Origin of the sequence: Alloalcanivorax mobilis (assembly GCF_002864685.1) — a bacterium.
GTDB classification, from domain to species: Bacteria; Pseudomonadota; Gammaproteobacteria; order Pseudomonadales; family Alcanivoracaceae; genus Alloalcanivorax; species Alloalcanivorax mobilis.
Genome location: NZ_NMQZ01000019.1, coordinates 57,042 through 108,592, shown reverse-complemented (window position 1 = coordinate 108,592; position 51,551 = coordinate 57,042). Strand labels below are relative to the sequence as shown.

General features: G+C 63.2%; 47 protein-coding genes (1 of these 47 only partly in view). 25 read left to right on the top strand and 22 right to left on the bottom strand.

Annotated elements, in window-relative coordinates:
- Positions 1–194: 194 nt before the first annotated feature.
- Positions 195–1,394 carry a tyrosine--tRNA ligase gene (gene tyrS, locus CGS25_RS11420; protein ID WP_089033230.1) on the bottom strand — a complete coding sequence of 400 codons (1,200 nt, stop codon included), beginning with the start codon at positions 1,392–1,394 and terminating at the stop codon, positions 195–197.
- Positions 1,395–1,588: 194 nt separating this feature from the next.
- On the opposite strand from tyrS, the gene CGS25_RS11415 reads away from it, so the two are divergent.
- Both CGS25_RS11415 and CGS25_RS11410 read left to right on the top strand, forming a co-directional pair.
- Complete coding sequence (locus tag CGS25_RS11415; protein WP_101675518.1) at positions 1,589–2,965, top strand: OapA family protein; 1,377 nt, start codon at positions 1,589–1,591, stop codon at positions 2,963–2,965.
- Positions 2,955–4,055, top strand: coding sequence for an anhydro-N-acetylmuramic acid kinase (locus tag CGS25_RS11410; RefSeq protein WP_101675517.1), 1,101 nt, complete (start codon positions 2,955–2,957; stop codon positions 4,053–4,055). Before CGS25_RS11415 ends, CGS25_RS11410 begins: the two co-directional genes overlap by 11 nt.
- A gap of 28 nt (positions 4,056–4,083) precedes the next feature.
- On the opposite strand, the gene CGS25_RS11405 is transcribed toward CGS25_RS11410, so the two are convergent.
- The 5 genes from CGS25_RS11405 to CGS25_RS11385 all read right to left on the bottom strand — a co-directional run bounded on the left by CGS25_RS11405 (position 4,084) and on the right by CGS25_RS11385 (position 7,799).
- Positions 4,084–4,617, bottom strand: coding sequence for a phosphatase PAP2 family protein (locus CGS25_RS11405; protein ID WP_232802369.1), 534 nt, complete (start codon positions 4,615–4,617; stop codon positions 4,084–4,086).
- A gap of 81 nt (positions 4,618–4,698) precedes the next feature.
- Positions 4,699–5,037, bottom strand: a complete 339-nt coding sequence (gene erpA / locus CGS25_RS11400) for an iron-sulfur cluster insertion protein ErpA (RefSeq protein ID WP_089033234.1) — start codon at positions 5,035–5,037, stop codon at positions 4,699–4,701.
- 52 nt (positions 5,038–5,089) lie between these two features.
- On the bottom strand, positions 5,090–5,533 hold the full coding sequence (locus tag CGS25_RS11395) for a bactofilin family protein (protein ID WP_089033235.1): 444 nt from the start codon (positions 5,531–5,533) through the stop codon (positions 5,090–5,092).
- Positions 5,534–5,558: 25 nt separating this feature from the next.
- The gene (locus tag CGS25_RS11390; protein WP_089033236.1) at positions 5,559–6,284 is read right to left on the bottom strand and encodes a DUF6776 family protein; all 726 of its coding nucleotides are present in this window, start codon (positions 6,282–6,284) and stop codon (positions 5,559–5,561) included.
- A 129-nt stretch (positions 6,285–6,413) separates the two neighbouring features.
- Positions 6,414–7,799 carry a chloride channel protein gene (locus tag CGS25_RS11385; protein WP_232802368.1) on the bottom strand — a complete coding sequence of 462 codons (1,386 nt, stop codon included), beginning with the start codon at positions 7,797–7,799 and terminating at the stop codon, positions 6,414–6,416.
- A 234-nt stretch (positions 7,800–8,033) separates the two neighbouring features.
- Between CGS25_RS11385 and hemJ the strand changes: the two genes are divergently transcribed.
- From hemJ to hemL, 4 genes are all read left to right on the top strand, one after another.
- Entirely contained in the window at positions 8,034–8,456 is a 423-nt protein-coding gene (gene hemJ / locus CGS25_RS11380; protein ID WP_089033238.1) for a protoporphyrinogen oxidase HemJ, read from the top strand.
- Positions 8,457–8,564: 108 nt separating this feature from the next.
- Positions 8,565–9,332, top strand: a complete 768-nt coding sequence (gene thiD, locus CGS25_RS11375) for a bifunctional hydroxymethylpyrimidine kinase/phosphomethylpyrimidine kinase (protein ID WP_089033239.1) — start codon at positions 8,565–8,567, stop codon at positions 9,330–9,332.
- Positions 9,329–9,982 (top strand): thiamine phosphate synthase, encoded by a 654-nt coding sequence (gene thiE, locus CGS25_RS11370; protein ID WP_089033240.1) that lies wholly within the window; start codon positions 9,329–9,331, stop codon positions 9,980–9,982. Before thiD ends, thiE begins: the two co-directional genes overlap by 4 nt.
- 52 nt (positions 9,983–10,034) lie before the next feature.
- Positions 10,035–11,321 (top strand): glutamate-1-semialdehyde 2,1-aminomutase, encoded by a 1,287-nt coding sequence (hemL, locus tag CGS25_RS11365; RefSeq protein ID WP_089033241.1) that lies wholly within the window; start codon positions 10,035–10,037, stop codon positions 11,319–11,321.
- Positions 11,322–11,381: 60 nt separating this feature from the next.
- Here hemL and ybaK read toward each other — a convergent pair whose 3' ends face one another.
- Genes ybaK through mrcB form a run of 3 tightly spaced genes read right to left on the bottom strand, consistent with a single transcriptional unit; the run spans position 11,382 to position 14,613 of the window.
- Entirely contained in the window at positions 11,382–11,846 is a 465-nt protein-coding gene (ybaK, locus tag CGS25_RS11360; RefSeq protein WP_101675516.1) for a Cys-tRNA(Pro) deacylase, read from the bottom strand.
- The gene (locus CGS25_RS11355; RefSeq protein WP_101675515.1) at positions 11,843–12,295 is read right to left on the bottom strand and encodes a tetratricopeptide repeat protein; all 453 of its coding nucleotides are present in this window, start codon (positions 12,293–12,295) and stop codon (positions 11,843–11,845) included. Before CGS25_RS11355 ends, ybaK begins: the two co-directional genes overlap by 4 nt.
- Positions 12,271–14,613 (bottom strand): penicillin-binding protein 1B, encoded by a 2,343-nt coding sequence (gene mrcB / locus CGS25_RS11350; RefSeq protein ID WP_089033244.1) that lies wholly within the window; start codon positions 14,611–14,613, stop codon positions 12,271–12,273. Before mrcB ends, CGS25_RS11355 begins: the two co-directional genes overlap by 25 nt.
- Positions 14,614–14,825: 212 nt before the next feature.
- On the opposite strand from mrcB, the gene CGS25_RS11345 reads away from it, so the two are divergent.
- Genes CGS25_RS11345 through CGS25_RS11335 form a run of 3 tightly spaced genes read left to right on the top strand, consistent with a single transcriptional unit; the run spans position 14,826 to position 17,175 of the window.
- Entirely contained in the window at positions 14,826–15,830 is a 1,005-nt protein-coding gene (locus CGS25_RS11345; protein ID WP_101675514.1) for an adenosine kinase, read from the top strand.
- A gap of 5 nt (positions 15,831–15,835) precedes the next feature.
- Positions 15,836–16,168, top strand: coding sequence for a Rieske (2Fe-2S) protein (locus tag CGS25_RS11340; protein WP_089033246.1), 333 nt, complete (start codon positions 15,836–15,838; stop codon positions 16,166–16,168).
- A complete protein-coding gene (locus tag CGS25_RS11335) occupies positions 16,165–17,175 on the top strand; it encodes a serine/threonine protein kinase (protein ID WP_089033247.1) in 1,011 nt (336 codons plus the stop codon). Before CGS25_RS11340 ends, CGS25_RS11335 begins: the two co-directional genes overlap by 4 nt.
- On the opposite strand, the gene sfsA is transcribed toward CGS25_RS11335, so the two are convergent.
- Together sfsA and CGS25_RS11325 are read right to left on the bottom strand one after the other, a co-directional pair.
- Positions 17,168–17,893 carry a DNA/RNA nuclease SfsA gene (gene sfsA, locus CGS25_RS11330; protein ID WP_089033248.1) on the bottom strand — a complete coding sequence of 242 codons (726 nt, stop codon included), beginning with the start codon at positions 17,891–17,893 and terminating at the stop codon, positions 17,168–17,170. The two genes, CGS25_RS11335 and sfsA, sit on opposite strands and share 8 nt — an antisense overlap.
- The gene (locus CGS25_RS11325) at positions 17,890–19,005 is read right to left on the bottom strand and encodes an aminotransferase class I/II-fold pyridoxal phosphate-dependent enzyme (protein ID WP_089033249.1); all 1,116 of its coding nucleotides are present in this window, start codon (positions 19,003–19,005) and stop codon (positions 17,890–17,892) included. The genes sfsA and CGS25_RS11325 overlap by 4 nt, the downstream gene beginning before the upstream one ends.
- 1,324 nt (positions 19,006–20,329) lie before the next feature.
- On the opposite strand from CGS25_RS11325, the gene dksA reads away from it, so the two are divergent.
- The 11 genes from dksA to panD all read left to right on the top strand — a co-directional run bounded on the left by dksA (position 20,330) and on the right by panD (position 31,850).
- Positions 20,330–20,692, top strand: a complete 363-nt coding sequence (gene dksA / locus CGS25_RS11315) for an RNA polymerase-binding protein DksA (protein WP_198588767.1) — start codon at positions 20,330–20,332, stop codon at positions 20,690–20,692.
- Between the two features lie 124 nt (positions 20,693–20,816).
- The gene (gluQRS, locus tag CGS25_RS11310; protein WP_101675512.1) at positions 20,817–21,707 is read left to right on the top strand and encodes a tRNA glutamyl-Q(34) synthetase GluQRS; all 891 of its coding nucleotides are present in this window, start codon (positions 20,817–20,819) and stop codon (positions 21,705–21,707) included.
- Positions 21,708–21,850: 143 nt separating this feature from the next.
- Positions 21,851–22,033, top strand: coding sequence for a hypothetical protein (locus CGS25_RS11305; protein WP_089033252.1), 183 nt, complete (start codon positions 21,851–21,853; stop codon positions 22,031–22,033).
- Positions 22,023–24,971 (top strand): sensor histidine kinase, encoded by a 2,949-nt coding sequence (locus CGS25_RS11300; RefSeq protein ID WP_089033253.1) that lies wholly within the window; start codon positions 22,023–22,025, stop codon positions 24,969–24,971. Before CGS25_RS11305 ends, CGS25_RS11300 begins: the two co-directional genes overlap by 11 nt.
- 15 nt (positions 24,972–24,986) lie before the next feature.
- Complete coding sequence (locus tag CGS25_RS11295; RefSeq protein WP_089033254.1) at positions 24,987–26,312, top strand: sigma-54-dependent transcriptional regulator; 1,326 nt, start codon at positions 24,987–24,989, stop codon at positions 26,310–26,312.
- A gap of 732 nt (positions 26,313–27,044) precedes the next feature.
- Positions 27,045–28,325 (top strand): polynucleotide adenylyltransferase PcnB, encoded by a 1,281-nt coding sequence (gene pcnB, locus CGS25_RS11290; RefSeq protein ID WP_232802366.1) that lies wholly within the window; start codon positions 27,045–27,047, stop codon positions 28,323–28,325.
- A 1-nt stretch (position 28,326) separates the two neighbouring features.
- Entirely contained in the window at positions 28,327–28,839 is a 513-nt protein-coding gene (gene folK, locus CGS25_RS11285) for a 2-amino-4-hydroxy-6-hydroxymethyldihydropteridine diphosphokinase (protein WP_101675519.1), read from the top strand.
- Positions 28,820–29,500, top strand: a complete 681-nt coding sequence (locus tag CGS25_RS11280; protein ID WP_089033256.1) for a deoxynucleoside kinase — start codon at positions 28,820–28,822, stop codon at positions 29,498–29,500. The genes folK and CGS25_RS11280 overlap by 20 nt, the downstream gene beginning before the upstream one ends.
- A gap of 90 nt (positions 29,501–29,590) precedes the next feature.
- Positions 29,591–30,376 carry a 3-methyl-2-oxobutanoate hydroxymethyltransferase gene (panB, locus tag CGS25_RS11275; protein WP_089033257.1) on the top strand — a complete coding sequence of 262 codons (786 nt, stop codon included), beginning with the start codon at positions 29,591–29,593 and terminating at the stop codon, positions 30,374–30,376.
- Between the two features lie 36 nt (positions 30,377–30,412).
- Positions 30,413–31,273, top strand: a complete 861-nt coding sequence (gene panC, locus CGS25_RS11270; protein ID WP_101675511.1) for a pantoate--beta-alanine ligase — start codon at positions 30,413–30,415, stop codon at positions 31,271–31,273.
- A gap of 196 nt (positions 31,274–31,469) precedes the next feature.
- Positions 31,470–31,850: an aspartate 1-decarboxylase gene (gene panD / locus CGS25_RS11265; RefSeq protein ID WP_089033259.1), complete on the top strand. Its 381-nt coding sequence runs from the start codon at positions 31,470–31,472 to the stop codon at positions 31,848–31,850.
- 95 nt (positions 31,851–31,945) lie between these two features.
- Here the strand turns inward: panD and CGS25_RS11260 are convergent, their stop codons facing one another.
- Positions 31,946–32,734 (bottom strand): IclR family transcriptional regulator, encoded by a 789-nt coding sequence (locus CGS25_RS11260; protein ID WP_089033260.1) that lies wholly within the window; start codon positions 32,732–32,734, stop codon positions 31,946–31,948.
- 179 nt (positions 32,735–32,913) lie between these two features.
- On the opposite strand from CGS25_RS11260, the gene CGS25_RS11255 reads away from it, so the two are divergent.
- From CGS25_RS11255 to acs, 5 genes are all read left to right on the top strand, one after another.
- Positions 32,914–34,527 (top strand): GMC family oxidoreductase, encoded by a 1,614-nt coding sequence (locus tag CGS25_RS11255; RefSeq protein ID WP_101675510.1) that lies wholly within the window; start codon positions 32,914–32,916, stop codon positions 34,525–34,527.
- A gap of 49 nt (positions 34,528–34,576) precedes the next feature.
- Positions 34,577–35,938: an MFS transporter gene (locus CGS25_RS11250; RefSeq protein WP_089033262.1), complete on the top strand. Its 1,362-nt coding sequence runs from the start codon at positions 34,577–34,579 to the stop codon at positions 35,936–35,938.
- Between the two features lie 20 nt (positions 35,939–35,958).
- Positions 35,959–36,507 (top strand): thiamine pyrophosphate-binding protein, encoded by a 549-nt coding sequence (locus CGS25_RS11245; RefSeq protein WP_089033263.1) that lies wholly within the window; start codon positions 35,959–35,961, stop codon positions 36,505–36,507.
- Positions 36,504–37,109 (top strand): thiamine pyrophosphate-dependent enzyme, encoded by a 606-nt coding sequence (locus tag CGS25_RS11240; protein ID WP_101675509.1) that lies wholly within the window; start codon positions 36,504–36,506, stop codon positions 37,107–37,109. Before CGS25_RS11245 ends, CGS25_RS11240 begins: the two co-directional genes overlap by 4 nt.
- Positions 37,110–37,339: 230 nt before the next feature.
- Complete coding sequence (gene acs, locus CGS25_RS11235) at positions 37,340–39,283, top strand: acetate--CoA ligase (protein WP_101675508.1); 1,944 nt, start codon at positions 37,340–37,342, stop codon at positions 39,281–39,283.
- A gap of 60 nt (positions 39,284–39,343) precedes the next feature.
- Here acs and CGS25_RS11230 read toward each other — a convergent pair whose 3' ends face one another.
- From CGS25_RS11230 to nusA, 10 genes are all read right to left on the bottom strand, one after another.
- Positions 39,344–40,867, bottom strand: coding sequence for a DHA2 family efflux MFS transporter permease subunit (locus tag CGS25_RS11230; RefSeq protein WP_089033266.1), 1,524 nt, complete (start codon positions 40,865–40,867; stop codon positions 39,344–39,346).
- Positions 40,854–41,906: an HlyD family secretion protein gene (locus CGS25_RS11225; protein ID WP_232802365.1), complete on the bottom strand. Its 1,053-nt coding sequence runs from the start codon at positions 41,904–41,906 to the stop codon at positions 40,854–40,856. The genes CGS25_RS11230 and CGS25_RS11225 overlap by 14 nt, the downstream gene beginning before the upstream one ends.
- 97 nt (positions 41,907–42,003) lie before the next feature.
- Positions 42,004–42,435: a MarR family winged helix-turn-helix transcriptional regulator gene (locus CGS25_RS11220; protein ID WP_089033268.1), complete on the bottom strand. Its 432-nt coding sequence runs from the start codon at positions 42,433–42,435 to the stop codon at positions 42,004–42,006.
- 240 nt (positions 42,436–42,675) lie between these two features.
- Positions 42,676–43,212 carry a hypothetical protein gene (locus CGS25_RS11215; protein ID WP_198588764.1) on the bottom strand — a complete coding sequence of 179 codons (537 nt, stop codon included), beginning with the start codon at positions 43,210–43,212 and terminating at the stop codon, positions 42,676–42,678.
- A 79-nt stretch (positions 43,213–43,291) separates the two neighbouring features.
- A complete protein-coding gene (gene pnp / locus CGS25_RS11210) occupies positions 43,292–45,385 on the bottom strand; it encodes a polyribonucleotide nucleotidyltransferase (protein WP_101675507.1) in 2,094 nt (697 codons plus the stop codon).
- A 240-nt stretch (positions 45,386–45,625) separates the two neighbouring features.
- Positions 45,626–45,895, bottom strand: coding sequence for a 30S ribosomal protein S15 (rpsO, locus tag CGS25_RS11205; RefSeq protein WP_089033270.1), 270 nt, complete (start codon positions 45,893–45,895; stop codon positions 45,626–45,628).
- Positions 45,896–45,986: 91 nt separating this feature from the next.
- A complete protein-coding gene (truB, locus tag CGS25_RS11200) occupies positions 45,987–46,907 on the bottom strand; it encodes a tRNA pseudouridine(55) synthase TruB (protein ID WP_101675506.1) in 921 nt (306 codons plus the stop codon).
- Between the two features lie 17 nt (positions 46,908–46,924).
- Positions 46,925–47,335 (bottom strand): 30S ribosome-binding factor RbfA, encoded by a 411-nt coding sequence (gene rbfA / locus CGS25_RS11195; RefSeq protein ID WP_089033272.1) that lies wholly within the window; start codon positions 47,333–47,335, stop codon positions 46,925–46,927.
- A 12-nt stretch (positions 47,336–47,347) separates the two neighbouring features.
- Positions 47,348–50,041: a translation initiation factor IF-2 gene (infB, locus tag CGS25_RS11190; protein WP_101675505.1), complete on the bottom strand. Its 2,694-nt coding sequence runs from the start codon at positions 50,039–50,041 to the stop codon at positions 47,348–47,350.
- Between the two features lie 65 nt (positions 50,042–50,106).
- Positions 50,107–51,551: the 3' portion of a transcription termination factor NusA gene (gene nusA, locus CGS25_RS11185; protein WP_101675504.1), read on the bottom strand. Its footprint extends 61 nt past the window's final position; 1,445 of the gene's 1,506 nt are visible here — the last part of the coding sequence; its start codon lies off the right edge, out of view; it ends in the stop codon at positions 50,107–50,109.

Here is a 51,551-nt window from a genome sequence, read left to right as displayed (position 1 = left end):
TCTACTCCAAACAGGTCCCACACGTTTGCTTGCCTGATTGTTAAAGAGCTGCGGGGCCGTCTGCGTTGTTGCCCCGTCGAGGAGTGCGCATTCTACGGATCGGGCACTTCCTGTCAAACCTTTTTTCGACGATTCCCTGAAATTCTTTCCGGGCGCTGGGAATTCAGCCATCCCAACGCCTCCAGCGCGATCCGCTAGCGGATCGTCACCCGCGCGATCTTCTTCTTACCGGCCTGAATCACCACGGTTTCGCCGCGGGTGAAGGAGCGCTCCTCCTCAAGCTGACGGCCATCCACATAGACCGCGCCCCGGGCGAAGACATCCTTGGCCGCCTTACCGTTCTGAGCCAGGCCGGCCAGCCGCAACAACGGCACCACGTGGACCTCGTCGCCATCGTCCAGCACTACCTCGACCTCCGGCACATTATCCGGAATCTCGCCCAAGGCGGTCAGGTTGCCCGCCGACGAGGGCGCCGCCAGGGCCGCGTCTTCCCCGTGGAAGCGGGTCACCATCTCCAGCGCGAAGGCCTTTTTTGCCTCCTGGGGGCTGCCCAGCCGCTGCGCCTGCGCTTTGCGTTCAGCCAGGTCCTGATTGGATAAGCCGCTAAGCAGTTCGTAGTAGCGCCAGGTCATATCATCCGGGATCGACAACAGTTTGCGGTACATCTCCCCCGGGGCGTCGCTGACACCGACGTAGTTCTTCAGTGACTTGGACATTTTCTGCACCCCGTCCAGCCCTTCGAGAATCGGCATGGTCAGGCAGATTTGAGCCGGCTGGCCGTAGGCCTTCTGCAGGGTACGGCCCATCAGCAGGTTGAATTTCTGATCGGTGCCACCCAGCTCCACATCGGCCTTCATGGCCACCGAGTCGTACCCCTGCACCAGCGGATAGAGGAACTCGTGAACGGCAATCGGCTGGTTGGCGCGGTAGCGCTTGTCGAAATCGTCGCGCTCGAGCATTCGCGCCACGGTGTACTGGCTGGCCAGCTTGATCATGCCGGCGGCGCCCAGCTCATTCATCCAGGTCGAGTTGAACATCACCTCGGTCTTTTCCGGATCAAGAATCTTGAACACCTGCTCTTTGTAGGTTTCCGCGTTGCGCTTGATGTCCTCCGGGCTGAGCGGCGGCCGCGTGGCACTCTTGCCGGTGGGATCACCGATCAGCCCGGTAAAGTCGCCAATCAGGAACATCACGTGGTGGCCCAGCTCCTGAAACTGGCGCAGCTTGTTGATCAACACCGTGTGACCCAGATGAAGGTCCGGGGCGGTGGGGTCGAACCCCGCCTTGATCCGCAACGGACGGCCGCTGGCCAGGCGCTCGCGCAGGTCCTGCTCCTGAATAATTTCGTCCGCCCCCCGGCGCAGCAGCGCCAGTTGTTCATCCACGTCGATCATTGTTACCTCTGAATCAGCGAAAATCCGCCTGCTTTTTCGGAACCCCACCACCGGTTCGCCGGTCGCAAAGGCTGGCTCGTTGCCATAAAGCGCGACATTGTAGCACTTGAAGGCAGTTGTAAAAGGCAGGTATCTTTGCAAGCAATTAATTACACTAACGCCCTGGCGGCCCATCCTCAGAGCACTGTTTAAGCATGAGACATCGTTTTTCCGCCCTTGGCCGAGTGGCGCGCCGTTTTCCCCGCGCCCACCTGATTCTCTCCGGCGCGCTGATTGCCACCGTCTCTCTGGTGGCGATGGTGCCGGAGTCTGGTGAAAGCCGCTCCGAGCGCGTACAGACCCTGACCCTGCCCAAACACGACGCCGGCGATCAGCTTGCCGGTCTGGAATCCTCCCGGCACCAGCAGGCCCAGCCGGCGGCTCCGACGGCCAGCGTCCCCACCCTGGCCAGCCAGCCCCAGGAACGGTGGCAACGCCTGACGGTGAAACCCGGTGACACGCTTTCCGGGCTGCTGCAGGAACACGGCGTCACCGCCACCCAGGTCTACCGGCTGATCAACGGCCACCCGCGCCTGAAAGAGCTGACCAACATCCGGCCCGGCGAAAGCTTTCAGATCTCCCTGGACAGCGGCGGCGAGCTGAACGCCCTGCGCTATCATCCGAGCCGTATCGAAACCGTGGAAGCCGAACTCGACGGTGAGCGCTGGCAGGTTGCCGCCCATACCCGGGAATACCTTCGTCGCACACGCTTCGCCGATGGCACCATCGACAACTCCCTGTTCCTGGCCGGCCACGCCGCGGGCATGAGCGATAACCTGACCATGCAACTGGCCAACATTTTTGGCTGGGATGTGGATTTCGTGCAGGACATCCGCCAGGGCGACCGCTTCCGCGTGCTCTACGAAGAGCTGTACCTGGACGGCGAAAAGGTGGGCGAAGGCAATATCCTGGCCGCCGAGTTCTGGAACCGTGGCCGCCACCTGACCGCCTATCGATTCCAGACCCGCTCCGGCGACACCGAATATCTGGATGCGGATGGCAACTCCATGCGCAAGGCGTTCATCCGCACGCCGGTGTCCTTCACCCGCATCAGCTCCCGCTTCAACCTGGGCCGCAAGCATCCGATTCTGAATCGGGTGCGCGCCCACCGGGGCATTGATTACGCGGCCCGCAGTGGCACGCCGATCAAGGCGGCCGGTAACGGCAAGGTGATTTTCGCCGGGGTGAAAGGCGGCTACGGCAACGTCGTTATCATTCAACACGGCCAGCAATACACCACCCTTTACGGTCACATGAAGGGCTTCGCCAAGGGCATTCGCGTGGGCAGCCGGGTCAATCAGAATCAGACCATTGGCTACGTTGGCATGACCGGGCTCGCCACCGGGCCGCATTTGCACTATGAGTTCCGCGTTAACGGCACTCACCGCGACCCGCTCACCGTGCCTCTGCCCAAAGCACGCGGCGTGGACGCCAATGAAAAGCCGCAGTTCCTGGTGCAGGCCAAACGCATGCAATCCCAGATCACCATGTTCGCCGAGGCCGCCACGCTGGCCAGCAGCAATGTCTTCTGAATCCGGCGTGTTCGCCGGTCTGATGACCGGCACCAGCCTGGACGGCGTGGACGCGGTGCTCGCCGTAGCGGAACCCGAACGGTTCCGTGTGCTCGCCCACCACAGCCTGCCGTTGCCGGATTCCCTGCGTGACCAATTACAGAGCCTGTGCCTGCCCGGCGACAACGAGATCGACCGCGCCGGCCCGGCCCATCGTCAACTGGGCCAGTGCTACGCCGAGGCCATCAAACAGCTGCTCACCGGGGCCGGCGTCGATGCCGCCCGGGTCACCGCCATTGGCTGCCATGGGCAGACCGTACGACACCGCCCCGGGCCACAGGGATTCAGCCTGCAATTGGGGTGCGCGGATACGCTGGCCTGTGACACCGGCATCCCGGTGATCAACGACTTTCGCAATAAAGACATGGTGCTGGGGGGCCAGGGCGCGCCGCTGGCCCCTCGCTTCCATCAGGCCCTGTTCGGAGCCCAGGGCCAGTTCACGGTGGTGCTCAATCTGGGCGGCATCGCCAACATCACCCTGCTCGACGGCGAGCGCCTGCTGGGGGGCTTCGATACCGGCCCTGCCAACACCTTGCTGGACCAGTGGTATCGACGCCACCAGAGCGGCGCCTTTGACCGTGACGGCGCCTGGTCCCGGGGTGGACGGGTACTGCCCGCCTTGCTGGAGCGCCTGCTGCGGGACCGGTACTTTCATCGGCCAGCGCCGAAAAGCACCGGCCGCGAGGACTTTAATCTGCCCTGGCTGGAGCAGGCCCTGGCCGGCGATGAGGCGCCCCGGGACGTTCAGGCCACCCTCGCTGAATTGACCGCCCGCTCGGTCGCCGACGCCCTGCGCGATCACCGCCCGGACCGCCTGCTGGTGTGTGGCGGCGGCGCGCACAACAGCGACCTGATGGCCCGCCTGTCGGCCTGCCTGGGCGGCGATGTGCCGGTGCAGGACACCGGCCAGTGGGGACTGCAACCAGATCAGGTGGAAGCCGCCGCATTCGCCTGGCTGGCTTGGGCCTATTGGCATCGGGTGCCGGGCAACGCCCCGCTGGTCACCGGCGCCCGCCGCGAAGCGGTGCTTGGCCATCTCACTTTGCCCTGATTCGCCCTGCCCGGCGATCCACTGCGCTTTACAACAGCCCCAGGCCCAGCAGCGCGCAGGCCGCGCCCAACACCGCGCCGGCGGCGATGTCGGTGGGGTAGTGCACGCCCAGCAGCACCCTGGACAGGCCGACCAGCGCGGCGAACACCAACGCCGGCGTGGCGGCCAGCGGAAACAACACCGCCAGCAGCGTGGCCATCACGAAGGCGGCCGCGGTATGCCCGGATGGGAAACTGAAACGGTCAGCGGGTTGAATGAACGCGCACAGGGACTCCAGGGAATCCGCCGGACGCGGTCTTTTAATCAGATGTTTGAGCACAACGAAGGCCGGCACCTCAATGCCGTAGGCAAAAGCGGCCGCCAACGCGAAACGCTCGCCCTGAACGCCACCCAACAACCACAACAGCAGCGCCAACAAGGCGTACAGCGGACCATCACCGAGCCGGGAGATGGCCCGCGCGAGCCGCGCCCGCCCGGCGGCGCGGGGCTGCTCGAGCAACCAGCACATGGCGCGCAGGTCAGCGGCGGTCATACGTTGCAAAGAGGGGCGAGGGAATGTCATAGGCCCAGCATCCGCCGACATGACGACGCTGACTTGACACTTTGGTGACGTTTTTATGACCGGAACGCCGGCCGGCGCGGCTCAGACCGAGAACGACGACCCGCAGCCACAGGTGGTGGCGGCGTTGGGGTTATGGACAATAAACCGGGAGCCCATCAACCCCTGCTCGTAATCCACCTCGGAACCGTCCAGGTACTGAATACTCATGGCATCCACCAGCAGGGTGACGTCTTCGCGGGCCACGGAGGTGTCGTCCTCGTTGCTTTGCTCATCGAACGTAAAGCCGTAGGAGAAGCCCGCGCAGCCGCCGCCGGTGATATAGACCCGCAGCTTGAGATTCGGGTTGCCTTCGTCATCACGAAGCTCGCGCACCTTGGCGGCGGCGCGTTCGGTCAGAATGATGGGGCTGGATTCGCTCATGTCGGTCCGTAATGCTGTAAGAACGCCATCTTCCAATACCCGAGTAATACAGTCAAGAATGGTCGGCGTCGGCGCTCTCGACGGCGTGCGGCGTACCCGGCTTCTCCGGCGCCGGCAGGTGGCGCCGCTCCTCGTCGAGACGGACCAGCTTGCCATTGACCCGCGCGCCCATCAGCATTTCGACCATAACGTAGAAGACATTGCCTTCAACCTGGGCCTTGCTGGCCAGCTCCAGGTGTTCGCTGGCGTTCACATCGCCTTCCACGCGGCCGTTGATGGTGACCCGGGGCACGCGAATCTCACCGCGCACCACGCCACTCTCGCCAATCACCAGTTGGCCGCCGTCGCCGGTCACGCTGATGTTGCCCTCCACTTCCCCCTGGATGTGCAACCCCCCGCTGAACTCGATATCCCCAATGATACGGGCACTGGGAGCGATCAGGGTGTGATCGCGAAAGCTCTGCTGTGCGCTGCTTTTCTTGTCTCGCCCTCTCACCAGCCATTCTCCTGCTTGGTTGAATTTACCAGCGGAGGCTCTGCACCACCTCGGAGCGGCGTCCAGCGGTGGAGCGGGCCTCCATCTCCAGCGTATCCACTTTGAAATCCGCCGGCACCGTCAGGATACCGGAGAGTTCCTGAAAATAACGGAAACGGAAGCGCAATTCGTCGCTTTCCTCCAGCAGCGACCCGGCGTCCAATGTCGCCGCCTGGCCGTTGCGATGCCCAACCAGCCGCAACCTCACGTCACCGGCCAGATAGCCGCGATTATCGCCAGCCTGGACCAGCACCAGACTGTAACGGAAACGGTGCTCGCCGGCGGCGGGGCTGACGTCGAACTTCTGGACCCGCAGCGGACCGTCTTCACCCCCGGGCGCCATTACGCTCTTATAAAACGCCACCGCTTCCTCAAGCTCCGCGCTCTGGTCGCGCAATCCGCGAATCTCCTCACGCAACTTGCCCCGCGCCTGCTCCGCCACATCCACTTCAGCCTTGTAAATGGCCAGCTCATGGCGGGCGGTGCGCAACGAGGCGCGTGTTTCGTCCAGGGATTGACTCAGGGTTTCGTTGTTCAGATTGCTGTCCAGCGCACCGCTGTGGCCCAGCCACAACCCACCAGCGAACAACGCCAGCGCCGCCACCACCGCCAAGGCGCCGAGCGTCAGTCGGGTGCGGCGCTGCTGCGTAGGGCTGACCGGCACCAGTACGACGTCGTCGATACCGGCACGCGGCCGGCCATGGCGGGCCATCAGACGCGGTCCGCTCTGTTTATGGTGAAAATATCGAAGTCCCCACTCACACCCATAATTCCCCTGTTCCGCTAATGCATTGTTATCAGCGAGTGAGGATCATAGGGTTCGCCACCGGCGCGGGCAACTTCACCGCCCGCTTTCCGGCGGCTCCGCCGGCACCACCCGCGCCCGATCCAGCGCCATGCCCTCGCCTTCCTGAAGGCGATCCGCCAGCGAGTCGTACAGCGGGCGCAGCCATACCAGCTTGGCCACCGCCGCGGCGAGAAAGGCCCCGGCCATGAGCGGCAAAAGAATGTCGTGGCGGTTGCCGGTGAGCTCCATGACGATCACGAAAGAGGTAATTGGCCGCTGGATCACCCCGGCCAGAAAGGCGGACATCGCCACCAGGGTGACGCCCACCACTGAGGAATTGGGCACCCAATGGCCGATCACGTTACCGATCCCGGCGCCCGCCGCCAGGCTGGGCGAAAACAGGCCGCCGGGGATGCCGGTAAAGTACGACACCAGCGTGGCGCTCATCTTCGCCAGCGGGTACAGCACCCCGCCCTCTACATCCTCGGTGATCAGGTGGCGGGCCTGTTCGTAGCCACTGCCATAGGTGGCGCCACCGGTGATCAGGCCCAGAAACACCACCACCAGCGCACACAGGAACACCACCCGGTAGGGGTTCTGGCGGGCGTAAGGGGCGAGAAAGCGGCTGCCGGTGATCAGCAGCCGGCTGAACAAACCGCCGAGCAACCCGCACACCAGCCCGGTCACGCCGATGGCGAGCCAGTCCTGAGCCAGATCCAGCGTGCCCTGAGGATGCCCGAAATAGCTGTAGTGGCCCATCATCATCAGCACCACCACGCCGGAGAGAATGATCGCCAGAATCAGGGTACCGCTGGTGCGCTGTTCGAACGAGCCGGCCAGCTCCTCAATGGCGAACACGATCCCGGCCAGCGGCGCGTTGAACGCCGCCGACACACCGGCGGCGCCGCCGGCGACGATCAGGGCGTTATCCACGTATTTCTGGTGCAGCCGGCCCATCTGTCCGACCGAGTACATCATCGCCGCGCCCATCTGCACGCTGGGGCCCTCGCGGCCAATGCTGGCGCCACACATCAAACCCAGACAGGTCAGGCCGAACTTGAGCACGATCACGCGCAACGACAGAAAGGTCGGCCGCAGCCAGTGGTAGCGCTGCTTGAGCACCACCAGAACCTGGGGAATACCGCTGCCCTGTGACTCCGACCCCATGTGCCGCATCACCCAGGCGATGAACACCATGCCAGCCGGCGTTAACACCAGAGGGATCAGCGGCGAGCGCTGTTCCAGGGAAACAAACACCTGAAACGCCTGCTCGGTGACCCAGGCAAACGCCACGGTGAGCAAACCCACCAACAGCGCGCCGACCCAGAACACCACCCGCAGTTTCCAGTCCTGCACCGTGCCAAGCTGCCGACGAGACAGGCGACGTGTGCGAAACAGGTAGTATCGCAACAGACGGCTGGCGCGCGGTGGCTTATTCACGGGCATCCTCTTTTGGTCGACGGGATCAGGGATCCGGAGCGCGATCATCCGATCCACTCCCCGCGGGAGAGTGGCGACGCAAACCCTGCGAGCGATGCTGGCGCCGGGTGATCGTGACAGGAAAGGCGATATAGTATAGGCCGCCACGCGGCGACACTCCAATGTCGCCAGGTAAACATTCATGTCCGCGCTTCACGGACATTCAGTGTGGAGAGACATTGTGGAGAGACAAGCATGCTCTGGCTGAAGGCCTTTCACATTATCGCCGTGATTTGCTGGTTCGCCGGCATTTTCTATTTGCCGCGGCTGTTCGTGTACCACGCCATGGCCGAGGATCAGCCCAGCCGGGAACGCTTCAAGATCATGGAGCGCAAGCTCTATCGGGGCATCATGAACCCGGCGATGATCGCCACCCTGGTGCTCGGCATCTGGATGCTGGCGCTCAACTGGGGCTATTACAAAACCCAGGGCTGGTTGCACGCCAAGCTGTTTCTGGTGGTGTTGCTGATCGGCTATCACCATATGTGCCTGGGGCTGATGAAAAAATTCGCCGCCGACGCCAACACCCACGGCCATCGCTTTTATCGCGTGTTCAACGAGATCCCCGTGCTGCTGCTGGTCGCCATCGTCATTCTGGTGGTGGTGAAACCGTTTTGACCGCCAGGTTCCCTTGACGCCGGCCGCCCAACGCCGGACGCTGGCGCTCCATGTCCGGCGCTTTGCGATGCCGGGCGGCCCGTTCCCAGTGCTCAGCGTATTGTTGCCATGAAACCGAATATTCTTGTTATCGCTGGCCATGATCCCTCCGGTGGCGCCGGCATTCATGCCGACATCGAGGCGATCCAAGCCCTGGGTGGCTTCGCCAGCACCCTGATTACCGCCCTGACGGTGCAAAACAGCCGTCGTGTTACCGGCTTTCAACTGACCGACCTGGATCTACTGGATCGACAGGCGGACGCCTTGCTGGCCGATTACTCATTCAGCGCCGTCAAGATCGGCATGACCGGCTCGGTGGCCACGGTGGAATGGATCGCGCGCCTGCTGGCTCGCCTGCCCGGCGTGCCGGTGGTGCTCGACCCGGTCCTGGCGGCGGAATCCGGTGGCGCGCTGGCGCGGGAAAATCTCAGTGATGCTCTGATCGACGTGCTCGCCCCGGCCACCACCGTGCTCACCCCCAACCTGCCCGAGGCGCAATCGCTCAGCGGCGAACACGGAGTGCACGCCGCCGGCGAGGCGCTCAGCCAGCGTTGTGGTCAGGCGGTGCTGGTCACCGGCACCCACGACGACACCGATCAGGTCAGCAATCATCTGTTTCAGCCCGACCGCCATCGCCATTGGGACTGGCCCCGGCTTCCCCACGTCTATCATGGCTCCGGCTGCTCACTGGCCTCGGCGATGGCCTGCCTGCTGGCCCGTGGCGAGCCCCTCGAGCAGGCCACCGGCAACGCGCAGCAATGGCTGCACCAGGCGCTCAAAAACGCCTGGCGGCCCGGCGGCGGCCAGTACGTTCCGAATCGGAGCCCGGCGCCATGAGCCAGCGCGACCCGCGGATCGCCGGGCTGTACGCGATCACCGACCCGGCGCTTATCCCCGGCGACCAACTGATGCAGGCCGCTGCCGCCGCGCTGCGTGGCGGCGCTCGGATATTGCAATACCGGGATAAACCCGCCGATTCCACCACCCGCCGGCAGCGCGCCGGTCACCTGGCGCGGCTCTGTCAGGAACACGGCGCCGCCTTTATCGTCAACGACGATGCCGAGTTGGCCGCCGAGGTCGGCGCCGACGGTGTGCATCTGGGGCAAAGCGATGGTCAGGTGGCGCTGGCGCGCTCGCTTCTTGGCGCCGGCAAGCTGATCGGCGTGTCCTGCCACGGCAGCCTGGAGCTGGCCGCCCGCGCCGCCGGCGAGGGCGCCGACTATCTCGCCCTGGGGCGCTTTTTCGATTCGCGCACCAAACCCCAGGCGCCCCCCGCCAGCCTGGACACGCTGGTCCAGGCACGCCGGCGCTTCGCGCTGCCCCTGGTGGCGATCGGCGGTGTGAATGCGCATAATGCCCGGCAATTGATCGACGCTGGCGCCGACGCCGTGGCGGTGATCCACGCGCTGTTTGGCGATGCGGACATCGAAGCCCGCGCGGGTCGGCTGGCCAGCCTGTTCGACACCCCCGATTCCCCCTTGAAGTGATCGCCCGCCCCACGGCGGCCATCGCCGTGGGGCCGCTTTCCCAGGAGTTTCCATGAGCCGCAAGCAATCCGAGCAACTGTTCCGCCGCGCCCAGCGCCATATTCCCGGTGGCGTCAATTCTCCGGTGCGCGCCTTTAAAGGGGTCGGTGGTACACCGGTGTTCTTTGAGCGCGCCGAGGGCGCCTGGCTGTTCGACGAAGACGACAACCGCTATGTGGACTATGTCGGCTCCTGGGGGCCGATGATTCTTGGCCACAACCACCCGCGGGTGCGTGAGGCGGTGCAAAAGGCGGTGATGGACGGGCTCAGCTTCGGCGCGCCCACCGCCGCCGAGGTGGAGATGGCCGATCTGGTCTGCGAGCTGGTGCCCTCCATGGACATGGTGCGCATGGTCAACTCCGGCACCGAAGCGACCATGAGCGCGATTCGTCTGGCCCGTGGCTACACCGGACGCGACAAGATCATCAAATTCGAAGGCTGCTACCACGGCCACGTGGACAGCCTGCTGGTGAAGGCCGGCTCCGGCGCCCTGACGCTGGGCAGCCCCAGCTCGCCCGGGGTGCCCAAAGCGGTCACCGACGACACTCTGGTGCTCAACTACAATGACGCCGGCGGCCTGGAATCCGTGTTTGCAGCCGAAGGCGAACGGATTGCCGCGGTGATCGTCGAGCCGGTGGCGGGCAACATGAACTGCGTGCCGCCCACCCAGGGGTTCCTGCAAGCCCTGCGCGATTATTGCGACCGCTACGGCGCGGTGCTGATCTTCGATGAAGTGATGACCGGGTTCCGGGTCGCCCTGGGCGGCGCCCAGGCCCATTACGGCATCACCCCCGACCTCACCACCCTGGGCAAAATCATCGGTGGCGGCATGCCGGTGGGCGCCCTCGGCGGCAAAAAGGAAATCATGGAGCAGCTCTCACCGCTGGGCCCGGTGTACCAGGCCGGTACGCTGTCCGGTAACCCGGTGGCCATGGCCGCCGGTCTGGCGACCCTGAAGCTGCTGCGTCGGGAAGGGTTTCACGATGAGCTGAGCGCCAAAACCGAACGGCTTACCGAGGGTCTGGCCCTGGCCGCCAGAGAGTGCGGCATTGCCTTCACCACCACCCGGGCGGGCGGCATGTTCGGCCTGTTCTTCACTGAACAAACCCGCATCAGCCGCTTCGACGAGGTGATGGCCTGCGACCAGGCGCGCTTCAAAACGTTCTTCCATGCGATGTTGGATCGCGGCGTTTATCTGGCGCCCAGCGCCTTCGAGGCGGGCTTTGTCTCAATCGCGCACAGCGACGAGGACATCGATGCCACCCTGGACGCCGCCCGCCAGGCTTTCGCCACGCTGTAATGCCCGGCCATTCTTGAAGCAAGCCGCCGGCTTGCGACGGTTTGCTTCGAGAGCGGTGGATTAACGAGCCAGCGGCACCAGCTTGCCGCCGGTGATGGCGAGCAGATCCGCCGGCGCCATCTCGATTTCCAGCCCACGGCGACCGCCGCTCATGTACAGCGTCTCGAGATCGCCGGCGCGCTCGTCCAGCCACAGCGGCGAGCGTTTCTTCTGGCCGAGCGGGCTGATGCCCCCCAGCACATAGCCGGTCAGGCGCTGAGCCAGAGCCGCATCCGTCATCACCGCCTTCTTGCCGCCCGCCGCCCGGGCCAGCGCTTTCAGATCCAGCTTCAGGTGCACCGGCACCATCGCCACCTGCGGCCGTTCGTCGACCACCGCCAGCAACGTCTTGAACACCCGCTCCGGGGACAACCGCAAAGCCTGGGCCGCCTCCAACCCATAGTGTTCCACCTGCGGGTCACTCTCATAGCTGTGCAGGTGGAACACCACGCCGGCGCGCTCGGCGAGCCTTACCGCCGGTGTCATGCACGGGCCTTGCGCAGATCCCGTGCCCGCGCGCGCGCATCACGGGCGCCACCGCTGTCGCCCTGATTGACCCGCGAGGTGGCCACCAGATCCCACAGCTGCGCCTGATATTCGCGATTGTCCGGCGCCAGCCGCAGCGCGCGCAGCGCCAACCCTTCGGCGGCGTGAGCGTCGCCTTCCTGCAAGCGCAGTTCGGCGAGCTGGCGGTACAACCAGGAGGAATCCGGCGCCATGTTCAGTGCCCGCTCCAGATAGCGCCCGGCGGCGGCCGTGTCGCCCCGGCCGCGAGCCTGATCGGCGCGCTCCAGCAACGACAACGCCGGCGATCCGGCCAGCTCGGTGTTCGCCGTTACCGGCTCACCATCCGGCGTTCCGGCCGGCGGCGTCCTCGTCGCGCAGCCGGTCAGCAACGCGCTCAGCAGAATCAGTCGAACCAGCCCTTGAACCATTCCACTACTCCTTTTCCGGCGCGGGTGGCGGCGCCACAACCGTCGCCCTGTTCGGGAATCGACGCTTCCATCATCGGGTACAATCTGGCGCCGTCACACCCTTCGCCACTGCGCCGCTCGCCACTCGGCGCCATCCACACCGGCTTGACGCCGCCGGGCAGACGCTGGGAAAGGCTACGCTGGGGCAGCCCCTTCATCAATTGGGTCCACACCGGCAACGCCCCGGTGGCGCCGGTCACGCCGGCGTTGCGGTTGTCGTCCCGGCCCACCCAGACCACCGCCAGGTGGTTGGCGGAAAAACCCGCGAACCAGGCGTCGCGATAATCGTCGCTGGTGCCGGTTTTGCCCGCCACGATGACATCGGCCGGCAGGGCCGCGCGCGCGGCGCGGCCAGTGCCATGGTCCACCACCTGCTGCATCGCCCACTGGATCAGAAAGGCCGGGCCCGAGTCGAGCACTTCCTCGGTGTCCACCGGGTAGCGCGCCAGCGGCTCGCCGTCTTTATCCAGCACATCGGTGATCGAACGCAGATGCGTGGAGAACCCGCCGGTGGCCAGAGGCTGATACATCATCGCCACTTCGAAGGGGGTCATCTCCAGGCTGCCGAGCAAGATACTCGGGTACAGCGGAATGTTCCGCTTTACCCCCAACTCACGCAGGGTGTCGGCGACCTTATCCAGCCCTACTTCCATGCCCAACCGCGCGGTCGCTTGGTTTCGCGAATGCACCAGCACGTCCAGCATCGGCATCGGCCCCAGCGAATCGCCCTCGAAATTGCGCGGCGCCCACACATCGCCGTTCTTCAGCGGCACTTTCAATGGGGCGTCGTTGACCAGGGTGGCCAGATTGTATTTGTCCGGCTGCTTGAGCGCCGTCAGTAACACCGCCGGCTTCACCAGCGAGCCGATCGGCCGCACCGCGTCCAGGGCTCGATTGAACCCCGCCTCCCGGGAACGCCGGCTGCTCACCACCGCCAGCACATCGCCCTGGGCCGGTGCCACCAGCACCACCGCGCCATTGAGGCCGTCGCCGGCGGGATCACGACGCTTGAGCTGCTCGCGCAGCGCCTTTTCGGCGGCCAACTGGGACAATACATCCAGCGTGGAATGGATATGCAGCCCGTCCACGCCCAGCACCTCCGGCGGGTAGTCCCGCGCCAGTTGCCGGCGCACCAGGTCGATAAAGGCGGGGAAAGCGTACAGCGGTGAGGCACCGCGCGGCACCACTTCCAGATCGTGCCGGCGGTAACGCTGGTAATCGTTTTCGCTGAGCGCGCCTTCGTCACGGGCGACCCGCAAGACGGTATTGCGGCGCGCCAGTGAGCGCTCCGGGTTGCGGCGCGGGTCGTAATAGCTGGGCCCCTTGAGCAGCGCCACCAGGGTGGCAAGCTGATGCGGGTCCAGTTCTTCCAGGGGGCGTCCGAAATAAAACTGCGCGCCCAGGCCCATGCCATGGATGGCGCGGCCACCGTCCTGCCCCAGGTACACCTCGTTCAGGTAGGCTTCAAGAATTTGCTGCTTGCTGTAATGCAACTCCAGCAGCACCGCCATCGGCATTTCCATCAGCTTGCGCACCAGGGTGCGATCCTGGGTCAGCCAGAAATTCTTCACCAGCTGTTGCGTGAGCGTACTGCCGCCTTGCACCAGACCACCGGCTTTCAGGTTGGTCAGCATGGCCCGCGCCAGCCCTCGGAATGACAGGCCGTGGTGCTGATAGAAGTCCTGATCCTCGGTGGCCACCAGCATTTTCACCAGCAGCGGTGGCACCCGGTCCAGCGGCACGAACACCCGGTCTTCGGTGTGACCGGGGTGAATGCTGCCAATCTGCAGTGGCTCCAAACGGCCCACCGAGCCGCCTTTGCCGGTCTTCATGCGGGTCACCTGGCCGCCGCCCAGGGTCACGCGCAACGTCTGCGACGGCTCCCCACCATCGCTGTCGCGGAACCCCCGGGTGTGAATCAGCAAGGTGTTGCCCTGGGCCGCGTAACTGCCGGCGGTGGGCGCGCCGGCGGCGTTGCGATAGCGCATCAGATCCAACAGACGCAACATGTCGTCGCGGGACAACACCCGCCCGGGATACAGCTCGGTGGGGCGAGCATAGACCCGCGCCGGCAGTTGCCAGACATGACTGTCGAAGCGCTGACGCACCCAGGCATCCAGGTATGCGGTGCCCGCGATCGCCAGCACCAGAACCACCACCGACAGCTTGGCGATGAACCGCCAGCTGAACCAGCGCCGCCCACCCGTCCGTTGGGTGCGTTTCTTTCCTTTCTTTACGGGACGGCGTCGGGACGCCGGTTTGCTCGGTTTTTTCGCCATGGCCGCGAGTATAGATGTTTGAATAAGGAGGTCCATATCAGGCTGCTCAAAAACCCCTTGCCTCCGCGCGCTTCAGGCCAGGCAGAGTCCGCAACGGGTTGTTCGGCAGTCTGTTATGAGTGCTCACGGTCCGGAGGGTTCCTGGCGTTCGGTTTGGCAACGCGCGGAGGCATCACCATAATAGGCAGCTTCGCAATCGGCCCGGAGTCTCCATGGACAAGAAATACGACGTTTACGCCCTCGGCAACGCGCTGGTGGACACCGAGGTGGAGATCAGCGACGACTTCATCGCACGCATGGATTTGGGCAAGGGTCTGATGACGCTGGTGGACGAAGCACGCCAGCAGGAATTGCTGGCGGCCCTGGACGGCGAAGCCGAACCGCACAAGCACACCTGCGGCGGTTCGGCCTGCAACACCGTGGTCGCGACCCGTCTGTTCGGCGGTAAAAGCTACTACGCCTGTAAAGTTGCCGACGACGCCACCGGCGACTTTTTCGTGCGCGACCTGCTCGCCGCCGGCGTCGACACCAACATGAACGGCGCCCGGGACAGCGGCGTGTCCGGCAAATGCCTGGTGATGATCACCCCGGACGCCGAGCGCACCATGAACACGTTCCTCGGCATCTCCCAGGCGGTTGGCGAAGCGGAGCTGGATGAAGAGGCCATCGCCGCCTCCCGCTACGTTTACCTGGAAGGTTATCTGGTCAGTTCCGACAGCGCCCGCGCCGCCGCCGTGAAACTGCGCAAGCTGGCGGAGAAACACGGCGTGCGCACCTCGCTGACGTTCTCGGACCCGGCCATGGTGCAATTCTTCAAGGAAGGCCTGAGCGAGATGCTCGGCGATGGCGTCGATTTACTGTTCTGCAACGAAGCCGAAGCGATGGGCTACACCGGCACCGATTCCGTGGAGGCCGCCCTGGACGCGCTCAAACCGCTGTGCCGGGGCCTGGTGATGACGCTGGGTGCCGAGGGCGCGCTGGTGTGGGATGGCGAGCAGGCTCATCGTATTGAACCGGTGCCGGTCAAAGCGGTCGACACCAACGGGGCCGGAGACATGTTCGCCGGCGCCTTTCTGTACGCCATCAACCACGGCCACGATTTCGTCAGTGCCGGGCGTCTCGCCTCCACCGCCAGCGCCCGTCTGGTCACTGAGTTCGGCCCGCGCCTGGCGGCCGCCGCGCACCTGGAAATCCGCCGCCAGACGCTCGGGGAGTGACGGCCATGCAAGCGGTTTGCCGCGTCGATGACATCGACCACGAGAGCGCCCGGGAATTTCTGGTCGGCGATCAGCCGGTGGTGGTGGTACGCTTCGACGGCCAGTTCCACGCCTATCTGAACTGGTGCCCCCACCTTGGTATCGAGCTCAATTTTATGCCCGATCAGTTTATGGACGACGACGGCCGATTCCTGGTGTGCGCCAATCACGGCGCCCTGTTTGAACCGGACAACGGCGCCTGCCTGTCCGGGCCATGCAGCGGCGATGCCTTGACTCCGGTGCCCCTGGAAGTGCGTGACGAGCAGATCTGGCTGGGTCCTGTCGGGGCTCCGGCGTGAGCGGCGCCGAGGGCGACGCACCCACTCCCGGCCACCGCGAAGCGAGCGGCCACCCCTACGATGCGCTGACCCCCGACCTGTTGCTGGACGCGGTGGAAAGTGCGGGCTTTGTCACCGATGGCCGCTTGCTCGCACTGAACAGCTTTGAGAACCGGGTGTATCAGGTGGGCCTGGAAGACGCCACGCCGGTGGTGGTGAAGTTTTATCGCCCCAACCGCTGGAGCGACGAACAGATCCGCGAAGAACACCGCTTCAGCCTGTTCCTGCGCGACAACGAATTGCCGGTGGTGGCACCGCTGGCCAACCAGGCCGGGGAAACACTGTTTATTCACCAGGGGTTCCGCTTCGCCGTGTTTCCCCGCCAGGGCGGCCACGGCCCGGAGCTGGACAACCCGGACCATCTGCGCGTGCTCGGCCGCACGCTGGCGCGCTGGCACGCCGCCGGCGACGACCGTCCGTTCAAAAAACGTCCGGTGATTGAGCTGGTCGGAGACTGCCGCGAGGCCATTGAGTACGTCAACCAGGGCGTGGTCGACCCCAACTACGCCGGCCGCTATCGCGACGTCGGCGCGGCGCTGATCGGGGAAATCGAACGGGTCACCCGGGACATCCGCTGGCAACCAATCAACGTGCACGGCGACTGCCACGCCGGCAACATCCTCTGGCGCGACAACCGACCGCATTTCGTGGACCTCGACGACAGCCTGCGGGGACCGGCCATGCAGGATTTGTGGATGCTGCTCTCCGGTGACGCGGAAGAGAACCGCCAGCAACTGATTATTCTGTCCGAAGGGTACGAAACCTTTCTGCCGTTTCCCTGGCACCAGCGCGTTCTCATCGATCCGCTGCGCACCCGCCGCCTGCTGCGTCACAGCGCCTGGCTGGCGCGCCGTTGGGACGACCCGGCGTTTCCAATCGCGTTTCCCTGGTTCGATTCACCCCGTTACTGGCAGGAACACGTCACCGACCTGGAGCAGCAGCTCGCGGCGTTGAAAAACATCAACTGAGCACCACCGGCAGCGGCCGGTCGAGAACGAATTCGTCCGCCGCCATGCGGGTCTTCCAGGCCATGATTTCCACGCCGGCACCGGCGGCATCGCCCAGCATGCGCGCATAGACCGGGTCGATGTGCCCGGCCGGCCCCGCCGCCAGCGCACCACTGTGTTGCACGCAGAAAAACAACACCGCCCGGCCGCCCTGGCGCACCACCTCGGCAAGCCCCAGCAAATGCTTCTGCCCACGCAAGGTCACCGAATCCGGAAAGCGGATCATGCCATCGTCCGGATCGTCCGGGCCCGCCCCCAGTGTCACGTTTTTCACTTCAATAAAGGTGTGCGGCGCGCCCCGCTCGCCCAATGCCAGATCGAAACGGCTGTCGCCGAAGGTGACTTCCCGCTCCACTCCGATGGTCGGGTCCAGTCCGTCAAGACGACCGGCCAGCAGCGCCTCCGCCACCAGGGCATTGGTGCGCGCGGTGTTGACCCCGGCCCAATGGCCGTGGGCCACCTGCACCGCCTCCAGCGTATGCCGGTATTTACGGCTGGCGTTGCCGCTGTCGGAGATCAGCGCCGCCTGCTCCACGCCGGGCAGCACACAGTGGCGCATGGAACCGGTGTTCGGGCAATGCACGGTGATTTCGCTGCCGTCCGTCAGGCGCACATCGGCAAGAAAGCGCTTATAGCGACGCAGCAGCGTCACCGCCTGCAAAGGTGGTGAGAATTTCATTGCCTCAGGAAACCAGCCAGCCGCGCCAGCCCCTCGCGCAGCCGCGACTCATCGCAGGTGTAGGCCACACGCAGATAACGCTCAGGGTGATGCGTGGCACCAAAATCCAGCCCCGGAGTCAGGGCCACGCCGGTCTCTTCGAGCAACCGCTGACAAAAGCCGAAGCTGTCTTCGGTATAAGCGCTCACGTCCAGGTACAGGTAAAACGCCCCTTCGGCGCCGCCCACCACCGGCAGATTCAACCCGGCCAGGGCCTCCACCAGCAGGGTACGACGACGCTCCAGCAACCGTCGGCGTTGCTCGGCGATTGCCAGGGCTTCGTCATCGAACGCCGCCAGCGCGCCATATTGAGCCACCGTGGCGGGCGCCAGAAACCAGTTTTGCGCCAACCGCTCAATCGCCGGCACCCACGCCGCCGGCGCCACCAGCCAGCCCAACCGCCAGCCGGTCATGCCAAAGTATTTGCTGAAACTGTTGATCACCACCGCATCGGCGGTGTGTCGCAAAACACTGTCCGCGCCTTCGCCATAACAAAGTCCCTGGTAAATCTCATCCACCACCAGGGTGCCGCCATGTCCGGCGCAGAATTCCGCCATCGCTTTCAGCTCGGCGCCGGCCAGGCGATTACCGGTGGGGTTATCAGGGCTTGCCACCAGCGCGGCACGGGTGCGTTCGCCCCAGCATTGCGCCAACCGTGCCGGCGTCAGGGCGAAGCCATTGTCCACGCTCAGAGGCAACGGCCGTGGCACCCCACCCACCAGCGTAACGAACTGCTGATTGCACGGGTAACCCGGATCGCACAGTAACACCTCATCGCCCGGGTTGATCAACGCGCCCATGACCAGCTGCAGCGCCCCCGAGGCCCCCGGCGTCACCACCACCTGGGAGGCCTGCACCGGCGCCGCGAATCGCTCCCGGTAGTCCCGGGCAATCGCTTCGCGCAACGCCGGCAGCCCCGCCGCCGGGGTGTAACGGGTGTCGCCCCGGTCCATCGCCCGGCGCGCCGCCGCCATGATCGGCTCCGGGCAGGGAAAGTCCGGTTCGCCCACTTCCAGATGAATAATGTCACGGCCCGCCGCTTGCAGGGCCTGGGCCCGCTCGAGCAGCGCCATGACGTGAAAAGGGGGTGTTTGGCGGGCAAGGCGGGACAGTATCTCGGGGTTTGGCAAGGGAACCTCTTTCCGTTTGGCGGGGTATGGCTATAATCCGGAAGTTTGCTGGCGCCCACCAGCACTCACAGGGACGCCGCCGCTTGGCTTAACCAGGCCCGACACGCCCGCCATTGCCCCGTTTCAGGGCTTCGGCGCGGTAGTGACAAGGCTGACGCTAAAGCGGTATGGTCGAAGATTACACTATTGGGGCCTCTGAATAACCCAGGGTGGGGATGCAGATTGATTCAGGGTTTCCTCCGATCCGCCCGCCAACGGACACTGTTTCCGCACGGCCGGATTCGAAAAATAGCGAGTCGTGACTATGTTAAGGGAGTTGATCAAAATGGCCACTGGAAACAAGAGTAAAAAGAAAAAGGCGGCCAGCGCGGCGGGCAAATCCACACCCCGCAAAAGCGCCGGCAAAGCCCCCGCCACCAAGGCTGGCAGTGGCAAATCGACAGCTCCGGGCAACAAGAAGGCAGCCGCCAAAAAAGCCGTGGCGCCTGCTAAGAAAGCCGTGGCGAAGAAAACCACGGTGAAGAAAACCACGGCACCAAAGGCAGCAGCGAAAAAGGCGGCCGTCAAGAAAGCGGCCACCCCGAAAGCCGCGGCCAAAAAAACCGCCACGAAAAAAGCCGCCTCTCGAACGGCGCCCGTGAAAAAAGCGGCGGCCAGGAAAGCGGTAGCAAAGAAAGCGGTCGCTGGCCAAACCGCGGCGAAGAAAGCCGTGGCAAAGAAATCGGCGGCCAAGAAAGCAGTAACCAAGACAGCGCCGACAAAAAAAGGGGCGGTGAAGAAAGGGGCCACGAAAAGCCCCGTTGTGAAAAGCCCCGCCGTGAAAAAGGCCGCTAGCCGTCCCGCCGCCAGCGGCAAAGCCTCCCCCCGCAAAGCCGCCAGCACCACCGCGCCGGCGGCGAAGGCCAATAAGGCAAACAAATCCGCGACCGGCAAAGCGAAAAGCGCAGCGGCTCAACGCGGCCCCGCCACGCCGGCAAAGCACTCCGGTCAGACCGACCGACCCGCCCGCTCATCCGGTACATCCAAGGGAACAACCCCCGGTAAAGCGGCCAAACCGGCCACCGCCACGACGCGCGCGGCCAATCATTCATTGAGTTCCTCGGGAACCGCCAGGACGGCCTCCGGTCGCAAGGGAAGCGAACCGTCCCGTTCTACATATTCTGCTCAGGTGACAACGAAGGTGAAGAAATCCCCCTCATCCGCCAGTAAGGCGGATACGCTGATTCATGGTTTTACGCCTTATGTTCCCAAAAAAGGCGAGGAGTACATGAACGAAGCTCAGCGCGCTCACTTCCGGCAAATTCTTCTGGCATGGCGCCAGGAACTGATGGAAGAAGCCGACCGCACCATGCACCATCTTCAGGACGAAGTGGCCAATCTGCCCGACCCGGCCGACCGCGCCACCCAGGAAGAGGAATTCGCCCTGGAGCTGCGCACCCGCGACCGCGAGCGCAAACTGCTTAAGAAGATCGAAAAAGTACTGGATCAGATCGACAAGGATGACTACGGCTTCTGCGAAGCCTGCGGCGTGGAGATCGGCATCCGCCGTCTTGAGGCACGCCCCACCGCCGATCTTTGCATTGATTGCAAGGAACTGGCGGAAATCAAGGAGCGGCAGCTGGCGGGATAAAAAACAGTCGACAGTTGGCAATTGACAGCTAAAAACAAAACAGAACGAGCCACCGGTACTCCAATGCCAATCCAGTTCGCTCTGTTGTTCTCGCTGTCAACTGTCAACCATCAACTGTTTTATTATGCCCTACGTCGGTCGCTTCGCTCCCACCCCCTCCGGCCCGTTGCATTTTGGTTCTCTGGTAACGGCGCTGGCCAGTTGGCTGGATGCCCGCTATTACGGCGGCACCTGGCTGCTGCGCGTGGACGATCTTGACCCACCGCGCCAGCAAGCCGGCGCGGCGGAGCGGATTCTTCGCCAGTTGGAAGCTTTCGGCCTCGAGTGGGACGGCCAGCCTGTCTATCAAAGCCAGCGCAGCGCTGCCTATCAAGCGGCGGTGGAGCGTCTGCTCGCCCATGGAAACGCCTTTTACTGCAGCCTCTCGCGCAAACAGCTGGCGGCACTGGACGATCTTCATCCGGGCCCGGCGGTCGCCGAACCGCCGGGCCCGGACCTCGCCATCCGACTGGCCGTTCCCGACCGCGAGCGCTGCTTGCAAGACCGCTTGCAAGGGCGGGTCTGCGCGAATCTGGGCCGCGAAGGCGGCGCCTTTGTGATCCGCCGCCGGGATGGCTTGTACGCCTATCAACTCGCCTGCGCTCTGGACGACGCCGACCAAGGCATCACCGATGTGGTGCGCGGCAGCGATTTGCTGGCTTCGACACTGCGGCAGTTGTGGGTATTGCAATGCCTGGGCGCGCCGGCGCCGAACTACAGCCACCTGCCAGTGGTGATGGACCCGGCCGGCGGCAAGATGAGCAAGTCCGCCGGCGCCGCCGCGCTGGACATCAAGCGACCCGGCATCACCCTGTTCGCCGCGCTAGCGTGCGTGGGCCTTGAACCCGCGCCGGCCATGAGCGGCGCCGGCGTCAGTGAACAACTGGCCTGGGCGCGCCACCATTGGCGTCCGCAATTGCTGCCACGCGGGCGGCGCCAGCCGCTGCCCGCGCTTTTACAAGGCAGTGACCGGTAACGTATGCTCGACATCCTGCGACAGCGGCGCTGACCGCCGGCTCACCCTCTTCCATTGTCCCCCGGCGCCGGCGCCCCGCGCCCGGGATGACCCCTGGTGACCCTGCGACCTCACGCCGATCAACGCCGCGCCCGGGAGCCACGATGTACACCGACCGTCTGCTGATTATTTTCATTCTCGGCACCTACCTGCTCTCACCGGCGATCATTGACTGGTGGAGCGAAGGCGGCCGCGCCTGGTATCGCCCGTATCTGATCTGGCTTGGTCTGATCGCCCTGAGTTACTGGATCGCCCGCAGCAGGAGCCGCGACAGCGATGGCTTATAGTGTCGGTCAACTGATCCTGATCGCCTGCGGCTACCTGATGTTCCTGTTTCTGGTCGCCTGGATCACCGAGCGCGGCTGGCTTCCCGCGCGGCTGGTTCGCCACCCTCTGGTCTATGTGTTTTCTCTCGGCGTCTATGCCAGCGCCTGGGCCGTTTACGGCACGGTCGGTTACGCCTATCAGTATGGCTATAACTTCCTCGCCTATTTCCTCGGCATCTCCGGCGTGTTCCTGATGGCTCCGGTGCTACTGGCGCCGATTCTGCGCCTCACCACCACCTATCAACTCGGCTCCCTGGCGGACATTTTCGCGTTCCGTTATCGCAGCCGGATCGCTGGCGCACTGACCACCGTGATGATGGTGATCGGCATGCTGCCGCTGCTGTCTTTGCAGCTCAAAGCGGTGGCCGAATCAATTCAGATCCTGACCGGCGAACCGGACCCCTCTTGGGTGGCATTCTGGTTCTGTCTGCTGATCACGTTGTTCGCGATTCTGTTCGGCGCCCGCCATGCCACGGCGCGGGAGCGCCACGAAGGGCTGGTGGTGGCCATCGCCACCGAGTCACTGATCAAGGTGGCGGCGTTCGCCGCTGTCGCCGTGCTCGGCCTGTACGGTGTCTTCGACGGCCCCCAGGGTTTAACCCAATGGCTGGGCCAGCATCCGGAAATGCTCAGCCGCCTGTACGCACCACTTCAGGACGGCAGCTGGCACGGCCTGATCATGGCGTTTTTTGTGTCCGCCGTGGTGATGCCGCACATGTTCTACATGGCCTTCACCGAAAACCTCAATCCGCGCGCACTGGTTTCCGCCAGTTGGGGCTTGCCATTGCTGTTTCTGGGCATGGCGCTGTGCGTACCGATCATTCTGTGGTCGGCGCTGGCCAGCAATGCGCCCACCTCACCGGACTATTTCGCCCTGGGCGTGGGCATGGCCACCGGCCAGGGCGCGTTGCTGGGGTACCTGGCCGGCCTGGCGGGCGCCAGCGGCATGCTGATCGTCGCCACGCTGGCGCTTTCCGGCATGTGCCTGAATCATCTGGTGCTGCCGGCGAGCCCGCTCAGCGCGGCCCAGGATCTGTACCGCAACCTGCTGTGGACCCGGCGCGTTCTGATCGCCGCGATTCTGGCACTGGCCTACCTGTTCTATCGGCTGGCGGGCTGGTCGCACTCGTCGGTGGAACTGGGTGTGCTCACTTTCGTCGCCGCCCTGCAATTCGTTCCCGGCCTGATCGGCGCTCTGTTCTGGCCTTCGGGCAACCGCAACGGCCTGTTCGCCGGTATGATCGCCGGTTTCACGCTCTGGGCTTTGGCCCTGTTGCTGCCAATCTTGCACGCTCCCTGGCAAATTCCGCGGATACTGGGGCTGATCGGGCTGAACGATGTGCAGGGCGTGAGCCAGTGGAACCAGGTGGCGATCGCCTCAATTGTGTTCAACGGTGTTATCTACGCCATCGTCTCGATCATCACGCCGATGTCGCGTTCCGAGCGCACCGCCGCCGAAGCCTGCGCGGTGGGCAGCCTGCGCCGCCCCTACCGCTGGGAGCTCGGCGCGCAAACCGTGGACGATTTCATCCATGCGCTGAGCGCGCCGCTAGGGCCGGTCACCGCCGCCCGCGAAGTGGAGATGGCGCTGCGTGATCTGCGCATCAAACACAGCGAAACCCGCCCTTATGCCCTGCGGCGTTTGCGCGACCAACTGGAAACCAATCTGTCCGGTTTGCTCGGTCCCTCGGTGTCGCACCAATTGATGGATGACAACCTCCCCTATAAACCCGAAGAGGGCGAATCCAGTGAGGACATCCGCTTTATCGAGTCACGGCTGGAACAATACCGCGACAAGCTCTCGGGGCTGGCCGCTGAATTGGACAGCTTGCGGCGCTTCCATCGCCAGACTTTGCTGGAATTGCCCATCGGCGTGATCTCCCTCGGCGCCGACGGCGAAATCATCGGCTGGAACCGGGCCATGGAAGCACTCACCGACATCAGCGACGACGACACCATCGGTTCGCGCCTGGACCATCTTCCTTCCCCATGGGGAGAGCTGCTCGCCGATTTCAGCCGGGGCGAAACCACGCACAACCCTCAGCGCCATCTTCAGGTAGAGGGCCTGTCGCGCTGGTTGAGCCTGCATAAATCGCAAATTCAGAGCCAGGTACCAAACGAACAGGCCGGCGGCCAGGTGATCGTGCTTGAGGACATCACTGACCTGCGGCAGATGGAATCGCACCTGGCCCACAACGAACGGCTCGCCTCCATCGGTCGCCTGGCCGCCGGCGTGGCCCACGAAATCGGCAACCCGGTCACCGCCATCGCCTGTCTGGCGCAAAATCTGGATGGCCACAGTGACGCCGAGGAACAACAGCTCAGTGCCGCGCAGATCATGGAACAGACCCGCCGCATTACCCGCATCGTGGAATCGCTGGTGACGTTCAGCCATTCGGGGGGCTTCCGCGACACCATCCATGGGCCGGTGGATCTGCGCGCCACCGTTCAGGAAGCGATCGCCCTGCTGCTGCTCGACCCGGATCATCGCTTGCAGCACTTTGACAACCTCTGCGGCAGCGGCCACGAGGTGGTCGGCGACCCACAACGACTGCTACAGGTGTTCGTGAACCTGCTCGGTAACGCCGCCGACGCCAGTGACGACGAATCGCCGATCGTGATCCGCAGCGAAGACAACGGCGAGTGCATTGCGATCCAGGTCGAGGACCACGGCCACGGCGTGCCCGCCGAGTTGCGCGAGGCATTGTTCGAACCGTTCGTCACCAGCAAACCACCAGGCCGCGGCACCGGGCTGGGCCTGGCCCTGGTTTACAGTATTATCGAGGACCACCACGGCGCGGTCAGGGTACAAAGCCCCATCGACGGCGTTCGCGGCACCCGCTTTATCATCGAATTGCCACGCTATGGCACCACCAGTGCATCGTTGCAAACCGAATAATAGGGAACAGCAACCATGAGCCACATTCTGATCGTCGAAGATGAACCAGTGATCCGCGGCGCGCTGCGTAAACTGCTGGAACGCCACGATCACTCCGTGGCTGAAGCGGAATCCGTGGAGCAGGCCCTGGAGACCGGCCTCGCCCACTGCGACCTGATCATCAGCGACCTGCGGCTGCCCGGCGAGCCGGGCACGGCGCTGATCGGCAAAGCGCATCCGGTGCCGGTATTGATCATGACCAGCTACGCCAGTCTGCGCTCGGCGGTGGACGCCATGCGTCAGGGCGCGGTGGACTATATCCCCAAGCCGTTCGACCACGATGAAATGCTGATGGCGGTGCAGCGGGTGCTCAAGGAAGGCCGCATCAGTCGCGGCAATCAGGCCTTGCGCCGGGACATGGAACGCAGCTATCCGGTGCATTCCATGATTGGTCAGTGCGAGGCGATGCGTGAGCTCAGGCACCGCATAAACCGGGTCGGGCCCACCAACACGCCGGTGTTAATACTTGGCGAAGCCGGCTCCGGCAAGGAGCTCACCGCCCGGGCCCTGCACGAGAACAGTGAGCGCACCAAGGGGCCATTGATCACCGTGCACTGCGCGGCGCTGCCCAAGAACATGCAGCTTACGGATCTGTTCGGCGACGACGAACAACCCGGGCGCATTGAAGAGGCCGACGGCGGCACCCTGTTCCTGGATGAAGTGGGTGAACTTTCTCCAGAGGTTCAAAGCCGGCTTCTGACTCTGCTTGAGCAAGGGGAAATCCACCGGCAAAGCTCATTGGCGCCCCGGCGCGTGGACGTGCGGGTGATCGCCAGCAGCCAGATCGACCTGCCCTCGCGCGTCAGCGATGGCCGCTTCCGCGACGATCTTTATTACCGGCTGAATGTGATGGAACTGGAATTGCCGCCGTTGCGCGAGCGCGATGAAGACATCGACTTGCTGGCCAATGCGTTGCTGGCGCGCAGCGGCGAGAAACTCAACCACAGCCGCTTCTATTTCACCGAAGCGGCGCTCAGTGCCATGCGCGGCTACAGCTGGCCGGGGAATGTGCGCGAGCTGGAGAACGTGATCGAGCGGGCGGTGATTCTCACCGAGGAAGAGGGCATCGGCCCGGCGCAACTGGGGCTGAACCCCAACCGCATTCCCCAGCGCGTCAGCCGTGCCAGCCTGGACCCCTCGGAAGACCTTTCCCTGGAGGATTATTTCACCCGATTCGTGTTGGAAAATCAGGACAGCATGACCGAGACGGAGCTCGCCCAGAAACTCGGGATCAGCCGCAAAAGCCTTTGGGAGCGTCGCCAACGCCTGGGTATCCCGCGCCGCAAGAGCAGCCGCCGCTAACCACCATTGAGCCACCCCCACCCGTTGATTTTACCTTTACAGTTACGGAATAGTTGTTCACATGCGGGCAACGAACACGCCATTGGCGCTTGCTTGATGACACCAAGGGGTTTCGCCGGCGTCACCGCCGAGAGAGTGTTACCGTCCTACACAGAGGGGTAACAAGTTCGTTACCGGCGTCGATGCCAAGCGGGTAAGGTTTTTCCGTAATTCTCATAACTTGTTGATTTGTAAGCAATTAACAAGATGTTGCAAAGGAAAAACCATCCATGCACTATGAATCCCACGCCAGATAAACAAAACAAATACGGCGGAACGGCTCAGAAATAAGAACAAGAAAACGAAGAAGAAAAAGATGAGTCGATTAACAATGCCGCAACAAAAGTTGGTTACGGCGCAAGGCAGAAAAAAACACAAACAATAACAACAACAGAATCAGCGCATAGGGGACTACGGCAATGCCGCAGTCCCTTTTTACTTTCTGGCCCGTGAAGATACCGCGAATTCCCTCACGTTCCCAGCCAGCCCGCCAACCGGCGCCTTACCGGTGCGCACCGAACAAATAAACCTGGATTGGTTAAAAAGTGCTACCATGCCGCTTTTCATCCTCAGGACGATGAGTATTCAATGCCGTTAACGTTTTTGGGGCGTCTCATTTCAAACATCCTTAATTGGTTGACCCGCCTGACAGGCAAAGGTTCCGCACGCCCCCCCCGCCTCCCCGAAGCCATTGTGATCCCCCGTAACCAGCACAGCATATCGCGCAAGCAGGTATCCCGCGCCGCGCTGAACGTGCTCTACGGGCTCAACAAGGCCGGGTTCGAGGCTTTTCTGGTGGGTGGCTGCCTGCGTGATCTGCTGTGTGGCCGCCAGCCCAAGGATTTTGACGTGGTCACCGACGCCACCCCCGATCAGGTGGCCGATCTGTTCAAGCGCAGCCGCATCATTGGCCGGCGCTTCCAGATCGTGCACGTACGCTTTGGCCGCGAAGTCATCGAGGTCTCCACTTTCCGTGCCTTCCAGCGCGATGACGACCTGGACAGCGACCAGCACTCCGCCCATGAAGAGACCGGCCTGGTGTTGCGTGACAATACCTGGGGCAGCATCGAAGAAGACGCCCTGCGGCGCGACTTCACCATCAATGCGCTTTACTACAACATCGCCGACTTCGCCCTCTATGACTTTGTCGACAGCCGCCGGGACATCGAAAACGGCGTGATCCGCATGATCGGCGATCCCGTGCAGCGTTACCGGGAAGACCCGGTACGCATGCTCCGCGCCGCGCGCTTCGCCGCCAAGCTCGGCTTTTCCCTGGATGCCGCCAGCGCCACCCCCATCCCGGCGATGGCGGAACTGCTGCTGCAGGTACCGCCGGCGCGGTTGTTCGATGAAGTCCTCAAGCTGTTCCTCAGCGGCCATGCCCGAGCCTCCTACCAGCAGCTGCGCGACCTGGGCCTGTTCCACTTCCTGTTTCCGGACACCGAGGACAGCCTCGAAGGCGACCAGGGCGAAACCTGGGAACGCCTGATCCTGGCCGCCATGGACAATACCGACCGGCGCCTGGCCCAGGACAAACCGGTGACCCCCGCGTTTATCTTCGCGGTACTGCTGTGGCCGGTGATCACCGCCCGGCTGGAGCGCTACCAGGACGAAGGCATGCCGAGCGCCCCGGCACTGCACAAAGCCGCCACCGCCGCCCTTAACCTGCAGGTTAAGCACACCGCCATACCACGTCGCTTCTCCACCGTGATGCGGGAGATGTGGGAACTGCAGATGCGGCTGCCCAAGCGCGGCGGCAAACGGGCCGATGCCACCATGGAGCACCCCCGTTTCCGGGCCGCCTATGACTTTCTGCTGCTGCGCGAAGAAGCCGGCGAGTTGAACCCGGGGCTGGGCCAGTGGTGGACCCTCTACCAGGAAGCCGATGACATTGAGCGCCGCGACATGGTGCAAGCCCTCGGCCCCCAGGCCCAGGGTGGCAACGGGCGCCGGCGCCGGCGTCGGCGCCGCTGACATGGCCGTGGCCATCGGCCTGGGCAGCAATCTGGCGGACCCGGTCCATCAGGTGCGCCACGCCCTCGGCGATTTGGGCGACCTTCCGGACACCTGTCTGATCCGCCATTCCGCCCTCTACCAAAGCAGCCCGGTGGGCCCCCAGGATCAGCCCGACTTCATCAATGCGGTCGCCCTGCTGGACACCCGGTTGGCGCCCCCGTCCTTACTCGATCTTCTGCAATCGCTGGAACAGGCGGCCGGTCGGGTGAGGCGCCGTCATTGGGGCGAGCGCACCCTGGACCTGGATATTCTGCTGTGGCACGACCAATGCATCGACCTGCCCCGCCTGCAGGTGCCCCACCCGCAAATGTGCCGGCGCGCCTTCGTGCTCCGCCCGCTGCTTGATCTGATCCCCGCCGCCACCTTGCCCGATGGCACCCGCCTGCAGGACCATTGGATGGCGGTCACCGATCAGCCGTTGCGGCGCCTGTCTTGCCTGAAGGAGGATCAACTTGCTCAGCGAACGCATTAACCGGCTCCGAGACGCCGGCCAACTGCCCCGGTTCATCGCCGTTGAAGGCCCCATTGGCGTGGGCAAAACCACGCTGGCGCGACGTCTGGCGGACACCTTCGGCTTCGACACCCTGTTCGAGCAGGCCGAGGACAACCCGTTTCTGACCCGCTTCTATCAGGACCCGGCACGCTTTGCCCTGCAGACCGAGCTGTTCTTCCTGTTTCAGCGTGCCGAGCAACTGCGCCAATTGCGCCAGCAGGACCTGTTCTCGGGCCCCCGGGTCACCGATTTCCTGGTGGAAAAGAACCGCCTGTTCGCCGAGGTCAACCTGGACGACGACGAGTTCGAACTCTACGACAACGTCTACCAGCACATGCTGATCGACGCCCCCAGCCCGGATCTGGTGATCTATCTGCAGGCGCCCTCCACGGTGCTGCGCCAGCGGGTGCAGCGGCGTGGCCACGGTTTCGAGCAACGCATCGACACCGGCTACCTGGAACGCCTCAACGATGCCTATACGCGCTTCTTCCACTACTACGACGGCGCCCCGCTGCTGATCGTCAACGCCGCCGAGATCGACCTGGTCAGTGGCGACGCGGACTACCAGCACCTGGTGAGCGAGCTGCTGGACATCCGCACGGGTCGCCACTATTTTAACCCCCGGCCACTGGTCCGATAGCCGGTTCGGGGGCACCATGCCGGCCGGCCCGACGGCGCCGCCCACCCGCGCCACGCTGCCATTCCCTACCATTGCCCCGGGGAGAGCCCGATGCCCGTTACCATTCGCACCCTGAAAAAACGCAAACAGGAAGGCGCCAAGTTTTCCGTGCTCACCGCCTATGACGCCACATTCTCCCGCCTGATCAGCGAGGCCGGCGTCGAGGCAATGCTGATTGGCGATTCCCTGGGCAACGTGATCCAGGGGCAACCAAGCACCGTACCGGTGACGCTCGCGCAGATGGTCTACCACACCGAGTGCGTGGCCCGCGGCAATCAGGGCAGCCTGGTGATCGCCGACGTGCCGTTCATGGGCGCCGCCACTCTTGAGCGCATTCTCGAAGCCGCCACCGCGCTGATGCAGGCCGGCGCCAACGTGATCAAGCTGGAAGGCGGCGCCTGGCTCTGCGAGGCGGTCACCGTGCTGGCCCGCAACGGCATTCCCGTGTGCGTGCACATGGGCCTGACCCCGCAATCGGTGAACGCCTTTGGCGGCTACCTGGTTCAAGGCAAGGACGACACCAGCGCCAAGGCGCTGCTGGACGACGCCATCGCCCTGGATCGCGCCGGCACCGCGCTGTTCGTGCTGGAATGCGTGCCGCGCGGGCTGAGCGGCGAGATCACCGCCGCCGTCGCCGCCCCGGTGATCGGCATTGGCGCGGCGCCGGAATGCGACGGGCAGGTGCTGGTACTGCACGACATGCTCGGCCTCAACCCACGCCCGGCTCGCTTCGTGAAGGATTTCATGGCCGACACCGGCGACATCGGCGCCGCCATCCAGGCCTATGATCGGGCCGTCAAGGATGGCAGCTTCCCCGCTGAGCAACACTGCTTCTAAGCGGCCCGCCCCTCTCCAAGACATCCGGGAATGCCCATGGAACTGCTCCATACCGTCGACGAAGTCCGCCAGCGGGTACGCCAATGGCGCCGTGAAGAACAGACCGTGGCCCTGGTCCCGACCATGGGCAACCTGCACCCGGGCCACCTGAGCCTGGTCGAAGAGGCGCGCCGTCAGGCCGACAAAGTGGTGGTGTCGATTTTCGTCAACCCGACCCAGTTCGGCCCCGGCGAGGATTTCGACAGCTATCCGCGTACCCTGAACGACGACGCCGCCCACCTGCGCGAGGCCGGCGTGGAACTGCTGTTCGCGCCCGCCGTGGAAGAGATCTACCCGCTCGGCGGCAATCAGACCTGGGTGGATGTGGACCAGTTGGGCGAGCACCTGTGCGGCGCCGGCCGGCCAGGTCATTTTCGCGGCGTCGCCACCGTGGTCAGCAAGCTGTTCAACATTGTCCAGCCGGACGTCGCCGTGTTCGGCGAAAAAGACTTCCAACAGCTCGCCATCCTGCGGCGCATGACCCGGGAAATGCTGATGCCGATCCGCATCATCGCCGCGCCCACCGACCGCGAAGCGGACGGCCTGGCGCGCAGCTCCCGCAACGGCTACCTGCGCGACAGCGAGCGCGCCCGCGCGCCCCTGCTGCAACAGCACCTGCAGGACGCACGCCGCGCCATCGAAGCCGGCGAGCAGGACTTCCGCGCCCTGGAAAAGCGGCTCAGCACATCGCTCAACCAACATGGTTTCGAAGTGGACTATTTTACCGTCGCCAATGCCGTTACCCTGGCGCCCGCCGGGGCACGGGACCGCGACCTGGTGATCGCCGCCGCCGCCCGACTGGGCAAGCCCCGGCTGATCGATAACATCACCGTTCAACGCTCGGCCGGAACCGGCTGAAAACCCGCAAACCCGCGTCATACGGGGTGTACAGGGCGTTTCCTTGTATGTGACCGGTGATTCATGCATACTGCCGGCCCCCTGGGAGACGCAGCCGTCCACAGGGTGTTGAAAAGCGGCTCGGAAGCCGACCGGCAACCACAGTGGTTTTTCAACAACCTGCTAAACCCGCGGGTCGTTCAGAGAGGTATTAGACATGCAGTGCACCATGCTGAAAGCCAAGTTGCACCAGGCCCGCGTCACCCACGCGGAGCTTGAATACGAAGGCTCCTGCGCCATCGACGGCAAATTGCTCGATATGGCCGGCATTCTTGAATACGAACAAATCCAGATCTACAACCTGGACAATGGCGAGCGGTTTGAAACCTATGCCATCCGGGGCGAAGAGGGTTCTGGCATCATTTCCGTGAACGGCGCCGCCGCTCACAAAGCCAAACCCGGCCACCGCGTCATCATCTGCGCCTACGCCAACTATTCCAGCTCGGAGCTGATCAACTACAAGCCTCGCCTGATCTATATGGACGAAGGCAATGCAGTGAAAGGCACCAGCAACGCGATTCCGGTACAAGTGGCCTGAGGGTCCCCGGAAACCGCCTTCGAACGCCGGCCTCATGAGTCATGAGCGCCGGCGTTTTTGTGTGCGGCGATAACTGCGCCTTTGGCCTTTGCCGCCTACAATCGACGCATCAGTCCGTACATGCTAGTGGCCGCATCGCGCAGGTGCGGCAGATGGCGCAACAGGTCATCCAGGCTGGCGCGCGCGGTGGCGGCGTGGCACACCATCGCCGCCAGCACCTTGCCTTCATCGTCGCGCACTGGCACCGCCACCCCCACCATACCGCGCACGAACTCCTCGTTGTCCACGCCAATACCCTGCGCCGCCAAGCGCTCCAATTCGACCGCCAGACGTTCCGGGTCGGTAAAGGTGCGTGGCGTCATTCGCGTTAACGGCAAACGCTCAATCAACGCCTGCCGCTCATGGCGGGGCATCTGCCCGAGAAACATCTTGCCGCCGGCGGTGCAATGCAAAGGCAGCCGGGTACCCGGCTCGATGTGCAAACGCAAGGGCTCGCTGGTTTCCACCCGCTCAATATAGATCACCCGATCACCGTCCAGTGCCGTCAGGTTGCAGGTCTCTCCCAGCCGCTGTACCAGCGCGCGCAATACCGAACGGCACGCGCGCATGAAGTCATTGCTGCCCAGGGTGGTGAGCGCCAGCCGCGTGGCACGCGGGCCCAGTACGTAGCCGTGGCCCGGCAAGGTGCCCAGGTATTGATGCTCAACCAGCGTCACCAACAGCCGGCTCAGTGTCGCCTTGGGAATACCCAGACGCTGCGCCAGCTGCGACACAGTGACCGGCTGGCTGGCCGCCGCCACCCGCTCCATCACGCTTAAAACGCGTAACACCCGCGTGTTCTTTTCGTTGGAATCGGCGTCGGATCTGGCCGGTTGCGTGGTCATCGGAGTTCTCTTTTTGAGATCAAATTTGGCGTTTCTGATCCACTTTCCCGCTTTCCTCCAGCACGCGCTTGAAGGTCGACACGCCGATGGCTACACCAGGGAAAACGCATCGAATGCAAGATATTCAAGGTACTACCAATCATCTTGCCCGAACAACAACGACAAAACAGGAGTGCGCAATGCAGCGGTTTGATTACGTCATCGTCGGCGCGGGTTCCGCTGGCTGCGTGCTGGCCAATCGCTTGAGTGAAAACGGGAAGTATTCGGTATGCCTTCTCGAAGCCGGCCCGGCGGATCGCTATCCCTGGATTCACATTCCGATCGGTTACGGCAAGACCATGTTTCACAAGACCTACAACTGGGGCTTCCAAACCGAAGCGGAAGCGCATCTCAATGGGCGGCGTATTTACCAGCCACGCGGGCGCACTCTGGGCGGGTCCAGCTCAATCAACGGTTTGATCTACATTCGTGGCCAGGCGCGGGATTACGATGAATGGGCGGCGCTGGGCAACCCGGGCTGGAGTTGGGAAAAGTGCCTGCCCTACTTTAAAAAGCTGGAGCACAACGACCTGCCGGATGCGCCGACACGGGGCCGGCAGGGGGCGCTGTGGGCATCCAGCATTAACGTTCGCCATCCGCTGGTGGACGCGTTTATCGAAGCCTCGCGCCTCAACGGCGTACCGCTCACCCGCGACTTCAACGACGGCACTCAGGAAGGCGTCGGCTATTATCAACTCACCACCCGCAGGGGCTTTCGCTGCTCCACCTCGGTGGCCTATTTACGACCGGCGCGCAAGCGTCGCAACCTGACCGTGAAAACCGGCGCCCAGGTGATGCGCATTCTGTTCCAGGAACGGCGCGCCCGTGGCGTTCTCTACCGCCACCATGACCGCGACGTTGAGATTCAGGCTGATCGAGAGGTATGCCTTTGCGCCGGCGCCATCCAATCACCGCAATTACTGCAGCTCTCCGGCGTCGGCGGCGCCGGCCTGCTGCGCCAGCATGGCATTGATCTGGTCCATGACCTGCCCGGTGTCGGCGAAAATTTTCAGGACCACCTTCAGGTGCGGCTGATGTATGAGGTCAGCGAGCCCATCACCACCAACGACGAACTGCGCTCCTTGAGTGGCAAGATGAAGATGGGCCTGCAGTGGTTATGGAACCGCTCCGGCCCGCTGGCGCTGGGCATCAATATGGGCGGCATGTTCTGCCGTTCACTGCCCCAGGAGAACGCCACCCCGGACACCCAGTTTCATTTCGCCACGCTCTCCGCCGACCACGCCGCCGGCCAGGTTCACCCTTTTTCGGGGTGCACCTATTCGGTCTGCCAGCTTCGGCCCGAGGCCCGCGGGCATGTGCGCATCGCCGGTAACGATGCCTTTGCCGCACCGCTGATCCAGGCCAATTATCTGTCCACCGACTTCGACCAGCGCAGCACCGTGGCGGCGGTGAAATTCGCCCGCCGGGTGGCGCAATCCGAACCGCTGGCGCGCTATATGAAACGTGAATTCCGGCCCGGCGATGCGGTGCGCAGCGACGATGAGATTCTCGACTTTTGCCGCGACCACGCCTCCACCATTTTCCACCCTTCCGGCACCGCGAAAATGGGGCCGGCCGCCGATCCGATGGCGGTGGTCGATGACGCCTTGCGCGTACACGGCCTACGGAATCTCAGAGTGGTGGATTGCTCCATCATGCCCACCCTGATTTCCGGAAACACCAATGTACCCACGGTAATGATCGCGGAAAAAGCCTCCGATCTGATTCTCGAGGAGGCACGCTCCGTACCCTGACATGGTTGCCTCGCGCAGCCCGGCAAAACAACAAGAATTGGAGGTAATAATGAGTGTAGACAATAAGACGATTCGTCGCGTGGCGCTCGCCAGCGTGATCGGCGCGACCATCGAGTGGTATGACTTTTTTCTGTACGGCGTGGTCGCCGGCATCGTCCTTAATAAACTGTACTTCCCCGGCGATGATCCCGCCATCTCGACACTGCTCGCCTACTCCACGTTCGCCGTGGGTTTCGTATCACGCCCGCTGGGCGGTATTATCTTCGGCCATTTCGGCGACAAGATCGGTCGCAAAAAAATGCTCGTGACCACCTTGATGATCATGGGCGTTTCCACCGTGGCGATCGGACTGGTGCCCACCTACGCTCAGATCGGCGTGGCCGCGCCGTTGCTGCTGCTGTTTCTGCGTGTGATCCAGGGCATTGGTCTGGGTGGTGAATGGGGCGGTGCCATTCTTATGGCCTACGAATACGCTCCCCCTGAAAAACGGGGCTTCTATGCCAGCCTGCCACAGCTCGGACTCTCCTTTGGTGTTCTGCTTTCCTCGATCGTCATCGCCGGCCTTACTCTGACACTGACCGACGAACAGTTCATGGCCTGGGGCTGGCGCAGTGCCTTCGTGCTGTCGTTCGCGCTGATTCTGTTTGGGCTCTGGATTCGTTTGAAGATCATGGAAACACCGGCCTTCGCGGAAATGAAAAAAAGCCATGGCGAAGCCAAGGTCCCCTTCCTGGACATGCTCAGACGCTACCCGGGCAACATTCTTCTCGGCCTTGGTGCGCGGCACGTTGACGGTGTGGTGTTTAATATTTTCGCGGTGTTCTCGATCAGCTATCTCACCGAGAAAATCGCCCTTTCCCGCACCGATGCTCTGATCGGGGTAATGATTGCTTCAGCGGTGCTGTGCGTCTTTATTCCCATTTACGGGTACCTTTCCGACAAAGTGAATCGCTTCTACTTTTATGCGATCGCGTCCATCGTCACCGCGCTGACCACCTTCCCCGCCTTCTGGCTGATGAATCACGCCGGCGACAATCTCACCCTGATCTGGATCGCCATCGCGGTGCCCTTCGGTGTTATTTATGCCTCGGTTTACGGCCCGGTGTCCGGCTTTCTTTGTGAGTTGTTCGATGCCCGTGTGCGTTACACCGGCATCTCCTTCGTGTACCAGTTTTCCAGCGTCTTCGCCGGCGGTCTGACGCCGATCATCGCCACCTTGCTGCTCACCGCGGGTGGCGGCGAACCCTGGCTGATCTGCGTCTATGTGGTCGCCAGCGGCTTGCTGTCCACGGTGTGCGCTTACCTGATCGGCAGGCGCTTCGCCCGCGCCCACCGTGATCAGCAGTCGCCCTCGCCGGCCTGGGACCACTCCGGCGCGCGCGCCACCCCACCTCTGGCGCCGCGCCCTTAACGTCGCATCAGGAGATTGTCATGACTCATCACAGCCACTATGCCGTTACCGCCAGCGACGTCATCGCCGCGTTCCAGCGCTGCGGCATCGATCACGTCACCACCGTGCCGGATATGCTGCAGATCGCGCTGCACGATGCGCTTGAGCGCGAGCCAGGGATTCGGCAGATCAACTGCACCACCGAAGATCAGGCCATTGAGGTTGCCTCCGGTCTGTGGGCGGGAGGCGCGCGCGTCGCGGTTCTGGTTCAGAACCAGGGTTTTTACGCCGGCATCAACAGCCTGCGCGCGCTTGGCCTGGATTCGAAGATACCGCTGCTGTTCATGATCGGTCAGTTTGGTCGCGAGTGGAGCAATCTGGGCCAGGATCCGAGGCAATCCTCGCGCCGTATGGTGCGCATGCTCGAGCCGCTCCTCGAACTGCTCGATATTCCTTACTGGCGCCTGGAAGGCCCCGGCGACGCGTCTCACATCGATACCGCCTGGCGGGCCTCCCGGGAGCGTAGCGGCCCCGCGGCGCTGCTGGTCGGTCATTTCATCGGCTTCGATGCCGTGGAGAGTGCCTCATGATGACCCTTATGCAAGCCTGTCAGATCGTCGACGAGGCCCGCGAAGAAGCAATCATCGTCACCACCATGGGCGCCATGGGCGCCACCGATCAACTGGCGCCCCAGCGCCCGCTCACGGTGGCGTGTGTGCCGCTGATGGGCGGCGCCGCCTCACTGGGCATGGGGCTGGCGCTGGCGCGCCCGGATCGCACGGTGATGGTGCTGGACGGCGACGCCAGCCTGCTGATGGAACTCGGCGGCCTGGTGAGCGTGGCCCAGGCCCAGCCTGACAATTTCTTTCATATAGTGATCAACAACGGTGTGCAATTCGCCGGCCTGGGCAATTTGCAGACACCGGGCCACTCGGGCATCGATTTCACCGGGCTGGCCCGGGCCGCCGGTTATCGCGCCTGTTATCGGTTCGACAGCGCCGAACAATTCGCCGCCGGCATCACGGAGGTGTTGAGCGGGCCCGCGCCCGCGTTCGTGGAACTGGCGGTGAGCCACAATGACGCCACCCTCGGACCGGCCAACCCGGCGGTGGAAATGACCGATGCCCGCTTCACCCGCATGGGCGACGAGTTACGGGATATCCGTGCCCGGCTTGGTGCCGGTCGGGCCTGACGCCACTCGTCGAACGGAGCCCTCGGGGGCCTTGTTCCACTGCGTACAAGGCCCCATGGAACAAAGGGTTAGACAAAAGTTGAACTCCCGGGGCGGGCCCCGTGCCGTATGATAACGTACAGATTACAGGGCCTCTGCTCACCGTTGACGCTCCGCCAGCAAGGCGGGGGGTGCCGTTGCCGTCAGAGGCTGTATAACAACATGCCGGCGCGCAGTAGAAGGAGGAAATAATGTCCGAGCAAAAGACCTACCCGGTTCCCGAGTCATTCAAACGCCAAACGCTGATGGATCGGGACACCTACGATCGCTGGTACCAGCAATCGATCCAGGATCCGGACGGTTTCTGGGCGCAACGCGCCGAACAACTGCTCGATTGGAAAACGCGCTGGGACACGGTCAGCGATTGGGATTTCAAAGAGGGCCGCGCGGCCTGGTTCCAGGGTGGCAAACTCAACGTCTGCCACAACTGCGTGGATCGCCACTTGCCCGAGCGCGCCAATCAGACCGCCATTATCTGGGAGGGCGACGAGCCCGATCAGGATAAGCGCATCAGCTATCAGGAATTGTTCGAACAGGTCAGCAAGCTGGGTAATGTGCTCAAATCACGAGGCGTCAAGAAAGGCGACCGTGTGGTGATCTATATGCCGATGGTGCCGGAGGCGGCGTACGCCATGCTGGCCTGCGCGCGCATCGGCGCGATTCATTCGGTGGTGTTCGGGGGCTTCTCGCCCGAGGCCCTGAAGGATCGCATCAACGACGCCAAGGCCTGCGCGGTGATCACCGCCGACGAGGGCGTGCGCGGCGGCCGCACCGTGGCCCTGAAAGCCAACGCCGACAAGGCGATCAACGGCGGCGGCGATGTGCATACCTGTCTGGTGGTGCGCCGTACCGGCGGCGAGGTGGCCTGGAACGACAAACACGACCTCTGGTACCACGAGGCGATGGCCCAGGCCGACGCCCATTGCGAACCGGAATGGATGGACTCCGAGGACCCGCTGTTCACGCTGTATACGTCCGGCTCCACCGGCAAACCCAAGGGCGTGGTCCACACCTCCGCCGGCTACCTGCTGCAGAGCGCGCTGACCCACAAGTACGTGTTCGACTACCACGACGGCGAAATCTACTGGTGCACCGCGGACGTCGGCTGGATCACCGGCCACAGCTACATTGTCTATGGTCCGCTGGCGAACGGCGCTACCACCCTGATGTTCGAAGGCGTGCCCACCTACCCGGATGCGTCACGCTGCTGGCAGGTGGTGGACAAACACAAGGTCAACATCTTCTACACCGCACCCACCGCCATCCGCGCCCTGATGGGCCTGGGCGACGAGCCGGTGAAAACGACCTCGCGGCAATCCCTGAAGCTGCTCGGCACCGTCGGCGAGCCGATCAACCCGGAAGCCTGGGAGTGGTACCACAAGGTGGTGGGTGAGCAACGCTGCCCGATCGTCGACACCTGGTGGCAAACCGAAACCGGCGCCATCATGATCACGCCGCTGCCCGGCGCGGTGGATCTGAAGCCCGGCTCCGCCACGCTGCCCATGTTCGGGGTGCAACCGGCCCTCATGGACCCGGACGGTAAGGAACTGGAAGGCGCCACCTCCGGCAACCTGGTGATCAAGGCGAGCTGGCCGAGCCAGATCCGCACCGTCTATGGCGACCATCAGCGGCTGATCGACACCTACTTCAGTGCCTACCCCGGCTATTACTTCACCGGCGACGGCGCGCGCCGGGACGAAGACGGCTACTACTGGATCACCGGCCGCGTGGATGACGTCCTGAACGTGTCCGGACACCGCTTGGGCACCGCCGAAATCGAATCCGCCCTGGTGCTGCACAAGAGCATTTCCGAAGCCGCCGTGGTCGGTTACCAGCACGAGGTCAAGGGCCAAGGCATCTACGCCTACGTATCGCTGATGAGCGGCGCCGAGGGCAGCGAAGAACTGATCAAGGAACTGCGCGAGCTGGTGACCTCGGAGATCGGCCCGATTGCCAAACCGGATCTGATCCACTTCGCGCCAGGGCTGCCAAAAACCCGCTCGGGCAAGATCATGCGTCGCATTCTACGCAAAATCGCCGCCGATGAGCTGGACAGCCTGGGCGACACCTCGACCCTCGCCGACCCTGGGGTGGTGGACGAACTGATCAAAACCCGCAAGAACAACGGCGGCTAAGCGCCGTGGCCGGGGCAACCCTCTGCCCTGGCCTTTTTTTCGCATGCAAGGCTTCGCTCATTACGGCTCGCCCACCACCTCCGCGCTCGCCTCTTGTTTGGGCGTCGGCGGCTGACGGTTATTGCGCAATAGAAACACCAACGGAATCGCCGCCATATTGATCCACATCAGCAGCCGGAAATCGTTCATATAACTGATCTCCGCCGCCTGAGCCTGCAGCGTCTGATAGACCGCCGCCGGCACACTGCCCACCATCTCTTTCATCGGCAGCCCCTGGGCGATCCAGCCGCTCAGGTTGATGCGCTCGCCCAATTGTTGATTGTTGATCCACAGGTTGCGCGACAGCATCGCCGTCATGATCGAAATACCCACGCTGGAACCCAGATTACGGGACAACGAAAACAAAGACGTGCCTTCGGTGCGCAACGCCGGGTCGAGGGTCGCGTAGGTCAGCGTGCTGGCCGGCACGAACACCAGCCCCAGCCCGGCCCCTTGCAGAATACCGGTCCAAATCAGATCCTCGGTGGAAACCTCCAACGTAAAGCCGGCCATCTGGTGCAGAGACAAGGTCACCAGGGAGAGGCCGACCACCACCAGAATGCGAGCGTCCAGGCGCGTACGCATCAGCCGGCCCACCAACATCATCGAAAACATCGAACCGAGCCCGCGCGGCGCCAGCACCAGCCCGGTGGTGACCGCCGGATAGCCTTTCCACTGCTGCAGAAAGGGCGGCAGCAGCGCCATGGTGGCGAGCAGAATAATGCCGACCACGAAGATAAACACCACGCCGGTGACGAAATTCCGGTCCTTGAACAGGGCCAGATCGATAAACGGGTTTTTCTTGGTCAGCGAGTGAGCAACGAACAGATAAAAACCCAGAGCCGCCAGCAAAGCCTCGATCTGGATCTCGAAGCTACCAAACCACTTTTCCTGCTCGCCACGATCAAGCATCAGTTGGAAGGCGCCGATCGCCAGAGCCAACAGAGCGAAGCCGAGCATGTCGAAGCGCACCTTGCGTGTCTCTGTCTCCGTCACGCTCAGCCAGATGCCAGCGAACGCCATCAGGCCGAACGGCAGGTTGATATAGAACACCCAGCGCCAGCTATACCACTCGGTCAGCCAGCCACCCAGCGTCGGCCCGAGAATCGGGCCGACCATCACGCCCATGCCCCAGATCGCCATCGCCTGACCGTGCTGCTCCACTGGATAGGTGTCCAGCAGCACCGACTGGGACAACGGCACCAACGCGGCGCCGAACACCCCCTGCAAGATGCGAAACAGCACCATCTCTTCCAGCGAGGTGGCCAGCCCGCACAGACCCGAGGCCAGGGTAAACCCGGCCACCGACCACAGGAACAGACGCCGGCGGCCAATGCGCCCGGCCATGAACCCCACCGCCGGGGTCATGATCGCGGCGGACACAATGTAGGAGGTCAGCACCCAGGTGGCCTGATCGGTGCTCGCCGACAAACTGCCCTGCATGTGCGGCAGGGCAACGTTGGCGATGGTGGTGTCGAGCGCCTGCATCACCGTCGCCAGCATGATGCTGAAGGTGACCAGGCGCTGATCGTTAATCCGTGGCATCGGCGGTCCGGTCTTTCGGCGCGTCGTCGCCGAGCAGCGACACCTTGGTGTCGATGGAGATTTCCGCGCTCATGCCGGCCCGCAACGGCGGCTTGCCCTCGGTGCTCACCAGTACCAGCTTCACCGGCACCCGCTGCACTACCTTGACCCAGTTGCCACTGGCGTTCTGCGGCGGAATCAAGGCGTATTCGGACCCCGCCGCCGGGCTCAGGCTCTGCACTTTCGCCTTCCAGACCACGCCGGGGTAGGTGTCCACCTCGACCTCGGCGTCCTGGCCTTCGCGCACATTGGTGAGCTCGGTTTCCTTAAGGTTCACCTCCACCCAGATGGCGTGATTCTTCGCCAGCGTGAGCACCGGCACCCCGGCATTGACGCGCTCACCCACCATCGGCGTGGAACCCCCCATGACACCGTTGGCGGGGGCAATGATGCGCGTGTGGGCAAGGTCGTACTCAGCTTGTTCCAGGCGCGCGGTGGCGGCCTGGTAATCCGGGTGATCCTCAATCGCTACGTCCGGCCCGCCGGCCAGCTGCGCCTTGAGGCTGGCCAGTTCCTGCTGGTCCACCGCCACATCGGCACGGGCCTGGTTGAGCTTCTGTTCGGCGGCGTCGAGCTGGGTCTTGGAAACCGCCACTTTATCGAGGCGCTGGAAACGGCCCAGCTCGCGCTGATAATAGGCGGCGTCGCGGCCGGCCTGGGCTTTCTCCGCCTGCACGCGTGCGTAGTCGGCGCGCAGCGACAAAATCCGATTGCGCACCGCCTGCTGATCGGCCTTGGCCTGGGCCAGCGCAATCCGGTAGGGCTGCGGGTCCACCTCGGCGAGCACGTCGCCTTTGCTCACCGCCTGGTTGCGCTCCACATTGACCGCCACCAGCGGGCCGCTCACGTTGGCGGTCAGCGAGATCATGTCGATTTTGATATAGGCATTGTCGGTACTGATGTAACGCTTGCCGCCAAACAGCAGCCAAAGCACCACCGCAAGGGCGATCACCAACCCAAGCCCCATGGAAAGGCGGCGGTTTCGTTGCGTCGTTGTCACTCGGTTCTCCTTCGAAGGGGTAACGAAGAACCCGCTGGTTCTTCCCCGCCGTGCTACGGCAATGTGCTGATAAACCAGGCCTTGATAAACCGGCGTCTTAACCCGCTTTGTCGCAGAGGTTGGCGCGCATCACGTTGAGCATGCGCTGCAGCGCCTCGATGTCGCCCTCGCCGAGCCCGGCCAGAGCGCGCTCGCGGGTCTGGGCCGCCAGTTGCCGCAGGTTATCCAGCGCCGGCTGGGCCTGGGTGGTCAGGTAGAGGCGATAGCGGCGCCGGTCCTGCGGGTCGGCGCGGCGCTCAACCAGCCCTTCCTCTTCCAGGCGATCAAGCTGGCGGGTCAGGGAGATCGGCGCGACACCGAGCAACTCCGCCAGCGCCGCCTGATAGATCCCCTCGCTGCGGGCCAGATACCACAGCACCTGCCAACGGGCGCGGGTGAGCCCCTGCTCACGGGCGCGGCTGTCAAAATCCCGGCGCATCATGCGGGCCACATCGTGCAAGCCAAAGCCAACGGTCGCATCGCTGCTCATAGGGTCTCCTTTATCAGGATGTTAATTATAAGGACCCTTATGAAATTTGCCAAGAGCATAAACCGGGTTGACCCGTAAGGTCAGCTCATTAAACAGCGCCGGGCACGGACCGCCGTTTCGGCGAAAACCAGAAGGGATAAACAGCGGGCGGTCCCGCTCGTCGAGCGGGACGACGAGCCGCCGGAAGGCGGCCCGGGAGGGTCAGGCAGGGAGGGTCAAACCGGGAGCAAACGGCAACGGTCAGCGAGACAACGACGTCAGCCGATCCTGTTGCCCGGCGGTGGCGTCTTCGTGCACGTCATCGGCCCGCGCAGGCGTTTCAACCGGCGCCGCCACGCCTGGGGCCAGCGGCGAAACGGTCGGCGGCGGGGGCTGCGGCACCGCCACCAGCGCGCTCTGTACCTGGTCGTTGAGCTTCCACATGGCCCCGGTGGCCGGGTCGATGATCAGCATACCGAGCAAGCCGCCCAACAGGATATTGCCGAAATACCAGCCGTCCATGGAGGCGGAAATGGGAATCTCGGCATTCTGATAGCCGTCTTGCTCGAAACTGACCCGGTAGCGGGCGCCGGAAAAGAATCCGTTCTTTGATGAAAGGCTGACGCGATCCGGCGTGACGCCGCTTTTGATCGTTTCATCCGTGCGTATGTTAGTAATTACATACCTGGCACCCGGAGGGGTACTCTGAATCGATACCGGATAATTGGAGGTGGAGATAATCGAGGCACAGCCGCACAACCACAGCGACCCGCTCAGGGCCAGCAGTCCTTTTTTCATTATAATTTTCCCCAGTCATAAAAAAGCCCGCCGAGAGGCGGGCTTAAAATGTAGCAAAGTTGTTGTCGAAGGTAAAAGCCTAGGACTCCTTGGCTTCCTTCATGGACAGCTTGATGCGGCCACGCTGGTCCACGTCCAGAACCTTCACTTTGATCATGTCGCCTTCGTTCACGTAGTCGGTCACCTTCTCCACCCGCTCTTCCGCGATCTGGGAGATGTGCAGCAGGCCTTCGGTGCCGGGCATGATCTGTACGAACGCACCGAAATCCACCACCCGGATTACCTTGCCGTCGTAGATCTTGTCGATCTCGGCTTCGGCGGTGATTTCCTCGACACGACGCTTCGCTTCGGCGGCCGCTTCGCGGGTCTCGCCGTAGATTTTAACGCTGCCATCGTCTTCAATATCGATGGTGCATTTGGTCTCTTCGGTGAGCGCGCGAATGGTGGCGCCGCCTTTACCGATCACATCACGAATCTTATCGGAGTTGATCTTCAGGGTAATCAGGGTCGGCGCGTTCTCGGACACTTCTGAACGGGACTGGGAGATCGCCTTGGCCATTTCACCGAGAATATGGACGCGGCCGGAGCGAGCCTGCTCCAACGCCTTTTCCATGATCTCTTCGGTGATGCCCTCGATTTTGATGTCCATCTGCAGGGCGGTCACGCCGCGGCCGGTGCCGGCCACTTTGAAGTCCATGTCGCCGAGGTGATCTTCGTCGCCGAGAATATCGGACAGCACCGCGAAACGGCCGTCGGATTCCTTCACCAGGCCCATGGCAATGCCCGCCACCGGCGCGCTCAACGGCACCCCGGCGTCCATCAGCGCCATTGAGGTGCCACACACACTGGCCATCGAAGAGGAGCCGTTGGATTCGGTGATCTCGGAGACCACGCGAATGGAGTACGGGAACGTCTTCTCACTGGGCACCACCGCTTCCACACCGCGACGCGCCAGACGGCCGTGGCCGATCTCGCGGCGCTTGGGGGAGCCGACCATGCCGGTCTCACCCACGCAGTAGGGAGGGAAGTTGTACTGCAGCATGAAGTGATCCTGGCGCGACCCTTCCAGGGCGTCGATAAACTGGGCATCGCGCATGCCACCGAGGGTGGCGGTCACGATCGCCTGGGTTTCGCCACGGGTGAACAGGGCGGAACCGTGGGTTTTATTGAGCAGCCCCACCTGGCAATCGATGGAGCGCACCGCGTCCAGCGCGCGGCCGTCGATGCGCGGCTTGCCGGAAAGGATGCCTTCGCGCACCACGCTCTTCTCGATCTTGGCGAACAGCTCCTTCACTTCACCGGCCTGCGGCGCGCCTTCGGCGTCGGTGGCGAACTCAGCCACGCAGGCATCTTTCAGCTCACCCACTTTCTGGTAGCGAGCCATTTTTTCGGTGATCGTGTAGGCCTCGGCCAGCGGCGCTTCAAAGCGGGCTTTGATGGCGGCTTTGAGCTCGGCGTTGTCCTCGGCGGCGGACCATTCCCAGGTCGGCTTGCCGGCTTCGGCGGCGAAACCTTTAATGCCGTCGATCACCGTCTGCATCTCCTGGTGGCCGAACAGCACGGCGCCCAGCATCTGGTCCTCGGAGAGCTCCTTGGCTTCCGATTCCACCATCAGCACGGCGGCTTCGGTGCCAGCCACCACCAGGTTCAGGTCGGATTCCTGCAGCTCGGAGTAACCCGGGTTGAGCAGGTACATGCCGTCCTTGAAACCGACGCGGGCGGCGCCGATCGGTCCGTTAAACGGAATCCCGGAGATGGCCAGAGCGGCGGAGGTGCCGATCATGGCGGCGATATCCGGATCACGGTCTTTATCGGAGGACATCACCGTGGCGATGATCTGGACTTCGTTCATGAAGCCCTTGGGGAACAACGGGCGGATCGGCCGGTCGATCAGGCGGCAGGTCAGCGTCTCTTTCTCGCTGGGCCGGCCTTCACGCTTGAAGAAGCCGCCAGGGATGCGGCCGGTGGCGTAGGTCTTTTCCTGATAGTTAACGGTCAGCGGAAAAAACGGCTTGTTGGGGTCGGCTTCTTTTTTACCGACCACGGTGACCAGCACCTGGGTGGCACCGATGGTGACCATGACAGCGCCGGTGGCCTGGCGGGCGATGCGGCCGGTTTCCAGCACCACGGTGTCGCTGCCATATTGAATTTCTTTACGCACAATTTTGAACATATCTCTTCTCTTCCCTCGTCTCTACGTCTTTCGTCTCACGTCTCTTTACTTTCAGCCTTTTGGCGTGCAGGGCATGATAACCCGACCCCGGCCAGTGCCGAAGCCTTTTCCAGCGTGCAAAAACAACGGAAGCCCGGCGCGGGCCGGGCTTCCGTTGTGATACCGATGCTGCTGCGCGTCCCATCGTTTCCGACCGCCGGTTAACCGGACGGGCGGAGCCGAAGAGTACCGGAGCGCGTCTTAGCGACGCAGGCCCAGACGCTCAATCAGCTTCAGGTAGCTGTCCGGCTTCTTGCCGGCCAGGTAATCCAACAGCTTACGACGCTGGTTAACCATGCGAATCAGACCACGGCGGCTGTGGTGATCCTTCTTGTGGTCCTTGAAGTGACCCTGCAGCAGGTTGATGTTCTCGGTAAGCAGGGCAACCTGCACTTCCGGGGAACCGGTATCGCCGTCTTTACGGCCAAATTCCTTGAGGATTTCCGCTTTCTTTTCAGTGGTCAACGCCATTGTTACTTCTCCAAATATGCGATTAGAAGACACGGCCAGCCATGCATATTTATAGCTGCCGTCCTGTTGCCATTGGCGACCGAGCCGAAGATCAGTCGCTTACCAGACGACGGGGCGCGATGCGTCCATCTTCCAGTATTTCACCCACCCCCAGGAATTCGTCCGTGGAGGCCTGGTAAACACTCACCCACCCATCCATCGGGCGGTCACTGGTCATCACCGGCTGACCCTGCCGCAGGTAAAAGGCGGCGTTGTCACCCAGGGCGACGCGGGGCCAGTCTGCCACGCTGGTGGATAAAGGCAAGAGTAACTCGTCGATGGCCTCGAAACCGCCCTCGGCCTTGATTTCGCCCAATTGCTCCAGGGTCAGCATGCGCTCTTGCGGGTAAGGCCCGGCGGAAAGCCGCCGCAGCACCACCACGTGGCCGCCGCAACCGAGCGCGGCGCCCAGATCTTCCACCAGCGAGCGCACGTAGGTGCCTTTGGTGCAGGCCACCTCGAAGGACACCCGGTCTTCGCTTTCCAGGCGTGCATCCTTGATTTCGTGGATGGTCACCCGGCGCGGCTGACGCTCCACGGTGATGCCTTCACGGGCCAGCTTGTACAGCGGTGTGCCGTTGTGCTTAATCGCCGAATACATGCTCGGGATCTGCTCAATCTCGCCGAGAAAGCGATCCAGCGCCGCCAACACCTGCGCTTCGCTGACCGCCACCGGGCGGGTCTCGACCACTTCACCATCGGCGTCGCCGGTTTCGGTGGTCACCCCCAGTTGCGCGGTGACCTGGTAACGCTTGTCCGCGTCCAGCAGGAACTGGCTGAACTTGGTGGCCTCGCCAAAACAGATCGGCAGCATGCCGGTGGCCAGCGGGTCCAGACTGCCAGTGTGGCCGGCCTTGGCGGCGGCGAACATTTTTTTGGCCATCTGTAGCGCGCCGTTGCTGGTCACGCCATCGGCTTTATCCAGCAACAGAATGCCATTGAGATTACGACCTCCACGGCGCCGTTTCCCCACGTCTCAGTGCTCCGTGATCAGTCGTTATCGGTATCGTCGCGGTCCGGGGCGATTTCCCGGTCCTCGGCGCGCGCTTCATCGATCAGCCGGGACAGGCTGGCCGCCCGCTCCGGGGTCTCATCGTAATGAAAGCGCAATTTGGGCGTGGTGCGGGTGTTCAGGGTCTGCGCCAGGGCGCTGCGCAGAAATCCCGCCGCGCCGGTGAGAATCTCCTGAGCCTGGGCACCGGCTTCGGCGCCCTCGCCCAGCAACGTGAAGTAGACATCGGCGAAGGAAAGATCCCGGGAAACGGTGACATCCTGCACCGTCACCAGGCCCACGCGCGGGTCCTTCAGTTCGAACTGCAACAGGCGCGACACCTCCCGCTGGATCTGATCCGCGATACGGTCGGTGCGCTGAAAACCACGGGGGCGCTGATGTCGGCTCATGGCAAGGCGCGCTTAAAGGCTGCGCGCCACCTCCTTCACTTCAAACACCTCGATCTTGTCGCCTTCCTTGACGTCGTTGTAGCTCTTCACCGCGATGCCACACTCCATGCCGTTGCGCACTTCGGGGACGTCGTCCTTGAAGCGGCGCAGCGATTCCAACTCGCCTTCGAACACCACCACATCGTCGCGCAGCACGCGGATCGGGCGGTTCCGATAAAGCGTACCCTCGACCACCATGCAACCGGCCACGGCACCGAACTTGGAAGAGCGGAACACGTCGCGCACCTCGGCCACGCCGAGGATTTGCTCGCGCTTTTCCGGAGCCAGCAGGCCACTGAGCGCCTGTTTGACGTCGTCAATCAGCTCGTAGATCACGCTGTAGTAGCGCAGATCAATGCCTTCCTGCTCGCACAGGCGCTTGGCCTTGGAGTCGGCGCGCACGTTAAAGCCGAGCAGCACCGCTTCACTGGTCATCGCCAGGTTGACGTCGGATTCGTTGATCGCGCCCACGCCGGCGGACACCAGGCTGACCTTCACTTCATCGGTGGACAAGTCGTTGAGGGCACCGATCAGCGCCTCCAGAGAACCGCGCACGTCGGTTTTGAGCACGATGTTGACCAACTTGGCCTCGTCGGCGCCCATGTTCTCGAACAGGTTCTCCAGTTTGGAGGCCTGCTGACGCTTGAGCTTGAGGTCACGGTCGCGCTCCTGACGGAACTCGGCCACTTCCCGCGCCTTGCGTTCATCGGGCACCACCTGGATCTGCTCGCCGGCTTCCGGCGCGCCATCCAGACCCAGCACCTCCACCGGGATCGAGGGACCGGCCTGCTTGACCTGCTGGCCGTTTTCATCGACCAGGGCGCGAACACGGCCATAGTTGGCGCCAGCGATCAGCATGTCGCCCACCTTCAACTCACCCGATTGCACCAGCACGGACGCCACGGTGCCGCGACCTTTCTCGATCCGGGATTCAATCACCACACCGCTGGCGGGGCCAGTGGCGGGCGCCTTGAGCTCCATCAGTTCGGCCTGCACCAGCACCGAATCGAGCAGATCATCGATACCCTGGCCGGAATGCGCGGAGACGTTCACGAACTGGTATTCGCCGCCCCACTCTTCCGGGATCACATCCTTGGCGGCCAGCTCGTTCTTGACCCGGTCCGGATCGGCCTGTTCTTTGTCGACCTTGTTGACCGCGATGATGATCGGCACACCGGCGGCCTTGGCGTGGTTGATCGCTTCTTCGGTCTGCGGCATCACGCCATCGTCGGCGGCCACCACGATGATCACGATGTCGGTGGCGCGGGCACCACGGGCACGCATGGCGGTGAACGCCGCGTGGCCGGGGGTATCCAGGAAGGTCACCATGCCTTTGTCGGTGTTCACGTGGTAGGCACCGATATGCTGGGTGATACCGCCGGCTTCCGCATCGGCCACCTTGGCGCGACGAATGTAATCCAGCAACGACGTTTTACCATGGTCAACGTGGCCCATGATGGTCACCACCGGCGCCCGGCCATCCGCATCGATGCCGCTGTAATCCGCCAGTGTGGCCAGATCGTCTTCCAGAGCCTCTTCCTCGCCCTTGACCAGTCTCGGCGTGTGGCCCATCTCCTCGGTCAGCAGGACCGCGGTCTCCTGGTCAATGTATTGGTTGACGGTGGCCATCTCGCCCATCTTCATCATTGCCTTGATCAGTTCCTTGGCCTTGATGTTCATGCGCTGAGCCAGTTCCGCCACGGTGATGGTCTCGGGAATCTCGACGTCGTATACCATTTTCTCCGTGGGGCTTTTGAAGCCATGCTGTTTGTTCATGGAGCTTTTCATCTGCCCGTGCGCAACACCGGCCGCTTTGGACTTGCGGCGGCGGCGGCGGGACTGACGCTCCTCGGTGCGATAACCGGCTTCCACGGCATCGCGCACAATAGAGGACGCTTTATCTTCCTCTTCTTTCTGCGGTTCGGCGGGCTGTTCACCCTCGCGCTTTTCAAGCTCTTCGGCGATGCGCTGAGCTTCCTCGGCGGTACGACGGGCGGCTTCTTCCTCAGCTTTCTTGCGCGCTTCGGCTTCCTGCTTGCGGCGGGCGTCTTCCGCCTCACGCTGCTTGCGTTCTTCCGCTTCGCGCTCGGCGCGCTGTTCGGCGGTTTCTTCTTTCTGCGCTTTCTTGGCGGGCTTCGGCACGGAGGCACGCTTGGCCTTTTCCTGGCCGGCGCGGGCTTCCTCTTCCTTGCGCTCCTGCTCGGCGCGGGCACGGGCTTCCTGCTCGCGGCGCAGAGCATCTTCCTCTGCCTTGCGGGCGTCTTCTTCCGCTTTGCGCTTGGCTTCTTGCTCGGCCTCCAGACGGGCCTGCTCTTCCGCCAGACGCTGGGCCTCTTCCTCCGCGGCGCGCTCCTCTTCTTCCACGGCGGCGCGCTTCACGTAGGTGCGTTTCTTACGCACTTCCACGTTCACGGTCTTGGCTTTACCCGCGGCACCGGTGGTCTTGATGGTGCTGGTGGAGCGACGCTTCAGAGTGATCTTCTTCGGTTCCGCGTCCTGGGCACCATGGGACTTGCGCAGATGCGCGAGCAGCTGCTGCTTCTGTTCATCGGAGACCCCTTCACCGGCATCGGTGTGAGGCAATCCGGCTTCTTTCATCTGCGTGAGCAGCGTGTCTACCGGAATACCTACCACATCGGCCAGCTTTTTTACGGTCGTTTCTGCCATGTCAGCAACACTCTCCTGTCCACTTCTTGGTGGTGCCCTGCGCTCAACGCGTCATTTCATACGCGTCATTCGCCGGCTTCTTCGCCTTCGAACCAGGGGGCGCGAGCGGTCATAATCAATTGGGCCGCGCGCTCTTCGTCCATTCCCTCGATTTCCAGCAGGTCATCCACCGCTTGTTCAGCAAGGTCTTCCATGGTGACAATGCCTCGGGAAGCCATATCCACCGCCAGTGCTCGGTCCATGCCTTCCATGTTCAGCAGGTCCTCGGCGGGTTCGGCTTGTTCAAATTTCTCTTCGGACACCAGAGCCCGGGTGAGCAGGGCGTCCTTGGCGCGCTGCCGGAGCGCTTCGACGATGTCTTCGTCAAAGCCTTCGATCGCGAGCATTTCTTCGGTGGGCACATACGCCACTTCTTCCAGCGACGAGAAACCCTCGTCCACCAGCACGGCGGCCATCTCTTCGTCCACATCGAGAAAATCAATAAACGTCTGGAGGGCCTCTTCGGCCTCTTTCTGCTGCTTGTTCTCAGCGTCTTCCAGCGTCATTACGTTCAGTTCCCAGCCGGTCAGCTCGGAAGCAAGGCGAATGTTCTGCCCACTGCGGCCGATCGCCTGGGCCAGCGCCGATTCGTCTTCCACGGCGATGTCCATGGAGTGGCTCTCTTCGTCCATCACGATGGACGCCACCTCGGCGGGCTGCATCGCGTTGATCACCAGCTGCGCGGGGTTGTCGTCCCACAGCACGATGTCGATACGCTCGCCACCCAACTCGTTGGAAACCGCCTGTACTCGGGCGCCGCGCATACCCACGCAAGCCCCCACCGGATCGATGCGCTGATCGTTGGTCTTCACCGCGATCTTGGCGCGCGAGCCCGGATCACGGGCCGCGCCCTTGATCTCGATCAGCTCTTCACCAATTTCCGGCACTTCAATCTTGAACAGCTCAATCAGCATTTCCGGGCACGCCCGGCTGGCAAACAACTGCGGGCCACGGCTTTCTTCGTTAACGCCCAGCAGATAAGCCCGCACCCGGTCATTCTGGCGCACGCTTTCACGGGTAATCATATGTTCGCGGGTAATCAGCGCCTCGGCATTGCCACCCAGGTCCAGCACGATCGCTTCGCGGCTGGATTTTTTCACCGTGCCACTGACCAGCTCACCAATACGATCACGGTATTCTTCAATGATCTGGCGACGCTCCGCCTCACGCACCTTTTGCACGATCACCTGTTTGGCGGTCTGAGCAGCGATACGACCGAACGCTTCGGATTCAATCTGCTCTTCATAGACATCGCCAATCCGCAGGCTCTGATCCTGCTCGTGGGCTTCATCGAGGGTCAGTTGCTTGCCGAACTCGAACAGCTCTTCGTCAGGAACCACATGCCAGACGCGGAACGTGCCGTAATCGCCGGAGACCCGGTCGATCTGCACACGAATTTCCACATCTTCTTCCTTGAAGCGCTTTTTGGTCGCCGCCGCCAACGCAGACTCGATGGCTTCAAAGATCACAT

Excerpts from the sequence above, each read along its gene's own strand:
- acs (WP_101675508.1), top strand. The coding sequence starts at position 37,340 with ATGTCCGAGCAAAAGACCTACCCGGTTCCCGAGTCATTCAAACGCCAA.
- rpsO (WP_089033270.1), bottom strand. The coding sequence starts at position 45,895 with ATGGCGTTGACCACTGAAAAGAAAGCGGAAATCCTCAAGGAATTTGGC.
- mrcB (WP_089033244.1), bottom strand. The coding sequence starts at position 14,613 with ATGGCGAAAAAACCGAGCAAACCGGCGTCCCGACGCCGTCCCGTAAAG.
- CGS25_RS11240 (WP_101675509.1), top strand. The coding sequence starts at position 36,504 with ATGATGACCCTTATGCAAGCCTGTCAGATCGTCGACGAGGCCCGCGAA.
- CGS25_RS11300 (WP_089033253.1), top strand. The coding sequence starts at position 22,023 with ATGGCTTATAGTGTCGGTCAACTGATCCTGATCGCCTGCGGCTACCTG.
- panD (WP_089033259.1), top strand. The coding sequence starts at position 31,470 with ATGCAGTGCACCATGCTGAAAGCCAAGTTGCACCAGGCCCGCGTCACC.
- CGS25_RS11415 (WP_101675518.1), top strand. The coding sequence starts at position 1,589 with ATGAGACATCGTTTTTCCGCCCTTGGCCGAGTGGCGCGCCGTTTTCCC.
- CGS25_RS11340 (WP_089033246.1), top strand. The coding sequence starts at position 15,836 with ATGCAAGCGGTTTGCCGCGTCGATGACATCGACCACGAGAGCGCCCGG.
- CGS25_RS11255 (WP_101675510.1), top strand. The coding sequence starts at position 32,914 with ATGCAGCGGTTTGATTACGTCATCGTCGGCGCGGGTTCCGCTGGCTGC.
- thiD (WP_089033239.1), top strand. The coding sequence starts at position 8,565 with ATGAAACCGAATATTCTTGTTATCGCTGGCCATGATCCCTCCGGTGGC.
- hemJ (WP_089033238.1), top strand. The coding sequence starts at position 8,034 with ATGCTCTGGCTGAAGGCCTTTCACATTATCGCCGTGATTTGCTGGTTC.
- infB (WP_101675505.1), bottom strand. The coding sequence starts at position 50,041 with ATGGCAGAAACGACCGTAAAAAAGCTGGCCGATGTGGTAGGTATTCCG.
- gluQRS (WP_101675512.1), top strand. The coding sequence starts at position 20,817 with ATGCCCTACGTCGGTCGCTTCGCTCCCACCCCCTCCGGCCCGTTGCAT.
- CGS25_RS11325 (WP_089033249.1), bottom strand. The coding sequence starts at position 19,005 with ATGGCGCTGCTCGAGCGGGCCCAGGCCCTGCAAGCGGCGGGCCGTGAC.
- thiE (WP_089033240.1), top strand. The coding sequence starts at position 9,329 with ATGAGCCAGCGCGACCCGCGGATCGCCGGGCTGTACGCGATCACCGAC.
- CGS25_RS11405 (WP_232802369.1), bottom strand. The coding sequence starts at position 4,617 with ATGACATTCCCTCGCCCCTCTTTGCAACGTATGACCGCCGCTGACCTG.
- panB (WP_089033257.1), top strand. The coding sequence starts at position 29,591 with ATGCCCGTTACCATTCGCACCCTGAAAAAACGCAAACAGGAAGGCGCC.
- dksA (WP_198588767.1), top strand. The coding sequence starts at position 20,330 with ATGAACGAAGCTCAGCGCGCTCACTTCCGGCAAATTCTTCTGGCATGG.
- tyrS (WP_089033230.1), bottom strand. The coding sequence starts at position 1,394 with ATGATCGACGTGGATGAACAACTGGCGCTGCTGCGCCGGGGGGCGGAC.
- CGS25_RS11245 (WP_089033263.1), top strand. The coding sequence starts at position 35,959 with ATGACTCATCACAGCCACTATGCCGTTACCGCCAGCGACGTCATCGCC.
- rbfA (WP_089033272.1), bottom strand. The coding sequence starts at position 47,335 with ATGAGCCGACATCAGCGCCCCCGTGGTTTTCAGCGCACCGACCGTATC.
- CGS25_RS11260 (WP_089033260.1), bottom strand. The coding sequence starts at position 32,734 with ATGACCACGCAACCGGCCAGATCCGACGCCGATTCCAACGAAAAGAAC.
- hemL (WP_089033241.1), top strand. The coding sequence starts at position 10,035 with ATGAGCCGCAAGCAATCCGAGCAACTGTTCCGCCGCGCCCAGCGCCAT.
- CGS25_RS11220 (WP_089033268.1), bottom strand. The coding sequence starts at position 42,435 with ATGAGCAGCGATGCGACCGTTGGCTTTGGCTTGCACGATGTGGCCCGC.
- pnp (WP_101675507.1), bottom strand. The coding sequence starts at position 45,385 with ATGTTCAAAATTGTGCGTAAAGAAATTCAATATGGCAGCGACACCGTG.
- panC (WP_101675511.1), top strand. The coding sequence starts at position 30,413 with ATGGAACTGCTCCATACCGTCGACGAAGTCCGCCAGCGGGTACGCCAA.
- CGS25_RS11390 (WP_089033236.1), bottom strand. The coding sequence starts at position 6,284 with ATGGCCCGCCATGGCCGGCCGCGTGCCGGTATCGACGACGTCGTACTG.
- CGS25_RS11295 (WP_089033254.1), top strand. The coding sequence starts at position 24,987 with ATGAGCCACATTCTGATCGTCGAAGATGAACCAGTGATCCGCGGCGCG.
- CGS25_RS11355 (WP_101675515.1), bottom strand. The coding sequence starts at position 12,295 with ATGGTTCAAGGGCTGGTTCGACTGATTCTGCTGAGCGCGTTGCTGACC.
- CGS25_RS11215 (WP_198588764.1), bottom strand. The coding sequence starts at position 43,212 with ATGAAAAAAGGACTGCTGGCCCTGAGCGGGTCGCTGTGGTTGTGCGGC.
- CGS25_RS11345 (WP_101675514.1), top strand. The coding sequence starts at position 14,826 with ATGGACAAGAAATACGACGTTTACGCCCTCGGCAACGCGCTGGTGGAC.
- CGS25_RS11305 (WP_089033252.1), top strand. The coding sequence starts at position 21,851 with ATGTACACCGACCGTCTGCTGATTATTTTCATTCTCGGCACCTACCTG.
- folK (WP_101675519.1), top strand. The coding sequence starts at position 28,327 with ATGGCCGTGGCCATCGGCCTGGGCAGCAATCTGGCGGACCCGGTCCAT.
- sfsA (WP_089033248.1), bottom strand. The coding sequence starts at position 17,893 with ATGAAATTCTCACCACCTTTGCAGGCGGTGACGCTGCTGCGTCGCTAT.
- CGS25_RS11250 (WP_089033262.1), top strand. The coding sequence starts at position 34,577 with ATGAGTGTAGACAATAAGACGATTCGTCGCGTGGCGCTCGCCAGCGTG.
- erpA (WP_089033234.1), bottom strand. The coding sequence starts at position 5,037 with ATGAGCGAATCCAGCCCCATCATTCTGACCGAACGCGCCGCCGCCAAG.
- CGS25_RS11410 (WP_101675517.1), top strand. The coding sequence starts at position 2,955 with ATGTCTTCTGAATCCGGCGTGTTCGCCGGTCTGATGACCGGCACCAGC.
- ybaK (WP_101675516.1), bottom strand. The coding sequence starts at position 11,846 with ATGACACCGGCGGTAAGGCTCGCCGAGCGCGCCGGCGTGGTGTTCCAC.
- CGS25_RS11230 (WP_089033266.1), bottom strand. The coding sequence starts at position 40,867 with ATGCCACGGATTAACGATCAGCGCCTGGTCACCTTCAGCATCATGCTG.